This window comes from Flavobacterium sp. LC2016-23 (genome assembly GCF_009674775.1).
Taxonomy (GTDB): domain Bacteria; phylum Bacteroidota; class Bacteroidia; order Flavobacteriales; family Flavobacteriaceae; genus Flavobacterium.
In genome coordinates, this window is the sequence record NZ_WKKE01000003.1 from 57,672 (window position 1) to 115,342 (window position 57,671).

The 57,671-nt window shown below is 36.3% G+C and carries 53 protein-coding genes, 1 other RNA gene and 1 riboswitch (1 of these 55 only partly in view); of the genes, 34 read left to right on the top strand and 20 right to left on the bottom strand.

The genetic code is table 11. The features are described 5' to 3' along the window. Positions 1 to 63: 63 nt before the first annotated feature. The 7 genes from cobU to GJU43_RS03150 all read left to right on the top strand — a co-directional run bounded on the left by cobU (position 64) and on the right by GJU43_RS03150 (position 7,971). Positions 64 to 588 carry a bifunctional adenosylcobinamide kinase/adenosylcobinamide-phosphate guanylyltransferase gene (gene cobU / locus GJU43_RS03120; protein WP_154339384.1) on the top strand — a complete coding sequence of 175 codons (525 nt, stop codon included), beginning with the start codon at positions 64 to 66 and terminating at the stop codon, positions 586 to 588. A gap of 105 nt (positions 589 to 693) precedes the next feature. Further along, positions 694 to 2,373, top strand: a complete 1,680-nt coding sequence (cobT, locus tag GJU43_RS03125) for a nicotinate-nucleotide--dimethylbenzimidazole phosphoribosyltransferase (protein ID WP_154339385.1) — start codon at positions 694 to 696, stop codon at positions 2,371 to 2,373. Between the two features lie 77 nt (positions 2,374 to 2,450). Then, positions 2,451 to 3,248, top strand: a complete 798-nt coding sequence (locus GJU43_RS03130) for an adenosylcobinamide-GDP ribazoletransferase (protein WP_154339386.1) — start codon at positions 2,451 to 2,453, stop codon at positions 3,246 to 3,248. Continuing rightward, positions 3,233 to 3,769 (top strand): alpha-ribazole phosphatase, encoded by a 537-nt coding sequence (gene cobC, locus GJU43_RS03135; RefSeq protein ID WP_154339387.1) that lies wholly within the window; start codon positions 3,233 to 3,235, stop codon positions 3,767 to 3,769. The genes GJU43_RS03130 and cobC overlap by 16 nt, the downstream gene beginning before the upstream one ends. A gap of 68 nt (positions 3,770 to 3,837) precedes the next feature. Further along, positions 3,838 to 4,043: riboswitch (cobalamin riboswitch) on the top strand. Between the two features lie 26 nt (positions 4,044 to 4,069). Then, a complete protein-coding gene (locus GJU43_RS03140) occupies positions 4,070 to 5,905 on the top strand; it encodes a TonB-dependent siderophore receptor (protein WP_154339388.1) in 1,836 nt (611 codons plus the stop codon). Positions 5,906 to 5,908: 3 nt separating this feature from the next. After that, positions 5,909 to 6,943, top strand: a complete 1,035-nt coding sequence (locus tag GJU43_RS03145) for a YncE family protein (protein ID WP_154339389.1) — start codon at positions 5,909 to 5,911, stop codon at positions 6,941 to 6,943. 62 nt (positions 6,944 to 7,005) lie between these two features. Beyond that, complete coding sequence (locus tag GJU43_RS03150; RefSeq protein ID WP_154339390.1) at positions 7,006 to 7,971, top strand: T9SS type A sorting domain-containing protein; 966 nt, start codon at positions 7,006 to 7,008, stop codon at positions 7,969 to 7,971. Between the two features lie 83 nt (positions 7,972 to 8,054). Here GJU43_RS03150 and GJU43_RS03155 read toward each other — a convergent pair whose 3' ends face one another. Beyond that, positions 8,055 to 9,530, bottom strand: coding sequence for a S41 family peptidase (locus tag GJU43_RS03155; protein ID WP_154339391.1), 1,476 nt, complete (start codon positions 9,528 to 9,530; stop codon positions 8,055 to 8,057). Positions 9,531 to 9,701: 171 nt separating this feature from the next. Between GJU43_RS03155 and GJU43_RS03160 the strand changes: the two genes are divergently transcribed. The 6 genes from GJU43_RS03160 (at position 9,702) to yiaA (ending at position 12,962) form a co-directional block, all read left to right on the top strand. Next, positions 9,702 to 10,211: an RNA polymerase sigma factor gene (locus GJU43_RS03160; protein WP_154339392.1), complete on the top strand. Its 510-nt coding sequence runs from the start codon at positions 9,702 to 9,704 to the stop codon at positions 10,209 to 10,211. Further along, positions 10,198 to 10,656 carry a hypothetical protein gene (locus GJU43_RS03165; protein WP_154339393.1) on the top strand — a complete coding sequence of 153 codons (459 nt, stop codon included), beginning with the start codon at positions 10,198 to 10,200 and terminating at the stop codon, positions 10,654 to 10,656. The genes GJU43_RS03160 and GJU43_RS03165 overlap by 14 nt, the downstream gene beginning before the upstream one ends. A gap of 15 nt (positions 10,657 to 10,671) precedes the next feature. Continuing rightward, complete coding sequence (locus tag GJU43_RS03170; protein ID WP_154339394.1) at positions 10,672 to 11,199, top strand: DUF4252 domain-containing protein; 528 nt, start codon at positions 10,672 to 10,674, stop codon at positions 11,197 to 11,199. A gap of 1 nt (position 11,200) precedes the next feature. Continuing rightward, positions 11,201 to 11,737: a DUF4252 domain-containing protein gene (locus GJU43_RS03175; protein ID WP_154339395.1), complete on the top strand. Its 537-nt coding sequence runs from the start codon at positions 11,201 to 11,203 to the stop codon at positions 11,735 to 11,737. Between the two features lie 140 nt (positions 11,738 to 11,877). Then, positions 11,878 to 12,552 carry a TIGR02117 family protein gene (locus GJU43_RS03180; protein ID WP_154339396.1) on the top strand — a complete coding sequence of 225 codons (675 nt, stop codon included), beginning with the start codon at positions 11,878 to 11,880 and terminating at the stop codon, positions 12,550 to 12,552. Between the two features lie 14 nt (positions 12,553 to 12,566). Continuing rightward, complete coding sequence (yiaA, locus tag GJU43_RS03185) at positions 12,567 to 12,962, top strand: inner membrane protein YiaA (protein ID WP_154339397.1); 396 nt, start codon at positions 12,567 to 12,569, stop codon at positions 12,960 to 12,962. Positions 12,963 to 13,053: 91 nt separating this feature from the next. Here the strand turns inward: yiaA and carB are convergent, their stop codons facing one another. Together carB and rpmH are read right to left on the bottom strand one after the other, a co-directional pair. Next, complete coding sequence (gene carB, locus GJU43_RS03190; RefSeq protein WP_154339398.1) at positions 13,054 to 15,909, bottom strand: carbamoyl-phosphate synthase large subunit; 2,856 nt, start codon at positions 15,907 to 15,909, stop codon at positions 13,054 to 13,056. A 144-nt stretch (positions 15,910 to 16,053) separates the two neighbouring features. After that, a complete protein-coding gene (gene rpmH / locus GJU43_RS03195; protein ID WP_008464848.1) occupies positions 16,054 to 16,215 on the bottom strand; it encodes a 50S ribosomal protein L34 in 162 nt (53 codons plus the stop codon). A 166-nt stretch (positions 16,216 to 16,381) separates the two neighbouring features. Here rpmH and GJU43_RS03200 point away from each other — a divergent pair, with 166 nt between their 5' ends. After that, a complete protein-coding gene (locus GJU43_RS03200; protein WP_154339399.1) occupies positions 16,382 to 16,897 on the top strand; it encodes a DUF2892 domain-containing protein in 516 nt (171 codons plus the stop codon). 174 nt (positions 16,898 to 17,071) lie between these two features. On the opposite strand, the gene GJU43_RS03205 is transcribed toward GJU43_RS03200, so the two are convergent. Next, the gene (locus GJU43_RS03205; RefSeq protein WP_154339400.1) at positions 17,072 to 17,731 is read right to left on the bottom strand and encodes an alpha/beta hydrolase; all 660 of its coding nucleotides are present in this window, start codon (positions 17,729 to 17,731) and stop codon (positions 17,072 to 17,074) included. A 313-nt stretch (positions 17,732 to 18,044) separates the two neighbouring features. Between GJU43_RS03205 and GJU43_RS03210 the strand changes: the two genes are divergently transcribed. Continuing rightward, positions 18,045 to 18,329 (top strand): N-acetyltransferase, encoded by a 285-nt coding sequence (locus tag GJU43_RS03210; RefSeq protein WP_154339565.1) that lies wholly within the window; start codon positions 18,045 to 18,047, stop codon positions 18,327 to 18,329. 2 nt (positions 18,330 to 18,331) lie between these two features. Here the strand turns inward: GJU43_RS03210 and GJU43_RS03215 are convergent, their stop codons facing one another. The 5 genes from GJU43_RS03215 to GJU43_RS03235 all read right to left on the bottom strand — a co-directional run bounded on the left by GJU43_RS03215 (position 18,332) and on the right by GJU43_RS03235 (position 24,748). Next, positions 18,332 to 19,762 carry an anion permease gene (locus GJU43_RS03215; protein ID WP_154339401.1) on the bottom strand — a complete coding sequence of 477 codons (1,431 nt, stop codon included), beginning with the start codon at positions 19,760 to 19,762 and terminating at the stop codon, positions 18,332 to 18,334. A gap of 20 nt (positions 19,763 to 19,782) precedes the next feature. Then, positions 19,783 to 20,937: a porin gene (locus GJU43_RS03220; protein ID WP_154339566.1), complete on the bottom strand. Its 1,155-nt coding sequence runs from the start codon at positions 20,935 to 20,937 to the stop codon at positions 19,783 to 19,785. Between the two features lie 224 nt (positions 20,938 to 21,161). After that, entirely contained in the window at positions 21,162 to 22,796 is a 1,635-nt protein-coding gene (locus GJU43_RS03225) for an ABC-F family ATP-binding cassette domain-containing protein (RefSeq protein ID WP_154339402.1), read from the bottom strand. Positions 22,797 to 23,151: 355 nt separating this feature from the next. Then, positions 23,152 to 24,327 carry a GlmU family protein gene (locus tag GJU43_RS03230; protein WP_154339403.1) on the bottom strand — a complete coding sequence of 392 codons (1,176 nt, stop codon included), beginning with the start codon at positions 24,325 to 24,327 and terminating at the stop codon, positions 23,152 to 23,154. 169 nt (positions 24,328 to 24,496) lie between these two features. Then, positions 24,497 to 24,748: a type B 50S ribosomal protein L31 gene (locus GJU43_RS03235; protein ID WP_127339835.1), complete on the bottom strand. Its 252-nt coding sequence runs from the start codon at positions 24,746 to 24,748 to the stop codon at positions 24,497 to 24,499. Between the two features lie 271 nt (positions 24,749 to 25,019). Here GJU43_RS03235 and GJU43_RS03240 point away from each other — a divergent pair, with 271 nt between their 5' ends. From GJU43_RS03240 to GJU43_RS03265, 6 genes are all read left to right on the top strand, one after another. Continuing rightward, entirely contained in the window at positions 25,020 to 25,550 is a 531-nt protein-coding gene (locus GJU43_RS03240) for a DUF4199 domain-containing protein (RefSeq protein WP_154339404.1), read from the top strand. A 7-nt stretch (positions 25,551 to 25,557) separates the two neighbouring features. Continuing rightward, positions 25,558 to 26,514 carry a glycosyltransferase family 2 protein gene (locus GJU43_RS03245; RefSeq protein ID WP_154339405.1) on the top strand — a complete coding sequence of 319 codons (957 nt, stop codon included), beginning with the start codon at positions 25,558 to 25,560 and terminating at the stop codon, positions 26,512 to 26,514. A 122-nt stretch (positions 26,515 to 26,636) separates the two neighbouring features. Next, the gene (locus tag GJU43_RS03250) at positions 26,637 to 28,364 is read left to right on the top strand and encodes a phospho-sugar mutase (protein ID WP_154339567.1); all 1,728 of its coding nucleotides are present in this window, start codon (positions 26,637 to 26,639) and stop codon (positions 28,362 to 28,364) included. A 6-nt stretch (positions 28,365 to 28,370) separates the two neighbouring features. Next, positions 28,371 to 29,408, top strand: coding sequence for a YhcG family protein (locus tag GJU43_RS03255; protein ID WP_154339406.1), 1,038 nt, complete (start codon positions 28,371 to 28,373; stop codon positions 29,406 to 29,408). Then, positions 29,409 to 31,238 carry an ABC transporter ATP-binding protein gene (locus GJU43_RS03260; RefSeq protein ID WP_154339407.1) on the top strand — a complete coding sequence of 610 codons (1,830 nt, stop codon included), beginning with the start codon at positions 29,409 to 29,411 and terminating at the stop codon, positions 31,236 to 31,238. It begins immediately after the preceding gene. A gap of 99 nt (positions 31,239 to 31,337) precedes the next feature. Continuing rightward, a complete protein-coding gene (locus tag GJU43_RS03265) occupies positions 31,338 to 32,039 on the top strand; it encodes a hypothetical protein (protein WP_154339408.1) in 702 nt (233 codons plus the stop codon). A gap of 174 nt (positions 32,040 to 32,213) precedes the next feature. On the opposite strand, the gene GJU43_RS03270 is transcribed toward GJU43_RS03265, so the two are convergent. From GJU43_RS03270 to GJU43_RS03280, 3 genes are all read right to left on the bottom strand, one after another. Next, complete coding sequence (locus GJU43_RS03270; protein ID WP_154339409.1) at positions 32,214 to 32,936, bottom strand: hypothetical protein; 723 nt, start codon at positions 32,934 to 32,936, stop codon at positions 32,214 to 32,216. A gap of 110 nt (positions 32,937 to 33,046) precedes the next feature. Further along, complete coding sequence (locus GJU43_RS03275) at positions 33,047 to 35,509, bottom strand: carboxypeptidase-like regulatory domain-containing protein (RefSeq protein ID WP_154339410.1); 2,463 nt, start codon at positions 35,507 to 35,509, stop codon at positions 33,047 to 33,049. Between the two features lie 11 nt (positions 35,510 to 35,520). Beyond that, on the bottom strand, positions 35,521 to 37,218 hold the full coding sequence (locus GJU43_RS03280) for a M23 family metallopeptidase (RefSeq protein ID WP_154339411.1): 1,698 nt from the start codon (positions 37,216 to 37,218) through the stop codon (positions 35,521 to 35,523). A gap of 179 nt (positions 37,219 to 37,397) precedes the next feature. Between GJU43_RS03280 and GJU43_RS03285 the strand changes: the two genes are divergently transcribed. The 4 genes from GJU43_RS03285 (at position 37,398) to rny (ending at position 39,754) form a co-directional block, all read left to right on the top strand. Beyond that, complete coding sequence (locus GJU43_RS03285; protein WP_154339412.1) at positions 37,398 to 37,688, top strand: hypothetical protein; 291 nt, start codon at positions 37,398 to 37,400, stop codon at positions 37,686 to 37,688. A 4-nt stretch (positions 37,689 to 37,692) separates the two neighbouring features. Next, positions 37,693 to 37,983 carry a cell division protein ZapA gene (locus GJU43_RS03290; RefSeq protein ID WP_154339413.1) on the top strand — a complete coding sequence of 97 codons (291 nt, stop codon included), beginning with the start codon at positions 37,693 to 37,695 and terminating at the stop codon, positions 37,981 to 37,983. Positions 37,984 to 38,034: 51 nt separating this feature from the next. Further along, positions 38,035 to 38,143, top strand: a non-coding RNA gene (gene ssrS, locus GJU43_RS03295) — 6S RNA. Between the two features lie 48 nt (positions 38,144 to 38,191). Next, entirely contained in the window at positions 38,192 to 39,754 is a 1,563-nt protein-coding gene (gene rny, locus GJU43_RS03300) for a ribonuclease Y (protein ID WP_154339414.1), read from the top strand. Positions 39,755 to 39,829: 75 nt separating this feature from the next. Here rny and GJU43_RS03305 read toward each other — a convergent pair whose 3' ends face one another. The 3 genes from GJU43_RS03305 to GJU43_RS03315 all read right to left on the bottom strand — a co-directional run bounded on the left by GJU43_RS03305 (position 39,830) and on the right by GJU43_RS03315 (position 43,062). Beyond that, positions 39,830 to 41,350 carry a PAS domain-containing protein gene (locus tag GJU43_RS03305; protein WP_154339415.1) on the bottom strand — a complete coding sequence of 507 codons (1,521 nt, stop codon included), beginning with the start codon at positions 41,348 to 41,350 and terminating at the stop codon, positions 39,830 to 39,832. Positions 41,351 to 41,505: 155 nt separating this feature from the next. After that, the gene (xerD, locus tag GJU43_RS03310) at positions 41,506 to 42,402 is read right to left on the bottom strand and encodes a site-specific tyrosine recombinase XerD (RefSeq protein ID WP_154339568.1); all 897 of its coding nucleotides are present in this window, start codon (positions 42,400 to 42,402) and stop codon (positions 41,506 to 41,508) included. Positions 42,403 to 42,483: 81 nt separating this feature from the next. After that, complete coding sequence (locus GJU43_RS03315; protein WP_154339416.1) at positions 42,484 to 43,062, bottom strand: porin family protein; 579 nt, start codon at positions 43,060 to 43,062, stop codon at positions 42,484 to 42,486. 476 nt (positions 43,063 to 43,538) lie between these two features. Here GJU43_RS03315 and GJU43_RS03320 point away from each other — a divergent pair, with 476 nt between their 5' ends. The 3 genes from GJU43_RS03320 to GJU43_RS03330 all read left to right on the top strand — a co-directional run bounded on the left by GJU43_RS03320 (position 43,539) and on the right by GJU43_RS03330 (position 47,203). After that, a complete protein-coding gene (locus GJU43_RS03320) occupies positions 43,539 to 44,096 on the top strand; it encodes a porin family protein (protein WP_154339417.1) in 558 nt (185 codons plus the stop codon). Positions 44,097 to 44,229: 133 nt separating this feature from the next. Then, positions 44,230 to 44,643 carry a type II 3-dehydroquinate dehydratase gene (aroQ, locus tag GJU43_RS03325; RefSeq protein ID WP_154339418.1) on the top strand — a complete coding sequence of 138 codons (414 nt, stop codon included), beginning with the start codon at positions 44,230 to 44,232 and terminating at the stop codon, positions 44,641 to 44,643. A gap of 70 nt (positions 44,644 to 44,713) precedes the next feature. Further along, complete coding sequence (locus GJU43_RS03330; RefSeq protein WP_154339419.1) at positions 44,714 to 47,203, top strand: DUF5686 and carboxypeptidase regulatory-like domain-containing protein; 2,490 nt, start codon at positions 44,714 to 44,716, stop codon at positions 47,201 to 47,203. Between the two features lie 293 nt (positions 47,204 to 47,496). Here the strand turns inward: GJU43_RS03330 and GJU43_RS03335 are convergent, their stop codons facing one another. The 4 genes from GJU43_RS03335 to GJU43_RS03350 all read right to left on the bottom strand — a co-directional run bounded on the left by GJU43_RS03335 (position 47,497) and on the right by GJU43_RS03350 (position 50,996). After that, positions 47,497 to 48,372 (bottom strand): cation diffusion facilitator family transporter, encoded by an 876-nt coding sequence (locus GJU43_RS03335; protein WP_154339420.1) that lies wholly within the window; start codon positions 48,370 to 48,372, stop codon positions 47,497 to 47,499. Positions 48,373 to 48,385: 13 nt separating this feature from the next. Continuing rightward, positions 48,386 to 49,699 (bottom strand): UDP-N-acetylglucosamine 1-carboxyvinyltransferase, encoded by a 1,314-nt coding sequence (murA, locus tag GJU43_RS03340; protein WP_154339421.1) that lies wholly within the window; start codon positions 49,697 to 49,699, stop codon positions 48,386 to 48,388. 274 nt (positions 49,700 to 49,973) lie between these two features. Beyond that, the gene (locus tag GJU43_RS03345) at positions 49,974 to 50,696 is read right to left on the bottom strand and encodes a DUF4290 domain-containing protein (protein WP_154339422.1); all 723 of its coding nucleotides are present in this window, start codon (positions 50,694 to 50,696) and stop codon (positions 49,974 to 49,976) included. 3 nt (positions 50,697 to 50,699) lie between these two features. Beyond that, complete coding sequence (locus GJU43_RS03350; RefSeq protein WP_154339423.1) at positions 50,700 to 50,996, bottom strand: DUF493 family protein; 297 nt, start codon at positions 50,994 to 50,996, stop codon at positions 50,700 to 50,702. Positions 50,997 to 51,262: 266 nt separating this feature from the next. Here GJU43_RS03350 and GJU43_RS03355 point away from each other — a divergent pair, with 266 nt between their 5' ends. The 6 genes from GJU43_RS03355 to GJU43_RS03380 all read left to right on the top strand — a co-directional run bounded on the left by GJU43_RS03355 (position 51,263) and on the right by GJU43_RS03380 (position 56,925). Beyond that, positions 51,263 to 52,180 (top strand): S9 family peptidase, encoded by a 918-nt coding sequence (locus GJU43_RS03355; protein WP_154339424.1) that lies wholly within the window; start codon positions 51,263 to 51,265, stop codon positions 52,178 to 52,180. 162 nt (positions 52,181 to 52,342) lie between these two features. Beyond that, positions 52,343 to 52,876, top strand: coding sequence for an AAA family ATPase (locus GJU43_RS03360; protein ID WP_370455486.1), 534 nt, complete (start codon positions 52,343 to 52,345; stop codon positions 52,874 to 52,876). A gap of 65 nt (positions 52,877 to 52,941) precedes the next feature. After that, positions 52,942 to 54,837, top strand: coding sequence for an ATP-dependent DNA helicase RecQ (locus GJU43_RS03365; protein WP_154339425.1), 1,896 nt, complete (start codon positions 52,942 to 52,944; stop codon positions 54,835 to 54,837). Further along, positions 54,837 to 55,784, top strand: coding sequence for a methionyl-tRNA formyltransferase (gene fmt, locus GJU43_RS03370; protein ID WP_154339426.1), 948 nt, complete (start codon positions 54,837 to 54,839; stop codon positions 55,782 to 55,784). The genes GJU43_RS03365 and fmt overlap by 1 nt, the downstream gene beginning before the upstream one ends. Before the next feature lie 179 nt (positions 55,785 to 55,963). Then, positions 55,964 to 56,236 (top strand): HU family DNA-binding protein, encoded by a 273-nt coding sequence (locus GJU43_RS03375; RefSeq protein WP_012022249.1) that lies wholly within the window; start codon positions 55,964 to 55,966, stop codon positions 56,234 to 56,236. Between the two features lie 128 nt (positions 56,237 to 56,364). Continuing rightward, complete coding sequence (locus GJU43_RS03380) at positions 56,365 to 56,925, top strand: YqgE/AlgH family protein (protein WP_007804468.1); 561 nt, start codon at positions 56,365 to 56,367, stop codon at positions 56,923 to 56,925. Between the two features lie 14 nt (positions 56,926 to 56,939). Here the strand turns inward: GJU43_RS03380 and GJU43_RS03385 are convergent, their stop codons facing one another. Beyond that, positions 56,940 to 57,671, bottom strand: the 3' portion of a protein-coding gene (locus tag GJU43_RS03385) for an aminotransferase class IV (RefSeq protein ID WP_154339427.1). Its footprint extends 105 nt past the window's final position; the window shows 732 of its 837 coding nt (coding positions 106-837); the start codon falls outside the window, past its right edge; its stop codon occupies positions 56,940 to 56,942.

The window sequence follows — 57,671 nt, forward strand, 5'->3', positions numbered from 1 at the left end:
AGCCCGACCGAAGGGAACGCCCCGATCATTCGTAATTGACAACTCCTAATTCATAACATAAAAATGATCTATCTAATTACCGGCGGTGAACGATCCGGCAAAAGCAGTTATGCTCAAAACCTGGCTTTACAACTTTCGGATGCTCCGATGTATGTGGCGACGGCCCGAAAATGGGATTCGGATTTCCAGAACAGAATCGACAGACACCAACAGGAACGGGACGAACGCTGGACGAACGTGGAAAAAGAAAAATATTTAAGTGAGATTGATTTTACCGGAAAAGTAGCTTTAATTGATTGCGTGACGCTTTGGCTGACAAACTTTTTTGTCGATACTAAAAATGAGGTCTCCTTATCACTGGAAGAGGCTAAGGCTGAATTTGAAAAAATAGCAAAACAACCCCATACCGCCCTGATAATTGTTACCAATGAAATTGGAATGGGTGTTCATGCTGAAACGCATATCGGCAGAAAATTCACCGAACTGCAGGGCTGGATGAATCAGTTTTTGGCGTCAAAAGCAGATGAAGTGGTACTGATGGTTTCGGGGATTCCGGTTACGATCAAAGGTGAAAATTCTAAAACTTAAAAAATAAATTCCAAATTTTTAAATTCCAAGTTCATACTTTTCTTGTGATTCCTTTTTGGAATTTGGAATTTGGAAATTGAAAATTGAAAATTGAAAATTACACAGATGAGCTACTTAGACGATATATTAAAATCACGTCGCGATACCCGACATTTTACTGCTGATGAAGTCCCTGATGAAGTGATACAAAAAGCCTTACAGGCAGGACATTGGGCACCTTCTGTTGGACTGACGGATGCTACAAAGTATTATATCGTCAAATCGGCAGCAGTTAAAAGCGCTATTAAAAATTTGTTTGCAGAGTATAATACAAAAGCAGCCGGACTGACCGACAATCCGGAGCAAAAAGAATTGTACAATTCACTAAAACTGGAAGCGATTGAAGAAGCACCCATCGGACTGATCATTGCTTACGACAGATCGGTTTTGAATCAGTTTTCGATTGGAACGGTGGGCAGTAATGAAGCCGTTAAATTCAGTTCGGTTTGCGCTGCGCAAAACATCTGGCTTTCGCTTACGGAACAAGGTTATGGAATGGGATGGGTTTCTATTTTGAATTATTATCAGTTTAAGAAAATAATCGATTTACCCGAAAACATGGAACCTCTTGGTTATTTCTGTATCGGAAAACCGGCTACCAATTATGAGAATCAGCCCATGCTGCAGCAATTAAAATGGAAACAGAAATCGGAGGCTCCGGACTGTACGGAAATCAAAACTGTTGTAAAAGAGAAAGTTCCAAACTTTCAGTACAATTCTCAGGCTACGAATAAAAACAAAGTCACTTTCAGCCAGCTCTTACAGGAAAAAATCGATTCTAAAACCAAACCTGTTGGCGCTTTGGGTGTTTTAGAGGATTTAGCTTTTCAGATGGGAAGTGTCTTTGAAACCTTAAATCCAAAAATAAAAAACCCTAATATTGTCGTTTTTGCCGGAGATCACGGCATTGCAAATCATGGTGTGAGTGCTTATCCGCAGGATGTTACACGACAGATGGTGAATAATTTTCTGGAAGGCGGCGCCGCCATAAATGTTTTCTGCCATCAAAATAATATTGCGTTATCGATTGTGGATTCCGGTGTGAATTATGATTTTCCCACCAATGCCAAATTGATTCCTGCCAAAATTGCAAAAGGAACCCAGTCTTTCCTGCATGTTCCCGCTATGAGCGAAACAGAACTGCAACTGTGTTTTGAAAAAGGAAAATCGATCGTAGCCGATATTGCCAAAACAGGCTGCAACTGCATTGGTTTTGGTGAAATGGGAATCGGAAATACTTCAACGGCTGCTGTTTTGATGAGTCTGCTGACCGGTTTCCCCATCGAAGAATGCGTCGGAAAAGGAACAGGAGTTGAAGACGAAAAGTTACTTCAAAAACAAAACATACTCCAAAAGGCTCTTGAAAATTATTCAGGTCAGGACCAAATAAATGAGCAACTGGCTTATTTTGGAGGTTTTGAAATTATACAAATGGCAGGCGGAATGTTATCCGCTTACGATCACAAAATGCTGATTCTTGTGGATGGTTTTATTTGCAGTGTAGCTTTTTTAATTGCTTCCAAAATGAATCCGAACATTCAGGAGAATGCCGTTTTTTGTCATGTTTCAGCAGAGAATGCGCATCAGAAACTATTAAATTATTTAGGCGCAAAACCCATTTTAAATTTAGATTTGCGTCTCGGAGAAGGAACGGGCTGTGCCATTGCTTTTCCTATTTTGAAATCAGCAGAAGCTTTTTTGAATGAAATGGCTACTTTTGAAAATGCGGGGGTTAGCCGGAAGTAGGGAGTTTTCAATCTCAGTTTTCAGTCTCAGTTTTCAGTCTTATTTCCCAGTGTTTTATTACAACAAATTATTTTTCAATGAAAAAAGAACTACATATTTTTTTTACCGCTTTGATGTTTTATACCAGAATTCCATGTCCGAAAAACATTGATCACAATCCGAATTACTTAAATAAAGCGACGCGATACTTTCCGCTAATTGGTTGGATTGTTGGAAGTATTTCTTTTCTGGCTTTTTATATTTTTTCTCTTTTTCTGTCAGCAGAAATTGCAGTGATTTTAGCAATTATTGCCTCCATCCTTACAACAGGTGCCTTTCATGAAGATGGTTTTGCAGATGTCTGCGATGGTTTTGGCGGAGGCTGGACCAAAGAAAAAATTCTGATGATTATGAAAGACAGTGCTATTGGCGCTTATGGTGCCATTGGTTTAGTTTTGCTTTTTTTATTGAAATTCAAACTGCTTTCAGCATCTGTTTTACTTTTTCAAACCGGCGATCCGTTTTCTGTTTTACTCATTTTCCTGTTGTTTGTTTCGGCTCATGCTTTGAGTCGACTGGCAGCCATAAGTATTATTTTTACACATGAATATTCAAGAGATGATGCTTCCAGCAAGAGTAAGCCGATTGCAAAAAGCAATACCTGGAAAGAAGTTTTGGGCGCTTTTTTCTTCGGATTAGTACCTTTGTTTGTTCTTTCGTATTTTAAATATCAGATCCTTTTGGTTTTACTTCCGGTTTTTCTGACCCGTTATTTTTTAGCCCGTTATTTCCAAAAATGGATTGACGGTTATACGGGAGATTGTCTCGGTGCTGCCCAGCAGGTTTGTGAGGTCATTTATTATTTAAGTATTCTTTTGGTATGGAAGTTTTTCTAGTACGTCACACGGAAACCACTTGCGAAAAAGGAATTTGCTACGGGCAGTCTGACGTTGGTCTGGCTGAACCCTATGACATTATTTTCAAAAATATAACAGACCAATTACCTTCGGAAGCTATTCTTTTTTCAAGTCCCTTGCAGCGCTGTACTATTTTAGCCAGACACATTCAAAACCAGATCAAAACCCTTTCGTACCAGGAAGACAGACGTCTAATGGAAATGAATTTTGGTGACTGGGAAATGAAAAACTGGAATAGTATTCCACCGGAAGAACTTAATCCGTGGATGGAAGATTTTGTAAATATCGGTGCTTCAAATGGAGAATCTTTTGTAGAATTGCATGAACGGGTCGGTATTTTTTTAGCGGAGCAGCTTTCAAAAAAAACAGACACACCACGCATTATTGTTGCACATGCCGGTGTCATCAGAAGCATCCTTTGTCATCAGACTTCACTGCCTTTACAAGAGGCTTTCCAGAACAAAGTCGATTTTGGACAGGTCATCAAAATAGAACTGTAAACTTTGATTTGTTCAGAATTTAATTCAAAAAGTAAAACAAATTTGAATATTCAATAATTTTAACTCTATCTTTGCACGCAATTTAAGGTTGTGCTGGAATATACCAGACACATTAAAAGGGAATCAGGTAAAATCCTGAGCTGTACCCGCAACTGTAAGCTAAGTTCGTAAAGAACGCTTGTTGTTAACTACAAAGCCACTGCTCGCTCCGGCGGGTGGGAAGGTAAACAACAAGACGCAAGCCAGGAGACCTGCCTTTATAACGAATATCGAACTCTCGGGAAAAAGAGTGTAGAAATTATGACTTTAAAAAAACGTTTTGCTTTTTGCCTGCTTTTGTTGTGCCAGATTCTTTTGGCGCAAAATGATTCTATTACCAGACTTAAAGAAGTTGTAGTATCGGATTCCAATCTTAAAAATTTCTCGAATACACAATCGGTTCAAAGACTGAGCGATTCGATCATCAATAGAAATGCCCCTTCACTGACTTCTCTTTTAAATTACAATACGGTTATTTATTTTAAGGAAAATGGTCTTGGAATGACTTCTTCGCCTTCTTTCAGAGGAACTACTTCACAACAGACTGTAGTGGTCTGGAACGGGATCAACATCAACTCGCAACTTTTAGGACAGACTGATTTTAATACGATTTCGACCCGTGGTTTTAATTCTGTTGATGTAAAAGCCGGAGGCGGAAGTGTTGTTTACGGAAGCGGTGCCATTGGAGGAACGATACACTTAAACAATGACCTGAAGTTTACGGATACTTTCAAAAATGATTTTCAGGTTTATTATGGCGAGTTCAATACTTTAAGTGCTGTTTATGGCATTACGGCCGCGACAAAAAAATGGAGTTTCGATGCCAGTTTTACGCGAAACAGTTCTGACAATGATTTTAAATTTGTGGGTCAGGATGCCCATAACCTTAATGGAGAATATTACAACAATACACTTGATGCCGCAGTGGGTTTTAAAATCAACACCAAAAACAGTATTAAATTTTACAGCGAGATATACGATGGTGAACGTCATTTTTCATTAACCTCACCCAACGCGACCAAAACAAAATATCAGGATTATAATACCCGTAATTTACTAACGTGGAGCAGCGCTTTCAGCAAATTCGCTTCCAATCTGAGACTGGCCTACATTACCGAGCATTATAATTATTTTGAAGATATCAACAGGGACGGATTTACCTCGGGAGGCGTTAAAAGTTTTATCGGAAAATATGATATTGATTACGAATTGTCTTCAAAAATCAAAATCAGTACCATTTTAGATTATACCAAAAATGATGGAATTGGCTCCGGAATTGGCCGAAGCAGCCGCGAAATTGGCGGTGCAAGCCTTTTGTGGAAACACAATCTTACCGAAAAATGGAATTATGAAATGAGCGCCAGAAAAGAGGTTTCGGATGTTTATAAAAGTCCGGTGCTGTTTTCCGTGGGCTCGCGCTATAATTTCTCCGATTTTTATCAGTTAAAATTCAATGTATCCAGAAACTACAGAGTGCCTACCTTCAATGATTTATATTGGGAAGGCAGCGGAAATCCGGATTTAAAACCGGAGAGTTCTTACCAGGCAGAAATAGGGAATCAGTTTAGTTACAAGGATTTCCGACTGACGGTAACGGGTTACGGAATGAAAATCAAGGATATGATTCGATGGCTGCCTAATAACTCCGGAAACTGGTCACCTGTAAATACGGATAAGGTTACCATCTATGGTGCTGAAGCCCTTTTAGGATGGAAGAAAAACTTCAATAAACATACTTTTGATTTTAGCGGAACGTATGGCTACACGGTTTCATTAGATGACATAACAGACAAACAGCTTTTTTATGTTCCTTATCATAAACTGACCGGATCACTGTCTTACTATTATAAAAAGTTCTCTGCCTATTATCAGATCATGTATACCGGAGAAATATTTACCACTTCTGATAACAACCCAAAATATATTCTGGATGCCTATAATGTTTCCAATATTGGAGCAGATTATAATTTCAGTAAAAAAAATACTTTCAAAGTTGGTATTAAAGCTGCCAATATCTGGAATGAAAAATATGAAGCCCTTCCGAGCCGTTTTATGCCCGGGCGGAATTTAACTATTTATTTAAACCTTAATTATTAAAACATGAAATTAAAAAATCTTTATTTAGGAATTATTGCCGCTACATTTTTATTTGCTTCTTGTAGCAGTAACGATGACACTCCCGAAGTTGAAGTTCCGTTAGGTGCTTATGAAAATGGCGTATTCATTTTAAATGAAGGAAATTTTGGAACTCCTAATGCTTCTGTTTCCTATATTTCGAATGATTTGACTACGTTTCAAAACGATATTTTCAAGCTTGTAAACCCTTCAATTGTTTTAGGAGATGTAGCGCAGTCCATGACTTTTAGCGGAGAGAAAGCTTTTATTGTAGTAAATAATTCCAATGAAGTTGAAGTAGTAAATCGTTATACGTTTAAAAGTTTGGCTACTATTACTACAAAATTAGAAAACCCACGTTACAGTGTTGTTTTAAATGACAAACTGTACGTAACAAATGCTATTTCTAATGCTGTAACAATTTATGATGCCAAAACGTACGCTTATATCGCTTCCATTTCTGTAGGTAAAACAACAGAGAAAATTGTGGTTGCAAATAATAAACTTTACGTTATGAATGGTGCTTATGGTTATGGAAATGAAGTAACTGTAATTAATCCTGCAACTAATACCGTTTTGACCACTATAACAGTGGAAGAAGGTATCAATTCTATCGAAGAAAAAAATGGAAGTGTATATGTATTATGTGGAAATACTGCGAAAAGCAAATTGTTTAAAATTAATACCACTACTGATACGGCAACTTCTATAGAATCTACCACTTTAAAAGGTGCAGCAAATATGGATATTGATGGAACTAAAATTTATTACACTCAGGACGGAGGCGTATATGCAATGGACCTGACCGCTACGGCCTTTAGCACCACTCCTATCTTTACAACGACTTATGTTCAATATTCTACCTTTTACGGATTTGGCGTTATTGACGGGAAAATTTACTCGGGTAACGCAAACGGATTTACAAAAGACGGAACCGTTACTGTATATTCTCCAACCGGATCGGTATTAAAAACCCTGACTGTTGGTATTGGACCAAACGGTTTTTACTCCAATAACTAATACTACTAACCAGGATACCCTTATAATTGCTATAAGGGTATTTTTTTTTAAACTAAACCATTATGATACGAAAATTACTTTTTACTTTATTATTAACCTCTTCTTTAGCTGAAGCACAATCGTATGCTCCGGCAGCAGGACAGGCAGGAAGTACTGCAATAGCAAAAAGCAGTACTGTTTTTAAAGGCTGGGCAACCGGAATTAGCGTAGTAAGAGGCCCGCAGGATATTGCGAATCCAACAGGTCCTTTGGCTTCAAGCGGTGATCCGAGTGGTGCATTAGGCGGAACAAGTACAGGCGTTGTCTGTTTAGGTGATGGTGGAAGCGCAACATTAACTTTTGGCGTGCCAATTGCGAATGGTCCCGGATTTGATTTTGCCGTTTTTGAAAACGGATTCTCGGATACGTTCCTGGAACTGGCTTTTGTGGAAGTAAGCTCCAATGGGGTGAACTTTTTTAGATTTCCATCGCACAGTGAAACCCAGACTACCACTCAAATTGGTGGTTTCGGAGCGGTTGATTGCAGATACATCAACAATTTAGCTGGAAAATATCGTGTGAATTTTGGAACTCCGTTTGATTTATCTGATGTTCCCAATAATGCTTTGTTAGATAAAAACAATATTACTCATGTACGGGTAATTGATGTTATCGGAACCATTAATCCTTTATACGCTTCTCATGACAGTTTTGGAAATATTGTTAATGATCCCTACTCTACTCCTTATGCAACGGGAGGTTTTGATCTGAATGCGGTTGGCGTAATCAATCAGAAAACACTGCTGAGTGCTAAAAGTTTCGATCTGGCTTCTGTAACACTATATCCAAATCCGACTTCTGACATGGTTTATTTAGATACCGATCAGCAAAGCAGTATTTTGATTTATGATATGGGAGGTAATGTTAGAAAAAAGCTTCCTACAGCGCAATACAATGAAGTTAAGGTTTCTGATTTGAATCCCGGAATTTACTTATTCGAAATAACCATCGACGAGAAAAAGACAACGAAAAGAATCGTTATAAAATAATTTTATAGAATTAAGTTTTTTGGATAATTTTATACTACTGAAAAAGGCTTTCATTTCTGAAAGCCTTTTTAATTTTTTATTCTTTATTTTAGTGTTCTTAAAAGTCCTTCCGGAGCTTTATCAACATACATTTGGTTTCTGATACCATTCATGGCCTTGGCATCTATGAAAGTTTTTAATGCCTTTCCTCTGTCCTGTTGTACTTTTTTGGCGGCAGCACCGGTAATATTTGCAATGGCTGTATTTAATAGTGGCTCAGAAGGATCTCCTAAAACCCCTAAATTAGCAACATATTCCAGTTGCTCAATGGTTGGTTTAAGACCATCTGTATATTCCCCAAAACCGGCAGCATTCACAATTTTAAGAACCAATGGCTGCATGGCATATTTATGATTTGGATTTACTTTGGTTTTTGTAAAGGTTTCCGAATCGTATAATGTAATCGATCCCACATTTTTCCCAATCGTGTAATCTCCAATCTGCACTACGGTAACATAAGGTGCTAATCCGTTAATAATTAATTCACTTGCAGATGCAGTACCGCTTGTGGTCAGGATATATACTTTGCTTAAACGAAGACTGTTTAACGGTTTTCCGTCAATATTATCTACGAATCTATTGTTTAAGGATTCAGCATCCTCTGTTTCAAAATAAGCATTAACCTTAGCGTTCCATTTTTCCTTGGCAAAAATCTGGTCTTTAAATTGTCCTGTAATCATACTCGCCAAACGTGTAGCAGTCTGAACCGATCCTCCACCATTGTAGCGTAAATCCAGAATAAAATCTGTAACTCCCTGTCCTGCCAATTGTCCAAAAGCATCATTGAGTTGTGTATCATAATTGGCGTAAAACCCATTATACATCATATAACCAATTTTATGACTTCCGGAAACAATGACCTTATTAATCAAAATTGGATTTTCATCCAAAGTAGTTTTAACCAGAGAAACTGTTTTTCCGTTCGTCTCTATTGTACTTCCGTTATATTGTGCTAAATTCAACGTATAACTTTCGGCATTCAAAAGAAGTTGTTTATAATTGGAAACGGTCAATTGAGTTCCATTCACTCCTGTAAAAAGATCTCCTCGTTTTATATTTTTGGTTGAAGCGTCTGAATTTGGAATAATATAACGTACATAACCGACCAGGTCTGTGGAGCTTCCCGGCTTATAACTCAGTCTAAAGTCAACACCGTCGTTTTTAGTAGTCCCCTGAAGTTCCTGCTCTAGAACCGTATAGTCGGAAACAATCCAGCTAAAACGATCTATAGCCTCTCCTTTTGGAAATTTACTGCTGGGTTTATTCAATAAACTTTCAAATAAATTTTCAGGTTCAGAATATCCTGCTAAAAAAGAATTCAAAGCTTCCTGATTACTAAAGCGATCATCAGCTAAATTGGGAACATCAGCTTGCCACAAATAAAACTGATTCAGCCCTTTCCAGATAAAATCATTTATCTGTAAATCTGCCGGAGAATCAACATCATCCTGATCTTCACAAGATTGCAAAGAAAAAGCAAGTAAAAGTAATAACAAAAAACTTCGTACTATTGTTTTCATAAAGTGGTATTTATAACAGTATTAACGTAAAAATAGTATCTTTAGTTTTAACTCTAATACATTATATCTCTTTTTTTTAATATTTTTTTAATATTTTTTTTGAAGTTGATTGTAACAAAAAGAATTGTGCCTCGTCTTCCTTATATATAAGCTAACAAATAACCTTGATTTATGAATCAGATTGTTTTCATGGAATTAATAAATCCTTTCAGGGACAAAGTTTTTCGTCTGGCCAAAAGATTGCTTACCAGTACGGAAGAAGCAGAAGATGCCACTCAGGAAGTAATCGTTAAATTATGGAATAAAAAAGAGAATCTGGAAGCTTATAACAGCGTTGAAGCACTGGCGATGACCATGACCAAAAATTATTGCCTGGATCAGTTAAAATCTAAAAGAGCAGGAAATCTGCAGATTGTACACAACAATTTTACAGACCGTCAGCCTCAGTTAGATAAAAAACTGGAAGATGCAGACAGTTTAGAATGGGTAGAAAAAATTATAAGCCAACTGCCCGAACAATTACAAATATTAATTCAGCTACGCGATGTTGAACAATATGAATTTGATGAAATTGCGAAAATTGTCAATATGAATGAAACGGCTATCCGGGTAGCCCTTTCGAGAGCGAGAAAAAAAATCAGAGAATCAATGCTTAATACACACCGTTATGGAATTAAATAAAATAGAAAATATATTAGAAAAATACTTTCAGGGAGAAACAACTATTGCCGAAGAGAACGAATTAAAAGAATATTTCTCTTCACCGGATGTTGCGCAGCATCTGGAACAATACAAACCTATGTTTGGTTATTTCTCTCAGGTAAAAGAACAAAAATCGACGCAGGAAATTCCACTACAAACTAAAAAACGAAATGTGGCGTGGTTATCGATTGCAGCATCCTTTGTTGTTTTACTGGGAATAGGAACCTACTTTTTTGTGAGCGAAAAAAATGAACCTTCGGTTGTAGCGCAATCAGAATTAGGAACCTACGACAATCCTGAAGAAGCCCTTGCGGCAACGCAAAAAGCTTTAGCCCTATTGTCAAACAATGTGAATGTAGGTATCGGAAGTGTACAATACATTAAGGAATACGAACAATCAAAAAACAAAATTTTTAAACAATAAATAAAATTTAACACAATGAAAAATTTCATCATAACACTAGTTTTCACCTTGGTTACTACTATTTTTTACGGACAGGGCGCTTTTGACAAATTCGACGGTCAGGACGATGTAACATCCGTAATTGTAAACAAAAAAATGTTCGATTTAATGAGCAAAGTAAAAGTGGATGCAACCGACAAAGAGACACAGCAATACATTAAACTGATTAAAAAATTAGACTATTTGAAAGTGTTTACCACTAAAAACCCTAAAGTTGAAGCAGAAATGAAAGCTTCTGCAGAAAAATATATTAAAACGGCTGGTTTAGAAGAGCTAATGCGCGTAAACGATAGCGGTAAAAACATCAAAATATTAGTAAAATCAGGTGCCAGCGACACGCAGGTAAAAGAATTGCTGATGTTTATTGACGGAGCCAAAAATGAAGAATCGGTTTTATTATCGCTTACCGGTAATTTTGACTTAAACGAAATCTCGGTATTAACAGACAAAATGCAGCTTCCGGGCGGTTCTGACCTGAAAAAAGCCTCTAAAAGCAAAAAATAAGATGAAAATAAGCCTATTTACCTCAGCCCTTTTAGCTTTACTGACTTTGATAAGTTGTGAATCTAAACCTTCATTGCAAAAATATTTTGTAGAAAATACAGATAACAAAAATTTTATTGCACTTGACGTGTCCCCTTCTATTTTGAATTTAGATAAAGCAAAATTATCTGCCGCTCAAACCGAAGCCCTAAACTCTTTTGACAAGATGAATATTCTTGCCTTTAAAGCAAATGCAACAAATGCATTAGAGTTTGACACGGAAAGAGCTAAAGTGAAAGCAATCTTAAAAGACCCAAAATATCAGGAATTAATGAAGTTTGGTTCGGGTAAAGAAGGTGCATCAATAAGTTATGTCGGTACAGATGAAAACATTGAAGAATTTGTAGTTTTCGTTAACAAAAAAGAAAACGGATTTGCAGTAGTACGTGTTCTGGGAAAAGATATGAATCCGAATAATATCATGACCTTAATGAGTGTTTTAAAACAATCCAAAATCGACATGGAGCAGCTAAAACCATTGCAGCAATTCATTAAATAACAACCTTACTTTAAGCAAAAAAGCCTCTTATATGGGGCTTTTTTTGTTTCTGAAAATTAAACAGATTATTCGTCACAATTCTTTTGAATTTAATTTTGAAGTGAACTTAATTTAGTTACATTTGAAAAAAATAAATAACATTGAAAAAAATATTTAAAATTCTTTTAACGCTGCTTTTTGCCTTTATAGGATTTCTTTTACTCTACGTACTAGTAGCATATGCACTTTCAAAAATTACAATTGCCAAAGAAGAAAACACAAAACCTGAAGTTGAAATTTTCATTCTCACCAATGGCGTCCACACCGATATTGTAATGCCTGTCAAAAATGATCAGACAGACTGGAGCAAACAAATTCAATTTAAAAACACCAAAGCCGCTGACTCCACTTATAAATACATTGCTATGGGCTGGGGCGACAAAGGATTTTACTTAGAAACTCCGGAATGGTCCGATTTGAAAGCTTCTGTTGCTTTTAAGGCAGCAACCGGATTAAGCACCACTGCCATTCATGCGACATATTACAAACAGATGCGACTGGGTGAAGACTGCAAATCAATAATGATTAGCAAAGAACAATACGATCGTCTTATCAACTATATTCACAATAGTTTTCAAAAAGACGCATCCGGCAATTATATGCCCATAAAAACCAATGCCAATTACAGCAAAACCGACGCCTTTTACGAGGCCACCGGAAGCTATAGTTTATTTCACACCTGCAATAGCTGGGCCAATAGCGCTTTGAAAGCAAGCGGGCAAAAATGCTGCTTCTGGACGGCCACGGATTCCGGAATTTTTTCGAAATACAAATAAAATCAATATAAAACATGGTACAAAAAACATCGAATGCCTTTATAGCGGCATCCTGGGTAGCTCTTGGAGCCGGAACAGTAGGATTTATAGTAGGGCTTGCCAGAGCTGAAATGTTATTAAACGAAAAAGGATATTATTTTACAGTCTTAATGTTTGGTCTTTTCGCTGTAGTTTCCCTGCAAAAAAGTGTTAGGGACCGACTTGAAAAATTACCTGTAACAGATATTTATTACGGTATCTGCTGGTTCGGAACACTTTTATCAATTGTATTATTAGTAGTGGGACTTTGGAACGCAACCATTCTGCCAAGCGAAAAAGGATTCTATGCATTTGCTTTTTTATTAGCCTTGTTCGGAGCGATTTCGGTACAAAAAAACACAAGGGATAATATGTCATTCAATAACGAATAATATTTAAAACACTATTAATTAAACCAACTTCCAAATTAACCACAAAAAAAGCTCCATTTTCATGGAGCTTTTTTTATATCAGGATTCGAGATTATTTACTCAAATACATTTTTCTTCTGGAGTACAATTCGTAGAATTGATCATCTTTTAAGTCATCAATAAACAAGATACTTTCTCCTGTTGATTTCATTTCAGGTCCTAATGCTTTGTTTACATTATGGAACTTGCTGAAAGAGAAAACCGGTTGTTTGATAGCGTATCCTTTTAATTGTGGATTGAAATCAAAGTCAGTCACTTTATTATGTCCTAACATTACTTTAGTAGCGTAGTTCACATAAGGCTCTCCGTATGCTTTTGCAATAAACGGAACTGTTCTGGAAGCTCTTGGATTTGCTTCGATAATGTAAACCGTATCATCTTTTATCGCAAACTGAATATTGATCAGACCCACTGTTTTAAGTGCTCTCGCAATTTTTACCGTGTGGTCTTTGATTTGCTGCATCACAAATTCTCCCAGATTAAAAGGAGGCAAAGTAGCATTACTATCTCCCGAGTGCACTCCGCAAGGCTCAATGTGTTCCATTATTCCGATAATGTAAACATTACCATCAGCATCACAAATAGCATCTGCTTCCGCTTCGATGGCTCCCGCTAAATAGTGGTCTAAAAGTAGTTTATTTCCAGGAATCGTTTTCAATAAGTTGATTACGTGTTCTTCCAGTTCTTTCTTGTTGATTACAATTTTCATTCCCTGACCTCCTAATACATAAGAAGGACGGATCAATAACGGGAAGTCTAAAGTATCTGCTAAAGCAGAAGCTTCGTCAGCAGTTTCAGCGATTCCGAATTGTGGAAAAGGAATATGTAATTCTCTCAATAAATCAGAGAATCTTCCTCTGTCTTCGGCTAAATCCAGTGCATCAAAACTGGTTCCGATGATTTTTACACCGTATTTAGATAATTTTTCAGCCAGTTTTAACGCGGTCTGTCCACCCAGCTGCACGATTACACCTTCCGGTTTTTCATGCTGGATAATATCATAAATATGCTCCCAGAAAACAGGTTCAAAGTACAATTTATCTGCTGTATCAAAATCAGTCGAAACTGTTTCAGGATTACAGTTGATCATGATCGTTTCGTAGCCGCATTCTTTAGCAGCCAATACGCCGTGAACACAAGAATAATCGAACTCAATTCCCTGCCCGATTCTGTTTGGTCCGGAACCTAAAACGATGATTTTCTTTCTGTCTGTTACCACACTTTCGTTATCCACATAACGCTCACCATTTGCTTTTTCGATTTCAGCCTCAAAAGTTGAATAGTAATAAGGTGTTTTCGCTTTAAATTCAGCAGCACAGGTATCTACCAGTTTAAACACACGATTTATGTTCATATCCATACGCAAAGTATGCACTTCGCTTTCCAGACAATTGACCATGTGAGCAATCTGTCTGTCGGCAAAACCTTTTTGTTTCGCTTCAAGCAATAACTCTTTTGGCAGATTAGAAACTTTATAGTTCGAAATTTCTTTTTCTAACGTATAAAGTTCTTCGTATTGTTTCAGGAACCACATATCGATTTTTGTGATTTCATGAATACGGCTCAATGGGATTCCCATAGCAATCGCATCATAAATTACAAAAACACGATCCCAACTTGCGAAAGTCAGTTTCTCGATAATCTGTTCGTAGTTTTTATATCCTTTTCCGTCGGCACCTAAACCGTTACGTTTAATTTCTAATGATTGGGTTGCTTTGTGTAAAGCTTCCTGAAATGAGCGTCCGATTCCCATCACCTCACCCACAGATTTCATCTGAAGTCCAAGAGTTCTGTCAGCACCTTCAAATTTATCAAAGTTCCAGCGTGGTATTTTTACGATTACATAATCCAGAGTTGGTTCAAAAAGAGCCGAAGTCGATTTTGTAATCTGGTTTTGCAATTCATCTAAATTGTATCCTAAAGCCAGTTTAGAAGCAATTTTAGCAATCGGATAACCGGTTGCTTTAGAGGCTAATGCAGAAGAACGGGATACACGAGGATTGATTTCAATCGCCACAATATCTTCTTTTTCATCTGGCGAAACTGCAAATTGTACGTTACAGCCTCCTGCAAAATTTCCGATACTGCGCATCATCAAAATAGCATAATCACGTAATTTCTGGAATGTCGTATCCGATAAGGTCATCGCGGGTGCAACCGTAATGGAATCTCCGGTATGAATTCCCATTGGATCCATATTTTCGATCGAACAAATGATTACTACGTTATCATTTTTATCTCTCAAAAGTTCCAGTTCGTATTCTTTCCACCCCATTAAAGCTTTATCAATCAATACTTCATGTATTGGAGAAGCTTCAAGTCCGCGGGTTAAAAGTTCATCAAAATCTTCTTTTTTGTAGACAATTGCTGCTCCTGTTCCTCCAAGTGTAAATGAAGGACGAATTACTAGCGGAAAACCAAATTCCTGAGCAATTTCTTTCCCTTCTAAGTAAGAAGTAGCCGTTTTTGCCGGTGCAGTTGGTACATTAATTCTTTCTAAAAGCTGTTTAAACTGCTCTCTGTCTTCGGTAATATTAATCGCGTTTACATCAACCCCAATTAATTTTACTCCGAAATCCTGCCAAATTCCTTTTTCTTCCGCTTCCAGACATAAATTTAAAGCTGTCTGTCCTCCCATGGTAGGCAAAACTGCATCGATTTGCGGATGTTCCTTCAGAATTTCAATAATCGATTTTGTTGTTAATGGTTTCAAATATATATGATCGGCCATAGTTGGGTCGGTCATAATAGTCGCTGGATTTGAGTTTATCAAGATAACTTCAATCCCTTCTTCACGAATAGAACGTGCAGATTGAGAACCTGCATAATCAAATTCGCAAGCTTGACCAATAACAATAGGTCCTGAACCTATTATTAAAACTGATTTTATTGATGTGTCTTTAGGCATTTTATTTGTATTGTGTAGTTATATTTTACTGAAAAGCGGCTATAGTTTGTTAAAAACCAAAACATTACTGCTTTTTATTACTGACAAGGTATAAAAAAAGGCGATACTAAAAAAAGTAACGCCTTATTTATGTTTATAGAAACATTATTTTTTGTGTCTAGGTTCGCTAGAAACAGTCAATTTATGTCTTCCTTTAGCTCTTCTGCGCGCTAGAACTTTTCTTCCATTCGCAGAAGCCATTCTGTCCATAAATCCGTGCTTATTTCTTCTTTTTCTTTTCGATGGTTGAAACGTTCTTTTGCTCATTGCTTTGTATCTTTAAAATGGTATCTAATATCTGTTTTCTGTTTTTGAATATCGTTATTCTAAAACCGAGTGCAAATATACAAAGACTTTTTTTTCTGGCAAGTACTTTAATAAAAATATTTTTAATTCATTTTACTATATTTGCAAGCACAAATATACATCTATTATGTTTCACAAAAATATTAAACTTATTTTGGCCGGACTTCTAGTAGTCGCTGGCGTTTGGCAATTTACAGAAAGTAATATCGGGAACGGAATTTTCCTTATTTTACTGACTGCAATTCCGATTTTTCTTTACTTCAAAAATGAATTTATCCTTTTAGCCTTCCTTAAATTAAGAAAACAAGACTTTGAAGGGGCTAAAAAATGGCTGGCATACATTAAAAATCCTGAAGCGGCACTAGTAAGAAAACAACAAGGATACTTTAATTACCTGCACGGAATCATGTTATCTCAAACGAATATCAACCAGGCAGAGAAACATTTCAAGAAAGCAATCGAACTTGGATTATCTATGGATATGGATTTGGCAGTAGCTAAATTGAACCTTGCCGGAGTTGCCATGTCACGCAGAAGAAAACTGGAAGCTACCAATTTACTAAATGAAGCTAAGAAATTAGACAAACAAGGTATGCTGAAAGAACAAATCACAATGATGAAAGAACAAATGAAGAAAATCTAACGATTTTTTAAATCCCAATATTAGAAATCCCAAATTCCAATTGTGAATTTGGGATTTTTTATTTTAGATTTCTGAGTTTAGACTTTAGATTAAACGGCACCCGTTACCCTTTGCGAAGTCGAAGGCCTGGAATTTGGAATTTGGAATTTCAAATATTAGAATTTTACACCCCTCTTATTCTTCCAATATAATCGAAGGCAGGTTTTCATTAAGCCATTTGTACTTATTGATAATCATAACATGAGTGCCTCCTTTTACCACAATACAGCTTTTGATATACTTAATCGGAAAAACATCATCCTGATCCCCGTGAATATGAATTACATTTTCATCCACCTGATTTCTGTCCCACAGAATAACGGACTCTACCGCCCATTGCAAATAATAAAGATCGCGGACAGACAGGAATTTTTCGTATAACTTAATGCGTTTGTTTATTTTTTCTCCAAACGAAAACTTCGCCAGCTTTTCTACATTCAACAGTAATTGCATCGGAATCAACTTATAAGCTTTCGTGGTTTTTCCAATTTTCATTCTTCTCGGAAATTCAAAATTACTTCTGACACTTGAGATAATAATGACTTTTCGGACCTGAATATGTCTGGCCATTTCCTGAACCAGAATACCTCCGAAAGAAACTCCGATCAAAACCGGATTCGGATGCTTGATGTTTTTGGTAATTCGGAGTGCGTAATCGGACAAAGGTTCTTTTGGAAGCGGAATTTCCCATTCTAATAAACACATTTCAAAAATGGATTCATCTAAGTGAATCCTTTCAAAAATGGATGAACTTGCTGCCAGTCCTGGCATAAAATAAACCGGAATTTTACTCATTGGATCAAAAGAAATTATAATTATAAATTTCGTTACAAAGTTTAAAGTTACTTTTTTTTAATACAATTTAAGCAAATTTCGGACCGCAATATTACAGCGGAAATAAAAAACGAGTCCCCAAAGTAATAGTCCGTATGACCTCTTTGATAAAAAATAATTCAATATTGAAAATCAATTGATTACCTTTGTATTTGAAATAAAACAGGATTAAAAAGCTTATACAGAATTTTCTTTCATCCTTATTTCATGCCTCAAACCTATTATTAAACAGGACCTAAAACACAAATTTGTTATGGAACACACAATTGAATCTATGGAAATCAAAGACAATACTTTCGCAAGACAATTTGAAACCATAGTACCGGAAGGAATGCTTACTGTTGAATATTCATTTCAGGAAAAAAAGATTTTCTTAACCAAAATCAACACCCCGGAAGGTTACGATAATCAGGCAGTAATTGATGCATTACTTAAAAACATCATGGGAGTCATTATCGAAAAGAAATTCAGACTGATGCCTATTTCCCCAAAAATTGCCTTATTCATTAAAAAAAATCCAAAATACAAAGAATTGCTTCCTCCGGGAATCAGGATTTAACATTAAAAGTAGCCAATAACCCGAAGCCAGGCTCCACCGATCGTCATATAAATGAAGAGCATGACTACACCGGTTATGAGGCCTTTTATCCACCAGTCTTTCAGATCGACATACCCGCTCCCGAAGAATACCGGAGCCGGGCCGTGGCCATAATGCGTTAAAGTTCCGTACAGCGATCCTATAAAGCCTAGCATAAAAGCCAGCAGTAATCCCGGAATTCCGAGCGAAACCCCCACACCAAGCAAGGCCGCATACATGGCCGCCACGTGTGCTGTTGCGCTGGCAAAAAGATAGTGGCTGAAGAAATACACCAATACAATAATCGGAAAAGCCATCTGCCAGCTTAATCCGCCGATTTCTGCTTTAACCAGATTACTGAACCAGCCAATAAATCCTAACTCGTTAAGCGAACTGGCCATCATGACCAAAACCGAGAACCAGACAATAGTGTCCCATGCTCCTTTTTCAGCTTTTACATCTTCCCAGGTTAAAACCGAAGTTAAAAGCAAAATAACCAGGCCTATAAAAGCAGTGGTGGTGGCATCAATAGAAAACAGATCACCGGTCATCCAGAGAAACAACAAAATAAAGAAAGTCAGAAGCATCATCCATTCGTTTCGGGTAATAGCGCCCATTTCTTTCAGTTTTTGCGCAGCAATCTGAGGAGCATCTCCCGTTTTTTTAAGTTCGGGCGGATAGATTTTATACAATACGAAAGGAATCACAAAAAACGCCACCAAACCCGGAACAATTGCCGCAACAGCCCATGAGATCCATGTAATTTTTATGCCCAGATTGAATGCGAATTTCTGGCACATCGGATTACTCGCAGTTCCTGTCAAAAACATAGAGGAAGCAATCAGGTTCATATTATAACTGTTCAGTGTCAGAAAAGCACCTAATTTCCGGTGTGTTTCCGGCTGATCCGGCATCGATCCAAAACTCATTGACATTGATTTCATGATAGGATAAATAATTCCTCCGCCCCTCGCCGTATTACTCGGTACAGCAGGAGCCAGAACTAAATCGGCCAGCCCTAAGCCATATGCCAGTCCGAGTGAGCTTTTTCCAAATATTCGTATGAACAGAAAAGCAATTCTGTTTCCCAGGCCCGTTTTAATAAATCCTCTTGCGATAAAAAACGAAATTCCAATCAGCCAGATTACTTTATCTCCAAAACCTTTCAACGCCAAAGTTATTGATTTTCCCGGATCACCTGGAGCCAATACCTGTGAGAAAGCTGTTAATGCAATGGCAATCATACACATAGTTCCCATTGGAGCAGCCTTGAGTATAATTCCAACAATAGTAGCAACAAAAATGGCAAATAGATGCCATGCTTCTACAACAACACCCTGCGGCGCAGGAATCAGCCAAATTGCAATTCCAACAGCAAGTGTAATAAGCGTCTGAGGTATTTTTACTTCTTTCATAAACCCGGGATTAAATTATATTAAAGTCGAAGCTGTAACTGGATTAGAAACAGTTCATCATTATATGTTGCTGTATCAGGAATACTTTTATCAAATCTGTCTATTTCAAGACCCATCTCAATTCGGCCTAAATAGGCTTTCCCAAATTCAAGGCTTAGCATCGGTGTATAGGTCTGACGAACGTTGGGCGCCATTTTATAATTCGGATCAAAAGATTCGTAACGGCATGAAAACTCCAGCGAGGACAACTTTCCGTAATTTACGGTATATCTCAAATTGGGCATGATATAATAACCACGCATCTGATAATCGGCAACATTTGGAGTCCTAGCCTCTACTGGTAATGAAAAATAGGAGTTGTGATTTGTTCCTTGTTTGTATTCAGCCTGCAGATCAAAGGTAAATTTATCGGTAAGTCTAAAATCACCGCTGATATCGGCTCCTAAAGCAAAAACATCTTTTTTGAAAACTTTTCCGATTCCGCCGTTCAGCCCTAAATTAATTTTATTGGCCCTGGATAATCCGAAAACCCAGCGCGTTGAATATTGCTTCCCGTTATCTTTATCTTTTTCCTGATTCTTCCCATTTCCGTTTAAAACAGAAACCGCATAACTGACGGGTACTTTTCCAATCTCTACCGATCCGGTCGCAGAAGCTCCAATCTGAAAACTGGTCCAGCCGTTTTTTCCAAATTCATAATACTGATTGGAAAAATCGAACGATTTAATAATATCAACGGGAACCAGTTCCTCTATACCAAAGGCCGGACGAAACTGACCTCCGGTTAAAGCAAGATATTTACTAAAGGTATATTTCGCATAGGCATTTTCAAGTACTTTACTTTTGGGATCCGACTTAAAGTCAGCCAGGTTCACCAAAATAACCACTTCTGTTTCTTTGCTTAGTTTCGTATTAAGTCCAACCCGCATCCTTTTGATATCGAAAGAACTTCGTGTAACATCTTCGCCTGAAGCATGATGAACTCCCATGACATCTACATTATCTCCAAAGGAAGAAAGATAGCGCGCCTGAAAAAGTCCCTTGAATTGAAATTGAGGATATTTAACTGCTTCTTCAGAATCAACAGTTCCCTGATTCACATCAGCCTGAGCATTCATGAAAAGCGGTATTATAAAGAGTATAAAAGCAATTCTAATTCGCAAAGACTTATTCATAATCTCCATAAGTAATTAGATTTTTTACAGACCGATTTAAAAATGAGATTTTTTTCCTGAAAAAGACAAATCCTTTGGTATTGCATTTAAAAACATTCCTCTAAAGTAACAAAAAAAGCAACATATTGTAAAAAAAATTGCACTAAAATTATGTTACCAAAGTATAAAACCAAAAAAAGCGCAGGAATTACCCTGCGCTTTTTGTTTGTATAGATTTTTAAAAATTACTTTTCGATCTCTCTCATAGAATCCATTTTCTTATGTGCAAGAAAGCCTGCGACATCTTCAAAATGTTCTTTTACACGTTTGTTCCCAAATTCAAAAACTTTAGTCGCTAATCCGTCAAGAAAATCACGATCGTGTGAAACTAAGATCAAAGTTCCGTCAAAATCACGCAAAGCATCCTTGATAATATCTTTGGTTTTCATGTCCAGGTGATTGGAAGGCTCATCCAGAATCAACAGGTTCACAGGTTCCAACAACAATTTAATCATTGCCAGACGTGTTTTTTCACCACCCGAAAGCACTTTTACTTTTTTGGTAATATCATCACCATGAAACATAAAGGCTCCTAAAATATTTTTAATTTGTGTTCTTACATCTCCAACCGCAATACCATCAATCGTTTCAAAAATCGTAGCATTCTCATCTAATAAAGCTGCCTGATTCTGAGCAAAATATCCAATTTGTGAATTATGACCAATCTCAACACTACCTTCATCAATACCTATTTCTTTCATAATAGCCTTGATCATAGTCGATTTTCCTTCTCCGTTTTTACCCACAAAAGCTACTTTCTGGCCTCTTTCGATCACAATATTAGCATCTTTGAACACTACATGATCGCCATATGATTTTGATAAATCTTTTACCACAACAGGATATTGTCCGGAACGTGCTGCCGGTGGAAATTTCAATTTCAAGGCAGAAGTATCTACTTCATCGACCTGAACAATCACCAGTTTCTCCAACATCTTAACACGGGACTGCACGGCATCCGTCTTAGAGAAAGTACCTTTAAAACGATCTATAAAAGCCCTGTTATCCGCAATCATTCTCTGCTGCTCATCATATGCTTTTTGCTGGTGGATACGACGGTCTTTTCTCAACTCCAGATAATGGGAATATTTCGCTTTGTAATCGTAAATTCTTCCCATCGTTACTTCAATCGTACGATTGGTAATATTATCTACGAATGCCCTGTCGTGCGAAATAACCACAACAGCCTTAGCAGCATTCAAAAGAAAGTCTTCTAACCATTGAATACTTTCGATATCCATGTGATTGGTCGGCTCATCCAGCAAAATTAAATCCGGTTTTTTCAAAAGGATTTTAGCCAGCTCAATACGCATTCTCCATCCTCCTGAAAACTCAGAAGTCTGACGTGTAAAATCTTCACGTTCAAACCCAAGACCTACTAAAATTTTCTCAACTTCAGCTTCATAATTAACTTCTTCGATCGCGTAAAATTTCTCACTTAAATCAGAAACTCTTTCGATAAGCTTCATATATTCGTCACTTTCGTAATCGGTACGAACGGTTAATTGCTCGTTGATTTCATCTATTTCAGCCTTCATACTGAAAATTTCACCAAAAGCTTTTGACGCCTCTTCCATTACAGTGGCTCCGTCTGTCGTTAGCAAATGCTGTGGCAGATAAGCGATAACAGCTTCCTTCGGAGCTGAGATATTTCCGGTAGAAGGTTTACTCTGTCCTGCAATTATTTTTAAAAGTGTCGATTTTCCCGCACCATTCTTACCCATAAGGGCAATTTTATCATTTTCGTTTATAGCAAAAGAAACATCACTAAAAAGAGTAGTTCCGCCAAACTGAACTGAAATATCGTTAACTGTAATCATTTAAATTTTTAGATTTTTAGACTGCTTAGATTTTTAGATCTTTCAGCTGGTATTTTTTGAAAGCGCAAAGATAGATTAATTAGATAATTAGGCAATTTGAAAATTAGATAATTTTGAAGGTGTGTTAATTAGATACTTTTTAGAACGCAAAACCCGACAGGTTTAAAAAACCTGTCGGGTTTGCTGCGATTAGAGAATGTGCCAATTAGAAAATTAGATAATTAGATAATTTTGAAAATTTGTCAATTGGATACTTTTAAAAATATTATAACAAACAAAACCCGACAGGTTTTTTAAACCTGTCGGGTTACAAAAAATTATCTAATTATCAAATTGACTAATTATCTAATTACTTTTAATCCTTTCTCCACTTTTTGGTTTCCTCAAAAACGTGTTCGAGGATAGCTGATTCTGTTTCATCAAATTCGATGTTTCTTCTGCCCATGACCAGTTTCGCTGTTTCAAACGCTTTTTTGGTCACATAAGTTGTAAATCCTGCTGCGCCGCCCCATGAAAAACTCGGAACAAAATTGCGGGGAAATCCACTGCCAAAAATATTGGCACTTACACCCACAACAGTTCCGGTATTAAACATGGTATTGATTCCGCATTTACTGTGGTCTCCCATCATCAAACCACAAAACTGAAGCCCGGTTTTTGCAAAACCTTCTGTTTCGTAGCTCCATAATTTCACTTCTTCGTAATTGTTTTTCAGGTTTGAATTGTTAGAATCTGCTCCAATGTTGCACCATTCCCCTAAAACCGAATCTCCTAAAAATCCGTCATGCCCTTTGTTTGAGTTTGCAAAAAGAACTGAATTTTTAACCTCTCCCCCTATTCTTGATCCAACACCCACTGTTGTGGCACCGTAAATTTTAGCATTTAGTTTTACCTGTGCATTTTCGCATAATGCAAAAGGACCGCGAATTACCGTACCCTCCATTATCTCCGAATTCTTACCTATATAAATAGGACCCACTGAAGCGTTTAAAGTGACAAACTCTAATTTTGCTCCTTCTTCTATAAATATATTTTCGGGTGCAATGGTATTGACACTTTTCGGAATTGGCTGAGATTTTCTGCCTTCGGTCAGGTAGTTGAAATCTTCTCGAATGGCAGCATCATTTTTAGAAAAAATATCCCATGTATGTTCAACCGTCAGGCAATCTCCGTTGTATTGAATAATTTCATATGAATCGAAATCAACTTCTTCCTGGTTCTCCGTTGTAAAAAAAGCGATTACATCTTCTCCTTTAAAAATGGCCTGATTTTCCTTTAAATCAGAAACCATTTCAGCAAGCGTATCATTTGGCAAATACGCCGCATTGATCATCACATTTTCTTCCATTTCCACCATTGGAAATTTCGCAGATAAATAATCTTCAGTAATCGTGGTTATCGTGGAGCCTAAGCGTGTTTCCCATTTTTGGCGAATCGTCATAATTCCGATTAGGATATCAGCTACAGGTCTTGTAAAAGTAAAAGGGAGCAAAGCATTCCGGACGGGACCGTCAAATAGAATGTAATTCATAAAATTAATATTTGTTAAAATTTCGAGTTGGTTACCTGGTTCAAAGTTACAAATATTTTATTTGCATCATTAAACATGTATCAGACCAAATCAATTTTCGATCAGAAAATTCCATAAAAAAAGCCTTCCAATTTGGAAGGCTTTTATATTTAAAGAAAAACAGCTTTTATTATTTAGCGTGTTTTGCATATTTAGTTTTGAATTTATCAATACGTCCTGCAGTATCGATAAGTTTAGATTTACCAGTATAAAAAGGGTGAGATGTTCTTGAAATCTCCATTTTTACAACTGGATACTCAACTCCGTCAACTTCAATTGTTTCTTTTGTATCTGCAGTAGATTTAGTGATAAAAACATCTTCATTTGACATGTCTTTAAATGCAACTAATCTGTAATTTTCCGGGTGGATTCCTTTTTTCATCTTTTCTTTTATTTATTGTTTAGAGGATTTTCGTTTTGAAGCTTTTTCATGGTTAGAAAAAGGTGTAAACAAACAATACTCTTTTTTGTTTAAAAATTTAATTATTTTTGAGTGTGCAAATTTACATTTATTTTTTAATAAACAAATCTTTTAGTCAATATTTTTAATCACAGGTCCATTTGCGTCAATATTTCTAATATATATCTGACTTTTGCTTTTGTATATATGGTAATTGTTATATTTGTGGATTAATTTTAAAACATATAGAAATATGATCAATGAAGTTATAAAAAAAAATGGGATTACTTTTGGTGTAATGATCGGAATTGCATCGGCATTAGTTACTGCTACTATATATGCTATTGATTTAAATTTATTCACTTCATGGTGGATGGGACTTATCGGTATTGCCATTAGTCTGACGCTGTCAATCATTTTACTTTCTAAAACAAAGAGAGAACTAAATGGTATTTTTCCTTTTAAAGAAGCCTTTACTACTTATTTTATTGCTGCCGTGATCGGAATCCTGATTTCTACTTTTTTTAATATTATCCTTTTTAATGTTATCGATCCCGGTGCAAAAGACACTTTAAGCGAATTAATTATTAAATATACGGTAGGAATGATGCAGAAATTCGGAACACCGGCATCCGCTATTAACGAAACTATTGCTAAAATGAAACTAAGCAATCCGTATTCTACTATTGAATTACTAAAAGGATCTGTTTTCGCGATAGTGGTGAGCTCTATTTTCGGATTGATTTTCGCAGCATTTTTTAAAAGCAAAACTACACAAGAATAAAAAATAAATGAATTTATCTATACTTATACCGCTTCTTAATGAAGAGGAATCACTTCAAGAACTCTATTCCTGGATTATTAAAGTGATGCAATCTAACAATTACTCTTATGAAATCATTTTTGTGGATGATGGAAGTACAGATGATTCTTGGAATATTATTGAAAGCTTTTCAAACGAAAACCCGAATGTAAAGGGAATTCGTTTCATGAAAAATTTTGGAAAATCACAAGCTTTACACGCTGGTTTTGCAAAAGCAAAAGGAGATGTGATCATTACGATGGACGCGGATTTACAGGACAGTCCTGATGAGATTCCGGGTTTATACCAAATGATTACCGCCGAAAAATTTGACCTGGTTTCAGGCTGGAAAAAGAAGCGTTATGATTCTGTTGTAGCGAAAAATCTTCCTTCCAAATTATTCAACTGGGCGGCAAGAAAAACTTCGGGCGTTGAACTGAATGATTTCAACTGCGGATTAAAGGCTTATAAAAATACAGTAGTAAAAAACATAGAAGTTTCGGGCGAGATGCACCGTTACATTCCGGTTTTGGCAAAAAATGCAGGTTTTAATAAAATTGGCGAAAAGGTGGTAATTCACCAGGCCCGCAAATATGGTGAAACCAAATTTGGAATGGAGCGTTTTATCAACGGTTTCCTTGATTTGATTACCATTTGGTTTTTATCCCGATTCGGAAAAAGACCGATGCACTTATTTGGTGCAATGGGCTCCTTAATGTTTGTTATCGGATTTTTACTGGCGGGTTATATTGGCATTTCGAAATTGTATCATATGTACAACGGAATGAGATACAGCTTAATAACCAGTAATCCCTGGTTTTTTATTGCTTTAACTACAATGATCCTCGGAACTCAATTATTTCTGGCCGGTTTTCTTGGTGAAATTATCCTGAGAACAAAAAGTAACGAAGCACGTTATAAAGTCGCCCGAGAGGTTAATTTTTAACGTGAAGCCCCAGCCCTGATGGGAGTGGCATCCTTTTTCTGGCTTCTTTAGCCAGGAAAAGATACAACGGACAGCAGGAATAGCTCCCGAAAATTAGTATTAAATATAAAAATATACGAATGATGAATATAGCACCTAATATTTTGAATGCTGTAAACGAATGGCTGACGCCTGCATTTGATAACGAAACACAAGCAGCTGTTAAGGAATTAATGACTACTTCACCAAAGGAACTTGAAGAAAGTTTTTATAAAAACCTGGAATTTGGTACTGGCGGAATGCGTGGCGTTATGGGTGTTGGAAACAACCGAATTAACAAATATACCCTTGGGAAAAACACACAGGGTCTTTCGGATTATATGCATCAGGTTTTTCCAAATCAGCCTTTAAAAGTTGTCATTGCTTATGACTGTCGTCACAATAGTAATACGCTGGCTAAGGTGGTTGCCGACGTTTTCTCTGCAAACGGGATTCAGGTCTATCTATTTTCAGATTTACGACCAACTCCTGAATTATCTTTTGCCCTTAAATACTTAGGCTGCCAATGCGGAATCGTACTTACGGCTTCTCATAACCCGCCGGAATACAACGGATACAAAGTATACTGGGAAGACGGCGGACAAATTGTTCCTCCGCAAGATGCTGAAATCATTGCCGTAATCGAAAACCTGGATTATGATAAAATTAAATTTCAGGCCAACGAAAAACTGATTCAGTATATTGATACCGAAATCGACAAAGCTTTCGTAAAATCCTCTATTGAAAATGCAAGTTTTAACACGCCGTCTGAAGCAAAAGACAAGCTGCAGATTGTTTTCACCTCTTTGCACGGGACTTCTATAAAATCTATTCCGGATACTTTATCTCAGGCTGGTTATAAAAATGTACACATCGTTCCTGAGCAAGCTGTTCCGGACGGAAATTTCCCAACGGTAAAATCTCCAAATCCGGAAGAACCGGAAGCACTGACCATGGCTTTGGCTTTGGCAGAAAAAACCAATTCTGACATTGTAGTGGGAACTGACCCCGACTGTGACCGTTTAGGGGTTGCAGTACGAAACAATGACGGTAAAATGATTTTACTTAACGGAAATCAGACGATGGTTTTGATGACTTCTTTCTTATTGAAACAATGGAAAAAAGCCGGAAAAATTAATGGAAAACAATTCGTTGGCTCTACCATTGTTTCTACTCCGATGATGATGGAATTGGCCACAAGCTATGGCGTAGAATGCAAGGTCGGCCTTACCGGTTTTAAATGGATTGCCAAAATGATCAAGGACTTCCCTGAACTTCAGTTTATCGGAGGTGGCGAAGAAAGCTTTGGTTTTATGGTGGGCGATGCTGTAAGAGATAAAGATGCTGTTGCTGCTACCCTATTGATCTGTGAAGTTGCCGCTCAGGCAAAAGCGGCCGGAAGTTCTGTTTACAAAGAACTTTTACAGCTTTATGTTGAAAATGGTTTCTACAAGGAATTCCTGGTATCCTTAACCAAAAAAGGAATGGAAGGTTTGGAAGAAATCAACCAGATGATGGTTAATTTACGCCAAAATCCTTTAAAAGAAATCAGCGGTCAGCGTGTCATTATGGTGGAAGATTATCAGTCATCGATTGCTCTAAATCTTTTATCGGGTGAAGAAACTGTCATGGACATCCCAAAATCGAATGTATTGATTTATTACACCGAAGACGGCTCTAAAATCTGCGCAAGACCAAGCGGAACGGAGCCAAAAATCAAATTCTACATCAGTGTAAATGCTGAATTAGAATCGGTTCAGGATTTTGATGCAGCGGAAAGTTTCTTAGACGAAAAAATACAAAATATCATTGCAGGAATGCAATTGCAATAATAAATAATGAGTGATAAACCTGAAGCAAATAATCAGCCTGAACTATTAAATTCGATTATAGGATTAATAGATCAGACGCGTCATTTTGTTGCCAAAACGGTAAATCAGGAATTAACTCTTTTGTATTGGAAAATAGGAAAAACGATCAATGAGGAAATCTTAAAAAATGATCGGGCTGATTACGGGAAGAAACTTATAAAAAATTTAAGCGAAGAGCTGTCCAATAGATACGGAAGCGGATTTAACAAAAGAAACCTCCACAGTTTCATCAAGTTAAACTCTATTATTCAAGACATTACAATTGTGCACACAGTGTGTGCACAATTGAGTTGGTCTCATATTAGAACTTTAATTTATATTGAGAATAATATAAAACGTGAATTCTATGTTCAAATGAGTATTCATGAAAGATGGAGCGTAAGAACTTTACAAGAACGTATTGACAGCATGCTTTTTGAAAGAACTGCAATCAGCAAAAAGCCCGAAGAAACCATAATTAATGATCTTGAGTTATTAAAAACCGAAAAACAAATTAGTCCTGATTTAATTTTTCGGGATCCTTATTTTTTAGATTTCTTAGGTCTTCATAACAGTTATTCTGAGAAGGATCTGGAAAGCTCTATTTTAGCTCAATTACAAAATTTCATTACTGAAATGGGCAGCGAATTTGCTTTTCTTGCACGTCAAAAAAGAATTACAATTGATGACGAGGATTTTTACATCGATTTACTTTTTTATCATCGCGGTCTTAGAAGATTGGTTGCTATTGACTTAAAATTAGGAAAGTTTAAAGCCGGATACAAAGGTCAAATGGAGCTTTATTTACGTTGGTTAGAGAAAAACGAACAAAAAGAAGGTGAATACAAACCAATTGGATTAATTTTGTGTAGTGAAAAATCCCCTGAACAAATAAATTATTTAATGCTTGACAATGACGAACAGATCAAAGTCTCTGCTTATTTAACCCAATTACCAGAAAAAAAATTATTGCTAGAAAAACTGGAAAAAGCCATTGCTATAGCAGAAAACAATATTTATAAATAAATGAGTAATTTCAAAAAAATAGTTCCTTTTATATATCCGTATAAAAAATACGCATTGCTAAACGTCTTTTTCAATGTTTTATATGCCCTTTTCAGCACACTTTCGTTTGTTGCCTTAATCCCGATGCTTCAGGTTTTATTTGATAAAAGCAAGCAAATTACAGTAAAACCCGTATATCAGGGAATTCTGAAAATTCAGGACTATGGCCAGGACTATTTAAGTTATTACATTACCACAACAAAAGGCACACATGAATCCGGTTACGTTTTATCGATCATGGTGGCCATTATTATCTCCATCTTTTTATTAAAAAACTTAGCCGATTATATGGCCATGTTTTTCATTACTTTTTTAAGGAATGGAGTTTTAAGAGACATGCGAAATGCTTTGTATAAAAAAACACTAGAACTGCCTTTGGCCTTTTACTCTGAAAAAAGAAAAGGAGATGTAATTTCGAGAATTTCCGGGGATGTAAACGAAGTTCAGAATTCCTTTTTAGCCATTCTGGAGCTCATCGTAAAAGAGCCTTTGACTATAGTTTTCACCATCGCTACTATGCTTATAATTAGTGCGAAACTAACCATATTTGTCTTTATTTTTATTCCGGTTTCAGGATACATCATTTCTTTGATTGGAAAACAACTTAAAAAACAATCTACCAAAGCACAACAGGAACAAGGTACTTTTTTGTCTACTATTGAAGAAACCATTGGTGGTTTGAAAGTAGTAAAAGGGTATAATTCCGAGAATTATTTCAACTCCGTTTTCCAAAACTCAACAGAACGTTTTTTTAGTTTATCCAACAGTATCGGAAATCGCCAAAACTTAGCTTCACCTGCCAGTGAGTTTATGGGAATCACCGTAATTGCCATATTACTTTGGTACGGAGGCCAAATGGTCTTAATTGACAAAACACTGGACGGCGCTTCTTTTATAGCCTACATGGGATTAGCCTATAACATCCTGACCCCTGCAAAAGCGATTTCTAAAGCCTCGTACGGTGTAAAAAGAGGAAATGCCGCTGCAGAACGTGTACTGGAGATTTTAGATCAGGACAATCCAATTACAAGCAAGGTTGATGCTGTCGAAAAAACAACTTTTGACAACAACATAACGGTTCAGAATATTAATTTTAAATATGAAGATGAAACGGTATTAAAAGATTTTTCCCTTCAAATTAAAAAAGGACAAACTGTTGCTCTTGTGGGACAATCCGGAAGTGGAAAAAGTACCATTGCCAATTTACTAACGCGTTTTTATGATGTAAATGACGGTTCGATTTCTATTGACGGAATCAACATCAAGGACATGAATTTACAATCCCTTAGAAGCTTAATGGGATTGGTAACCCAGGACAGCATCTTGTTTAATGATACTATAAAAGCGAATATTTCATTAGGAAAACTAGACGCTACCGATGATGAAATCATCGATGCCCTTAAAATTGCTAATGCGTATGAATTCGTAAAAGATCTTCCGCTAGGCATTTACACCAATATCGGTGACAGTGGAAACAAACTTTCAGGAGGCCAGAAACAACGTTTATCAATTGCCCGCGCCGTATTGAAAAATCCTCCGATTATGATTTTGGATGAAGCCACATCAGCATTGGATACTGAAAGTGAAAAATTTGTACAGGTTGCCCTTGAAAACATGATGCAGAACAGAACTTCGATTGTAATTGCACACCGCCTTTCTACCATCCAAAAAGCAGATGTGATCATAGTTATGCAAAAAGGAAAAATCGTTGAACAGGGGACCCACGACGAATTAATTGCCCATAACGGAACTTACAATAAACTGGTAACGATGCAATCTTTTGAATCTTAACCATTTTTGCCACAGCTTGCGCCAGTAACACTGATTCAAATCATTTTAATCTGTGTAATTTGTGGCAGATTTTTTTAGTAAATCTATAAATCAACAACCATGTATCTCAACAATCCAAACATAAAGCTGCCTGAAGATCCGGATACTATTGTTTGGAAATACTTAGACCTGTCTAAGTTTCTTGATTTACTGCTTTCCAAAAAGCTGTTCATGTCACGTTCCGACAAATTTGAAGATCAGTACGAAGGTACTTTTAGCGAGCCTACCTTTGAGGAGATTAAAAAACTGGCAGTAGACAATCCTGACTTTTTAAATTATTATAAAATACACCGTGAAAAAGTAGCGATAAGCAGCTGGCATATTAACGAGTACGAATCGTTTGCCATGTGGCAGATATTCACCCAAAACAGTGAAGGATTAGCCATTCAGTCTACCATTGGAAGACTTCAAAGTGCCTTAAATCCGGAGAATAATTTTGATCAGTATATTGGTGAAGTAAATTATATCGACTACAAAAAAGAATACATTCCGTTTGACGATTTGTTCTTTCCGTTTTTATTTAAGCGAAAGAGCTTTCAATATGAACGCGAAGTCCGCATCATCACAGATACTTCAAAAAGCAACATAAAACTGAATGACGGCTTGAAAATCAATGTCAATATCAATCAGTTAATTGAAAAAATATACATTCATCCCAAATCAGAAAACTGGTATAAAAAACTCGTAATTGAGTTGGTAGAGCGCCTGGGCTTTGGAATCGAAATAGAGAAATCAGATCTGGAAAGTGATATTTTGATTTAGTTTTTTTTAAAAGGTGCTAAGGTACTGAGGGCTAAGATGCTGAGTTTTTTTAAACCATAAATTATTTTCCGTTTTAAATAACAGAAAGCCAGTTAAAAATAAATTTTTAACTGGCTTTTTTATGTAAAAGATTTGAAAATCTTAGAACCTTAGCCTCTCAGCACCTTAGAACCTTTATATCGGTTTATAATTCTTTACTTCCCATTTTTTGGAAGCCAGATCAATATAGCTGTAATGCAAGACATCATTTTTATCAAACTGACCGTTTTGATTGGTATCTTCGATTGTTCTGAAATACAAACGGCTTTTAGAATCAATTAAACTCCAGTCTACCAATTCCTGAAAGTCTTCAGAAACTTTAGTGAAATTTTCTCCGCTAATATTGCTCAGGTATAATGTTTTGATATCTGCGCCATCAATTTTTCCGTCTTTATTGGTATCAGAATCCGCCAGCGTATAGACCATAATCTGATTTTTCGTTTTGTCAGCAACTGTTTTTAAATAAGTCGCGGTTAAGATCAAAGCAGGCTTATCTGTTAAAGGCCGGATGGAATCCGAATCTGTTTTTTGAAATTTAAGATTTTGAAGATACCCTGTAATTTCATATTCTCCTAAATTTGAAATGGTAAAACTCAGATCATTTACGCTTGAAGATCCGTAACGTGCTTTTGTTCCTTTTTCAAATACTCTCAAATCACCAACCGGATGAATTAAGTAATCTGTTCCTTCCATCTGAATCGGCAAATCAGCGACTTCAATCTGGGTTGAATCCGTTTTATTTACGACATTTGCCTTATTAGCAGCATCATAAATCACTTTAGGTTTTTGAGCTTCATCTTTGCAACTTACTAAGCTTCCGATGATTGCTAAGGCTATATATTTTAATGATTTTTTCATCTATTCTAATTATATTGGGATATCAAATATAGTATTTTTGATTGTATTATACGTTTCATTTTAGTAAAACGGCAATTTCTCCAAACAAGTATCTGTTTCTGTCAATTTAACTACAACCTCGCATTTAGTTTAATATTAAAAACTCTCGAAGTCATATAATTCGGTATTGCGTATTGGTTTTTGGAATAAACATCCCTTACCCATGTATTTGTGATTGCGTTTTGATTATTGAATATATTAAAAATCTCCAGACCCACAGACAGTTCTTTAAAGTTTTTTAACCAACTTGTCTTGGCGCTTTTGGTACTGCTGTCTACAAAAACTTTAGCAAAACCGATATCTGCCCTACGATAATCGTTCAGTCGGTTCTGATACAAATAAGGATCCGAATACGATGGAGCCCCACCAGGCAGACCCGTATTATAGACTAAATTCAGATACATTTTAACGCTTGGAATATTCGGCATATAATCCTGAAACAACATGGCAAATTTCAATCGCTGATCTGTTGGCCGTGCAATATATCCTTTGTCTTCGTAATTTTCCTCCGTTTTCAGATAACCAAAACTGATCCAGGACTCTGTCCCCGGGACAAATTCTCCGTTCAGTCTGAAATCAAGACCTTGTGCATCGGCTTTTGCATTATTGTTGGCCACATACCGAATACGAACATTATCTATAGAATACGTATTGACATCGGTCAGCGATTTATAATACACCTCCGTTACCCATTTGAAAGGACGGTCCCACATTTTGAAGCTATAATCATTACTTAAAACAATATGTACAGATTGCTGCGCTTTGACGTTCGGATTCACTACGCCGTTCAGATCACGAAGTTCCCGGTAAAAAGGCGGCTGATGATACAATCCACCCGAAAGCCTGAAAACCATATCCATATCCCAATCGGGCTTTAAGGCAAACTGAGCTCTCGGACTAAAAACGATCTGGTTTTTCCCTTCTTCCGCTGCACCTGCAACTGACCAGCTTTGAAAACGTGCCCCCAGATTATACCAAATCTGACTGGAACCCAATTCTGTTTTCTGATTCCATTGTGCATAACCGGAAAATCGGTTTATCGTATTGAAATTAGTGGCGCGAACATCCTGATATGGTAACAAAGGACCGGTATAAGGCTCGTAAGGCTGATTGTTAGAAAGAATGACAATGGGCGGATTTATGGAAAATCCAGCCGAATCGATTACCTCCCACTCTATTACCCTGTCCCTAATTGATTCTCTCGTGTATTTCAAACCAAATTCAAGCTGACTGTCCCTCCACTCTTTAAAACCTTTTATTTCTGCATTTGCGATTAAGGCATCCAGATCATTACGCGCATGATTGAGCTGGGAACCGATCCCGCGTGTAAAATCAATATCGTCAGGATTTGTTGTCCCGTCAGCATTTACATTTCCCAATCGGTATTGTGCGAGAATATCAAAATGTTCTTCTTCTTTGGTATGAAACAAAGAGCCGATAAATTTAAAAGTGAGGGTTGGCGAAACTTTATAAGTCGTTTTCAGCGCGCCGAAATAAGTATCGTACTGATCTTTTTCCCTGCCTTCATAATAAACCGCAAGTGCCATGGGCTGATCTATTGTTCCAAATTTAGTTTCACGTGTTAAAGGCTGGTATAAATACTTATTTTGCGAAATATTCCCCAAAAAACTCATTTGCCATTTTTCAGAAATATCATAATTTACATTGGTCTGAACATCTACAAAAGTCGGAGTATAATTAGTTTGTGTGTCCTGACTGTTCACCAGCAAACTATTATTTCTGTAGCGCACTCCGGTCACAGCCGACCATTTCTTGTTTTTGGAAACCGCATCGACAGAGGCACTTCCCCCCAGCAAACTGGCTTCTAAGGAAGCCCCAAATTCTGTGGGTTTTCGATAAGTAATATCCAATACAGAAGATAATTTATCGCCAAATTTAGCCTGAAACCCTCCGGCAGAAAAATCAACATTCTGAACCAGATCCGTATTGGTAAAACTCAGACCTTCCTGCTGTCCCGAACGGATCAGAAAGGGGCGATAGACTTCAATTTCATTCACATACACCAGATTTTCATCATAATTACCGCCCCGTACTGCATATTGCGTACTAAGCTCATTATTTGAATTTACTCCTGGCAATGTTTTCAGGATATTTTCGATTCCGGCATTCGCACCGGGAATTTTCTTAATAGTCGACGCGTCGATAACCGTAATTCCCTGAACTCGTTTTTTATTTCCGGAAGACACGAAAACTTCGCCCATTTGTTCCTGGGCATTGCTCATTACGGGATTAAATACAAAAGTTTCATTGGGCTTTAAGTTCACGCTAAGACTCATCATTTTTAAGGAAATGTGAGTAAAAATCAAGACTGTTTTTTTATTGGAAGGAACTTCAATTTCAAAAAAACCATCAGCATTGGTCTGAGCTGTACTTCCTGATGAAGAAATATTTACATCGGCAACAGGCTGTTTTTCATTATTTAAAATGATTCCTTTAACACGGGCATTTTGAGCAAATGAGACATAACCAATGCACAAAAAAAGAAAAACGAATATTAATCTACTATAATTCAAACGTTTTGATTTTATTTTTGTTGACTTCTAAAAAAGTGAGTTTCAAAGATAGCAGAATTACCCACATTATCAACCACTTCAATTTTTAAATCATTTGCACCTTCAGCCACAATCCCATCCTCAAACTTGTGCGTAATTTTTCTCGTTTTATTATCATACTCAAACAAAATCCAGTTTCCGTTCAGATACCCGTTATACGATTTTATCCCAGACAAGCTGTCTCCTATGGTAAACTCCAGTGTTTTTACATCACTAATCCATTTATCCTGAATGGGCTTATTAATTTTTATTACCGGAGCGATGGTATCCAGAACCAATCCGTATTGTCCTAATATTTTCGATTTAGCGGTGAAAACATCTCCTTTTCGTGTTGTTGCATTATAACTTCTGCTGTTTCCGCTGATTCTTGCTATGAATACTTTATCTCTTACAGCTTCTGAATAAGCAGAATCTTTTATAGTTATTGTAAAATTGGAATGTACCGGAACAACATCCTCGTGAATATAAATTCGGTTGTTTTTCACATCAAAATTCATATTAAAATCATCGTAAAAAGTACCGGCAGGAAAAAACACCGACATATTCTCTTTTTCAAAATTGGAGTCTTTATTGTAGCGAACAAAATATTTCGAGGTATTGGGTTCTGAATTTACAATTGGTGCAGCCGGATCGTACTCTATCGGCACGTCAATCGAGTTTAAGTTCCCGAAATAATCAGATACTTCTATACGATAAGTAGAAGCCAGATTTGGATCGACAGAAATAATTCCACGAAGTGAATCTGTTTTGATTATACTCAAAGCAAAAGGCGTTTTCATAAACAACTTCTGAACGCGCTGACCGGATTTTTTATATTTCGGATAATCAATAAAAGCATTTATATAGCGCATTTCATCAAATGAATACGTATTGAATTGGTAGTTGTAGTTTTGATTTCCGTTTAAAAAAGTACTCACATTAAACACTCCGTTTTTATTATTTGAAACATCATCATAATCCACAGCAGAGATTCCGAAACCAATTTTACCATTTGCTTTAACTTTTGCTGCCAGGTAGGTACCGTCTTTCTGAAGTGCAAGACTTAATAATAGCGGCTGTTTTGACTGATTTACAACAGTATTTTCCGTCACAGGGTAAACATATAAACTGGAAATGGCTGGCTTTTTACTGTCTTTTATATTTTGGTCAAAACCAAAAAACATCGGATTAATAACAAATTCGGTTTTAGAATCACGGATTTCAAAATGCAAATGAGGTCCTTCAGAAGATCCGGTGTTTCCTGAAAGCGCAATTAATTGTCCTTTTGTAACAGGCAGTTCACCGGGTTTTGGAAACAATTCAATTTCAAAAGAATGTTCGGCATACTGCGCTTTCTGAACATAATCCTGAATTGGACCAATGGCGATTTGCAAATGTCCATAGACCGAAGTATATCCATTTGGATGGGTAATATAAATACATTTTCCATTACCAAAAGTCGACATTTTTATTCTTGAAACATATCCATCCGCAACTGCGTAGACATTTAAACCTTCTCTCTGATTGGTTTTTAAATCGAAGCCGGCATGAAAATGATTCGGGCGCAACTCCCCAAAATTACCCGAAAGCTGCATTGGGATATCCAGAGGCGGGCGAAAATAATCTTTAGGATATTGCGTCTGAGCAAAAATAAAATTACAGAAAAACAGTGTAAGTAGTGAAAATCTCATAAGCAACATTTTTGCTAAGATAAAAAATTACGAGGCCAAAACCGAGTAAAACGCTACAAAAATACAATTCACTGAATTTCACATATTTGTCTATTTTTAATGCAAAAAAAGCGATAAAAAATTGCATTAATAAAAAGGAATACTAACTTTGTATGATTAAGTAATGAATAGGATTTATAATGAGTGTAATTGCCGAAATAATTGATACTCTTGAATATAAAATCGAAAAGCTTTTTGAGAAGTCAAAAGGATTCGAGAAAAACAATCAGGAACTTAGATTACAACTAGCCAAAGCTGCACAAATCATCCAGAAACAATCTGAAGAAATCGAAGCTTTGAGAAAGCAATATGAAACACTTAAAATAGCCAATTCACTGCTCGGCAGCGACAATAACAAGAGAGAGACAAAGCTTAAAATAAATTCATTAATTCGCGAAATTGATTACTGTATAGCACAATTATCAGACTAGAAACATGGACGAAAAGCTTAGAATTAAAATATCAATTGCAGATCGGGTATACCCATTAACAGTAGAACCCAATCAGGAAGAAGGACTAAGAAGTGCTTCTAAGAAAATTGATGTGATGATCAGGCAATTTGAAGAAAGTTACGCAGTCCGCGACAAGCAGGACGTACTGGCCATGTGTGCCTTACAGTTTGCTTCACAAGTAGAACAGAAACAAATTGATTATACTGTCGATAGTGAAGACATCGAAAGAATTAAAAGATTAAATTTGCTTTTAGATCAATATCTCGAAAATTAAACGTTCTTTACAGAAACTAAGATACTGCCTACATTAGTTCATTTTTGGTAAACTCAACACTAACAATTTAGAATGAGCGAATCATCACTACTAAAGCATGCCACGCTTTTGCGAGGAAACTTGAACAGTGAGTTAGCTCAAAACTTGTCTTTACGAGTTTATTCAAGCAATTAATGTAGGCTTTTTTTATATATAAATTTTAACAAACATGGACATCATAACGATCATTATTTCAGGTATCGTAGGGATTGCAGCGGGGTTTGCAATTGCTAAAATTATCGAAAAAAGCAATATTTCTAATCTAATCAAAAACGCCAAAAAGGAAGCAGCTTCAATTTTAAAAGACGCAAATTTAGAGGCCGAAAATATTAAAAAAGACAAAATTCTTCAGGCAAAAGAACGTTTTATCGAATTAAAATCAGAACACGAACAAGTGATTTTAGCACGAGATAAGAAAGTAGCCGAAGTAGAAAAAAGAGTTAGGGATAAAGAGTCACAAATATCAAATGAGCTTTCAAAAGCCAAAAAAGTAAATGATGATTTTGAGGCCAAAACACAGGAATACAACAGCAAAATTGACATTTTAGATAAAAAACAAGCTGAAGTAGACAAATTGCATAAAAGTCAATTACAGCAACTTGAGGTAATTTCAGGACTTTCTGCAGAAGAAGCAAAAGAGCAATTGGTAGAAGGCTTAAAAGCGGAAGCCAAGAGCAAAGCGATGTCGCATATTCAGGATACTATTGAAGAAGCTAAACTTACCGCACAGCAGGAAGCTAAAAAAATCATTATCAATACCATCCAGAGAGTTGGAACCGAAGAAGCTGTTGAGAATTGCGTTTCTGTTTTCAACATTGAATCTGATGACGTAAAAGGTAGAATTATTGGACGTGAAGGCCGTAACATCAGGGCGCTTGAAGCCGCAACAGGAGTAGAAATCATTGTTGATGATACACCGGAAGCGATCATCCTTTCCTGTTTTGACCCTGTTCGTAGAGAAATTGCCCGTTTGTCGTTACACAAACTGGTAACTGACGGACGTATTCACCCGGCAAGAATTGAGGAAGTTGTAGCTAAAACAGCGAAACAAATTGACGACGAAATCATTGAAGTAGGTAAACGTACTGTTATAGATCTTGGAATTCACGGATTACACCCTGAATTGATAAAAGTAGTTGGCAGAATGAAATACCGTTCTTCATACGGACAAAATTTATTACAACACTCCAGAGAAGTTTCTAAACTTTGCGGTATCATGGCAGCTGAATTAGGCCTGAATGTAAAACTAGCCAAAAGAGCCGGTTTACTTCACGATATTGGTAAAGTTCCGGATACTGAAAGTGATTTGCCTCACGCATTACTAGGAATGCAATGGGCAGAGAAATATGGAGAAAAAGAAGAAGTTTGTAACGCAATTGGAGCGCACCACGACGAGATTGAAATGAAATCATTATTATCTCCGATTGTTCAGGTTTGTGATGCCATATCAGGTGCAAGACCAGGCGCAAGACGTCAGGTTTTAGACTCTTACATTCAACGTCTGAAAGATCTTGAAGAAGTAGCTTACGGATTCAGCGGTGTGAAAAATGCTTATGCAATTCAGGCAGGTAGAGAACTTCGTGTAATTGTAGAAAGTGAAAAAGTTTCTGATGACCACGCAGCAAACTTATCTTTTGAAATTTCACAAAAAATCCAAACGGAAATGACTTATCCAGGTCAGGTAAAAGTAACTGTAATCAGAGAAACCAGAGCAGTCAATATTGCGAAGTAATCTCAAATTCATTATAACAACAAAGGCTGTCTTTATAAAGACAGCCTTTGTTGTTTATAGCATTAAAATTTCCCTCTACATATCATTAAATACAATTTTAAAACAAGTTCCTACTCCTACTTCACTTTCAACAAAAATACTCCCTTTCATGGCTTCAATTTGATTTCGGGTAATATACAATCCAATCCCGCGGGCTTCCTGATGCTTATGAAATGTTTTGTACATACCGAATAATAAATCACCATACACCGCCAGATCAATACCCAGGCCATTATCTGTAATTTTCAACGATTTATACCCTTCAGGTTCAATTCCAAAATCAAAAATAACAACAGGATCCCTTTCCGGATGTGCATATTTTATGGCATTGGTGGTAAAATTCAACAAAACACTTTCAAGATAAGCCGGGTTAAAATTTATAGTCAGGTATTGCGGAACATTGTTTATGATGGTCACATTTTTTTGTTTGTCGTATCCTTTTATAGTAAATATAGTTTTTTCAATATATTCACTTAACTTCAGAGGAACAACAACAATATTGATATTGCTTTGTGTTTTTACAATCTGAGTCAGATTCGAAATGGTTTCATTCAGATCATTGGATACCGTTCTTAGATGTTCCAGCATTTCATTAATCGTCAGCTTATCGACATCAGCATCAATAAAGTCCAGAATAGATTTTATATTACCGGCCTGTGTATTCAGATTATGCGATACAATATGCGAAAAATTCAGCAAGCGACTGTTCTGATCGCTGTAAAGTTTCATTGTTTTCAGAAGTTCCAGTTCTTTTTCTTTCTGCAAAGAGACATCGGTATGTGTTCCGATAACACGCAAAGGCTTGCCATTTTCGTCTCTCCTGATTACCTTCCCCCTGTCTAAAATCCATTTATAATTACCGCTGGACGTCATGACACGATGGTAATTCTCGTAGTACGGAATCTTATTATCAAAGTGTTCCTGAATGTCTGAATAGTATTTTGGCAAATCATCGGGATGTACAATTTTATCCCACCGTTCTGGGTCATCAAAAATATCTGCTGAATCTAATTCCAGAATTTTCAGTGACAAGGAAGAATAAAAAACATTGTTGGTGACCATATCCCAATCCCAAATACCGGCCGTTGAAGCTTCGAGTGCAAATTGAAAACGTTCTTCAGAAATACGAAGTTTTTCTTCTTTATCTTTTAAATCTGTAATATCAGAGACATGTCCAAAAAAACTAACACAACCATCGGGAGCCAATTCGGTTTTAGACGAAATTTTAAACCATCGCAATCCTTTTTTAGGCAGCACTGCCCTGAACTCAATTTCCCAGGGAATGACTTCTTTTCTGGCTTTTACCAAAGACTGAAAAAACAACTCCTTATCCGGAGAAAATATCCTGTCGTAAATAACAAATATAATATCGTTTGTAAAATCACTTACTGAGATCTCAAAAATATCATCAGCTGATTTACTTATAAGCGGAAAGGAATACTTATTATCGCAATCAATAACAAACTGAAAAAGTAAATCAGGCATTTCGGCGAATAATTTCCTGTAAAAATTATTTACTTCTAAGCAATCGTCATTTTCATGTAAATCAAACATCATACATCACTTATTTTTATACAATATGAATTATTCAATACTATTTATCGGAAAATAAAGAAAAAGCAATCCCTGATTTTTCATAGCTGTTAAAACACACTACAAGATATTAATTTTTAAAAAGAAAAACGGCTGTTTGTTAAAATTATTGCCAGAAATTATTTCCTTGGATGAAAAGAGTGTATCACCTCTTTCAGAAAGCTTCTGTCTAAATGAACATAAATTTCGGTCGTTGTAATAGACTCATGTCCAAGCATTAACTGAATAGATCTTAAATCTGCACCATTTTCAAGTAAATGCGTAGCAAAAGAATGGCGTAAAGTATGCGGACTAATTTTTTTATGTAAACTGACTTTGACAGCCAGATCTTTTATAATGGCAAAAATCATGGAACGGGTAAGCTGACTTCCTCTTCTGTTCAGAAACAGCGTATCCTCAAAACCTTTCTTGATATTCAATTCACTTCTTACCGTATTCTGATAAATCCGAATGTATTTTTCAGTCAGTTTACCAATCGGAACAAAACGCTCTTTGTTTCCTTTGCCGGTGATCTTAACAAAGCCTTCTTCAAAATACAAGTCAGAAATCTTCAGGGAAACTAGCTCAGAAACTCGAAGTCCGCAACCATAAAGCGTTTCTAAGATGGCCCGGTTTCGTTCTCCTTCATTTGAACTTAAATCAATAGCAGCAATTAAGGAATCAATTTCCTCAACTGACAATGTATCCGGCAATTTACGTCCGGTTTTTGGGGTTTCTATTAATTCCAGTGGGTTGTCTTTTCGATAATCCTCAAATACCAAATAATTAAAAAAACTTTTTAACCCTGAAATAATGCGTGCCTGAGAACGCGGATTAACTTCTTTTGAAACGGCATAAATAAACTGCTGAACGGTTTCATCACTGATTTTTAAAGGCGAAACTTCAATCTGATTTGTTTCTAAAAAAAGACACAAACGTTCAATATCAAAACCATAATTCTCAATCGTGTTTTTAGACAAACCTCTTTCGATTCGCAAATACGATTGATAATCTTTTATGTAGGTATTCCATTTCATGTCCGCAAAGTAAAACATTTTTAGGGCATAAAAAAACCTTCCACATTAGAGGAAGGTTTAATTTATTTCTTGAAAAAAATATTAGAATTTATAAGCCAAAGACAAAGCTAAATTGCTGTTTTTCGGGCTATCTAAAAAATCTTCTACATTATCCGTTTCATAATCAGCAATATTAGCTAAACCTACTGTATAACGAAGATTAACACCAAGATTGTCTGTAAAACTATATCCAACACCAAAATTAAATCCAAAATCTACCGATTTGAAATCATCTTTTGCATCTTCACTATCGTATTTTGCAGAAAGCAAAAATCCTATTTGCGGACCAGCCTCAACAGTAAATTCTTTAGTTATAAAAAACTTAGCCAATACAGGAACATTTAAGTAATTTAATTTATTATCTACATCAGAATCCCCAAAATATTCCAATTTCGCACCTTGTGTAGAAAACAGAAGTTCAGGCTGAATAGCCAATCTTTCAATAACTTTAATCTCAGCAAAACCTCCAACATGGAAACCTATTAAAGATTTAGAATCGTAATAATCTCCACCCGCGAAGCTTGAAACATTCAAACCTCCCTTTACTCCAAATCTTGTTTTCTGAGCATTTGCAAATCCAAATACTAAGATCGCAAGCATTGATAAAATAATTTTTTTCATTTTTTTATTTTGTTAAAGTTTAGAAAACAAACGTATAAAAGACATCTTAAAATTCCTAATAAAGTAAATTAAAAAACAATTATCAAAAAGTAAAAGAAACAAATTATTCCATTCAATATAAGCCTGATTTAAAATATATTAGCATTATTATTCTCGTTAAATTACCTATCACAAAAGACATTACTTAACCTCAAAATTAATAATCAAAATCTTTCAAAATAAAAAAATACTGTGCAATTTTAAAAGCCTATAATCATGCTGTTATGAATCTGTAATTTTTCAACCTAAACAAATAACACATTATAAATCAAAACATTAAAAATTAAAAAAGAGTGTTTTATTACTTAAAAACATAAATAAGTGTGAATTTTAATAAAAATTTTAACTAAAACATAAAACAATAAAAATGATAATAAGTAGTTTTGAACTGTTAATAACATTTAAAAACAAATACCAAACTTTAAAAAAACATTTTTATGAAAAAGATACTTTTAGCAGCTGTATTGTTCATTGCAACATCGGCAACGATTCAGGCTCAATTATTAAAAATTGGGGTTAAGGCAGGGGTTAACTTTGCAAATCAAACCGGAGATTTTCCCGATCAAATTGACAAAGAGGGTATCACTAGCTACCATGCTGGTTTAGTTGCAGAGGTAAAATTACTAGACAAATTTTCTATTCAACCAGAGCTTTTATATTCTACTACTGGTGCATCGTATAAACTTAGCGGTGTAAGTGAAGATATTAAAAATGAGTTAGGATATATATCTATTCCGGTAATGGCTAAGTTTTATTTAAATAACACATTTAGTTTAGAAGTTGGACCGCAAGCTTCTTTTTTGGTAAGCGAAAGAAATGATTTTGATGTTAAAAATGGTGAAACTTTTGAATTCGGTGTAAATGCCGGATTAGGAGTAAAACTTACTGAAAACTTCTTTTTACAAGGACGTTACGGCTTAGGATTAACAGAAGCTTCTAAAAATGCTGATGTTAAAAACTCTGTATTCCAGATTTCTGCCGGATTCATGTTCTAAAAATAATATCACATACTTTTATAAAAACCGCCCTATTAATTGGAGCGGTTTTTTTATTTTTACATCCTTTGTCAAATGTATTCTGTAAAATGTAAAACGGAATCATTCCTCAATTATTAAATCAAATTACAATATGAAAATCTGCATTATCAACGGACCCAATTTGAATCTTTTAGGAAAAAGAGAACCGGAAGTTTACGGAAGCCAGACTTTTGAAGACTATTTTGAAACGTTGCAGCAAAAATATCCAAATATCGAACTTTCCTATTATCAGAGTAATATTGAAGGCGAACTAATTGGCAAAATTCAGGAATGCGGTTTTACTTTTGATGGAATAATACTAAATGCCGGCGCTTACACGCATACTTCTATTGGTTTGGGTGATGCCATTAAGGCGGTGACCACTCCGGTTATTGAAGTTCATATCTCAAATACGTATGCGCGTGAAAGTTTCAGGCATCAATCGTATTTGTCCGGAAATGCTAAAGGTGTAATCTTAGGTTTTGGATTAAAAAGTTACGATTTGGCCGTTCAGTCTTTTTTGTAACGCTTTATTTAACAAATTTTTAATAACCCCGATTTTAAGTTATCCTATTTTTGTGAAAGAAATAACTTTCATGAGAAACTATACCTTATTCGCTTTTTTATTTTTTTCGCTTTCTAACTTTGCCCAGATCAAAGGAACCATAACCGATGAAAAAGGAACCCCGTTGCCTTTTGTTTCTGTTTTTGAAGAAAACACGTATACGGGAACCACATCAAATGAGCAGGGACAATATCAGCTCAATGTAAAAGAACCCGGAAAAAACAAAATTACGTTTCAGTATTTGGGTTTTAAAACACAAAAAATAGCCGTTTCTCCCGATTCCAAAGTAATCGTTCTGGATGTTAAAATGCTGGAAGAAAGTTTTGCCTTAAATGAAGTAGTGATTGATCCTAAAAACAATCCGGCAAATGCCATTATAAGAAGCGCCATTGCCAACAAAAAAGAAAACTCCGAAAAAACGTCCCGATTTACAGCAGATTTTTATTCGAAAGGGATGTTTAAAGTAAAGGATCTTCCGAAAAAAATATTAGGCCAGAAAGTAGATCTGGGAGAAGATATGTCCTCCAATTTAGATTCTACCGGAACAGGAATTCTGTATCTGTCAGAAACCATTTCGAAAGTGAGTTATGAAAAACCCGACAAGCTCAAAGAAAAAATTATAGCCTCAAAAATTTCCGGAAACAACCGCGGATACAGCTACAACACCGCCGCCTTATCAACTTACGATTTTTATGATAACACTTTAGATTTTGATATCAAACTGATTTCTCCAATTGCCGATAATGCCTTTAGTTATTACAAGTATCAATTGGAAGGTACCTTCTTTGATGCCAATAATCACGAAATAAACAAAATAAAAGTAATCCCGAAACGCGACAAAGAACCTGTTTTTGAAGGTTATATTTATATTGTTGACGACAGTTTTGCTATTTACGCGATCGATTTAGACATCAAAGGCTATCGAATGAAGAATGAGCTTACTGAAATAATGACGCTAAAACAAAGCTTTAATTACAATTCAGAAAACAAAATATGGTCTAAGAACGCACAAACCTTATCCTTTAAGGCAGGCGTTTTCGGTATTAAATTTTCGGGGCAATTTAATTATGTCTATTCCAATTATGAGTTTCCGGTTTCATTTGCGAAGAAGACTTTCGGAAATGAAATTGTTGCTTTTGAAGCCAATTCCAATAAAAAAGACGATGCCTTTTGGAATCAGATTCGTCCGATTCCTCTAACTATCGAGGAAAGCAGCGATTACAATAAAAAAGACAGCCTGCAGACCATTCGTAAATCTCAGAAATACACCGATTCGATTGATGCCAAAAACAATACATTTAAAGTTTGGGATATATTAAAAGGGTATGAGTACAAAAACACTTTTAAAAAATATTCTTTTGAATATGAAGGCCTTTTAAACATCGCTTCTTTAAGTTTTAATACGGTTCAGGGATTTAATTTTAATTCGGGTTTTTCCTTTAAAACCTGGAATGAAGAAAAAGGAAAAAGCACTTCTGTAAGCACAACCTTTAATTATGGTTTTTCGGAGGAACGTTTTCGGGCGACCGGAGAATTCAGCCATCGCTTTAATACTATTAATTACGCCTCTATTTCCATTTCAGGGGGAACAAAAGTAGCACAATTCAACAGTGCTGAACCTATAACAAAGTTTGTCAATTCTGTAAGTTCCTTGTTTTTTAAAGACAATTATATGAAGCTGTACAACTTAGAATTTGCACAAATCAACTATAACCAATACGTTGCAAACGGAATAAATCTGAATGGTAAAATTGCGTACGAACAACGAAAACCGCTTTTTAATACAACCGATTATTCTTTCTTTAAAAGGGATGATATTTATTCGTCTAATAATCCGCTGGCGCCAAATGATTTTGAAACTCCTGCTTTTAATCAGCATCATTTATTCAAGGCCAATATTACAGCACGCATCAATTTTGGCAATAAATACATTTCAAGACCTGACGGAAGATATAATATTAAGAACGACAAGTACCCAACCCTGTTTTTTACCTATGAAAAGGCATTTGCTGCCAGCACAAAAAGCTATGAATTTGATCGAATTGCAGCTTTGGTACAGTATGATTTATCGTTAGGAAACAAAGGTTTGCTGGGAACGAGTTTCAGGGCAGGAAAGTTCTTTAATGCTGAAAATATCTCTTTTATAGATTACAAACATTTTAACGGAAACCAAACCCATATCGGAACCAGCGATCGTTACCTGAATGTTTTTAATTTAATGCCTTATTACACTAACAGCACAAACGACAGTTATCTGGAAGCCCATTTAGAATACAACGACACCGGATTTATAATGAATAAAATTCCGTTACTGAATCTGCTAAAATCAACCCTTAATTTAGGTTTTCATTCACTGGCTATTCCGGACAGAAAGCCTTATTCTGAATTTACTGTTGGTCTGGACAATCTCGGTTTTGGAAAATTTAAACTTTTCAGAGTAGATTATGTGCATTCGTATCAGGGTGGCATACAGCAAAACGGTGTTGTTTTTGGACTGAAGATTTTAAATGTTTTGGATTAGTTTTTTTTTAAAGCTACTAAGATACTAAGTTGCTAAGCTTGAATTATTTGCATCGTATCGACTACACCTACACTTACCTACCGTATATTTTTTTCACGCAGATTTGGCAGATTGAGCAGATTAAAAGGTTAGTAGCGGAAAACAAAACACATAAAAGCCGATTACTCTCAAAAGAGTAATCGGCTTTTTATTTTATTAAAAAAATGCAAAAAGCATTCAAATCTTTGCACCTCTGTCCCTTTGCACCTTTGCACCTTTGTTCCTCAGAACCTTAGCAACTCAGAACCTTTTTCTCAATGATAATCATCCGGCTCGATATGAATCAATACATTTCCGAGCTGGGGAATCTTTTCTTTTAAAGTATCCTGTAATTTATGCGACAAGTCATGCCCTTCTTTTACCGAAATTTTAGCCGAAACAATGGCATGAAGATCGACATGGTATTTCATCCCTGCTTTTCGGATAAAACATTTTTCGGTTCCCAAAATCCCTTCCACCGTTAAGGATTTAATACGAATTTCTTCGACTAAGTCATCATTTAAATGTTCGTCCATAATTTCACCAAGCGCAGGCCTGAAGATTTTATAACTGTTGTATAAAATAAAGAAAGCTGCAAATAGAGCCGCCCAGTCATCAGCAGATTCATACCCTTTTCCCATTACCAGAGCAATCGTAATTCCGATAAATGCTGCAACCGAAGTTATGGCATCGCTGCGATGGTGCCAGGCATCTGCTGCCAGAGCTGAACTATTGGTTTGCTTACTGCGTTTCATTACCAGTCTGAAAGAGTACTCTTTCCACACAATAATAGCCCCTAAGACATATAGTGTCCAGGACTTTGGAAGATCATGTGAAGACTGAATGTTAGCGATACTTTCGTACCCGATAATTGTGGCTGAAGTAATCAGAAAGCCAACCACCAGGAAGGTAATTAAAGGTTCTGCACGCCCGTGACCGTAAGGGTGATTTTCATCTGCCGGTTTATTTGAATATTTAATTCCAAACAAAACAAGGCAGGACGAAAAGATATCCGTTGTTGATTCGATGGCGTCTGCAATCAAGGCGTAAGAATTGCCAAAAAAACCTGCCAAACCTTTTACAAGGGCCAGGCAGGTATTTCCAGCTATACTAAAATAGGTAGCTTTTATAGCTTTTTGTTCATTCGTCATTTGAGTTTTTTATCTACGCTCTCACGATTTTTGCTCCAATTGCTCTCAAACGTTCGTCGATACGCTCGTATCCACGGTCGATTTGTTCGATATTTTGAATGGTACTGGTTCCTTTTGCTGAAAGTGCTGCAATTAATAATGAAATCCCCGCACGAATATCCGGAGAAGACATGGTTGTTGCTTTTAACTGAGATTCGAAATTATGTCCCATCACCACCGCTCTGTGCGGATCGCATAACATAATTTTTGCGCCCATGTCAATTAATTTATCTACGAAAAACAAACGGCTTTCGAACATTTTCTGGTGAATCAGAACATCGCCTTTTGCCTGTGTGGCCACTACTAAAACAATACTTAATAAATCAGGGGTAAATCCCGGCCATGGTGCATCGGCAATGGTTAAAATAGAACCGTCAATATCAGTTTTTACTTCGTATCCGTCTGTGTGAGCAGGAATGTAAATATCATCTCCGCGTCTTTCTATCGTAATACCTAATTTTCTGAATGTATTCGGAATCAAGCCTAAGTTATCCCAGCTTACATTTTTAATCGTGATTTCGCTTTTAGTCATAGCGGCAAGACCAATCCATGAACCGATTTCGATCATATCAGGAAGAATTCTATGCTCACAGCCACCGAGGCTTTCAACACCTTCGATCGTTAATAAATTAGATCCGACTCCGGTGATTTTAGCTCCCATAGAGTTCAGCATTTTACATAACTGTTGTAAGTAAGGCTCACAGGCAGCATTGTAAACTGTTGTTTTACCTTTTGCCAAAACAGCAGCCATTACAATATTTGCTGTTCCGGTCACAGAAGCTTCGTCAAGCAGCATGTCTGTTCCCGTAAGACCTTCTTCCGGTGATTCTACTCCGTAAAAATGATCTTCTCTGTTGTATCTGAATTTTGCTCCAAGGTTAATAAAGCCTTCAAAGTGTGTATCTAATCTGCGACGGCCAATTTTATCTCCTCCCGGTTTAGGAATATATCCTTTTCCGAAACGGGCCAAAAGAGGACCAACAATCATAATGGAACCTCTAAGTGCTCCACCTTCTTTTTTGAAAGCTTCTGTTTCTAAATAACCAACATTAACCTCATCAGCCTGAAATGTAATCGAACCTGGTTCATTTCTTTGAATTTTCACTCCTAAATTACCCAGCAAAGTGATTAATTTATTGATGTCAATAATATCGGGAATATTATTAATTTTGACTTTATCTCCCGTTAAAAGCACGGCACATAAAATTTGTAATGCCTCATTTTTTGCTCCTTGCGGAGTAATTTCTCCTTTTAAAGGTATTCCTCCTTCGATTTTAAAAATTCCCATATATTCTTTTTAAGGTTCTGAGTTACTAAGGTTCTGAGGTTCTAAGTTTTTCTCTTAACTTAGTATCTTAGCTGCTTAGCAACTTTTTTTTTTTTAAGGTTCTGAGTTACTAAGGTTCTGAGGTCCTAAGTTTTAATCTTTCAACTTAGTATCTTAGCTGCTTAGCAACTTTTTTATTTTAAGGTTCTTCTTTTTAAGTCGCTAAGGTTCTGAAATTCTAAGATTCTGAGTTAAAAAACTTAGCCCCTTAGTTACTTAGTATCTTTGCCCCTTTTTATTTCTGATTATTATTTTTCTGAAAAGGTTTTGGTTTTCCGCCTTTGCTGTTGTTTTTATTGCTTTGGATTTTTGGCGGCCCGGCTGGCGTAATTTTATTTGACATACGTTTGTTGGTACGCAATAAATCTGTTGTATTGAGAAGCTCTTCTGTACTTTGCAGTAAGTTGATTTTTCCGCCTGACAGTTCGAATAAATGCTCAAAAATCACATCATCTTTTACGGTGTCTTTGTTCCAGCTCAAATAAGATTTTTTCATGTGGTTGGCAATCACCAGTATCAATGCATTTTTCATCTCACCATCTTCCCATTTATTGGCAACATCAATCATATATTTAATGTTGTTTCCATAAAACCTGTATTTTGGAAAATTCTGCGGATATTGCAAGACATCCGGTTTTAGCTGTAACACATCACGGGATGGAATTGGATATGGCGACTCAACATCTAATTTAAAATCAGACATAATAAAAAGCTGATCCCATAATTTATGCTGGAAATCGGGTACATCACGCAAATGCGGATTCAGACTCCCCATGACCTGAATGATGTACTTCGCAGCTTTATTGCGTGTTTCGGCATCTTCAATAACAGTGGCCTGATCGATCAGTTTTTGTAAATGACGACCGTATTCCGGAATAAGTAAACGCTGTCTTTCAGAATTGTATTCCAAATTAAAAACAACGTCATTCGCGACTTCTTTTTTATATTTTTCGACCATAAGTTATAATGAAACTATACCTTCTATTGTAGAAACTTCTTTGTATTTAGCAATCACCTCATCGGCGCTGTTCATCGTAACATCTACAGAAACGCTGGTAAATTTACCTGTTTTAGATTTTGTTGTTTTAATAACCGCTCCCATACTGTCAAAAGCTTTTTCAACCTGCTCGACATTATCGCCTACAGAAGGCATTATAAATTTATACAAATATTCTGCTGGCCAGGTATTTGAATTATCCAGCTCAACCTTTAATCTTTCGTAAAATTCGGCGGTACTTTTTTCTTTATCGTTCTCCATTCGTAATTAAAAATAAAGGCAAATATACGGTTTTGAGTTTAGATTTTTAGATTTTTTTCTTTCGAAAAAGGCACAAAGTTACAGAGGCTCAAAGGTGCAAAGAAAAAAGCTTTGTAACTTTATTTCTTTGTAAAATTTCAGCTTATATTTGAGAAAAACATTCTTTAAAAAATTTGCACGCAAAGGCATGAAGGCGCAAAGTTTATCGTAAATTCTCCTCTTTACTTTAAGCCTTCGTGACTTTACGACATTCACAATACATTCCTATGAAGAAATACACCATTTTACTATTTACAATTCTCCATTTCAACAACATTCAGGCACAGGAAATCAAAACAGTAACTTATTTTCAGAATGATACCCTGAAACTTGATTTAGATTTGTATTTGCCTCAGAAAAAGAACAGCGAAAAAATTCCCTTAATTCTTTTTGCTTTTGGAGGCGGATTCTCCGGCGGGGAACGCACAAGCGAAAAAGACTTCGGGCTGTTTATGGCTAAAAATGGTTATGCCGTAGCGAGTATTTCGTACAGTTTATATATGAAAGGAAAAGATTTTGGCTGTAAAGGCACTTTGACCGAAAAGATAAAAGCGATTCAGATTGGGGTTAGTGATATGTGGCAGGCCACTTCTTTTTTACTTGAAAATTCGACTAAATACAATCTGGATACTTCTAAATTCTTTATTTCCGGAATCAGCGCCGGTGCCGAAATCGGTTTTCACGCGGTCTACTGGGATTATAAAATGATGAATTTATACAAAAGCAATCTGCCGGAAAATTTCAGATACAAAGGTTTTGTGGGAGGTTCAGGCGCGATTATGGATATTAACCTGATTACAAAAGAAAAAGCAATACCTATGCTACTGGCCCACGGAAGCAATGACGCTACCGTTCCGTATGCTGCAGGTTCACATCGCTCCTGTCCTACCAATGCTTCAGGCTGGCTGATTCTTTTTGGTTCTTATGCCGTTTACAATCATACGAAAGACCTGCATACAGACATTGAACTGATTACTTTTTGCGGCGGCGGACATGAATTCTCCGGTTACCTTTTCCATCAGGGACAGCAATCTGTTTTGAATTTTGTGAATGATGTTGTAAAAGGAAACAAATTTGAATCACATATCATTATTCCTTCGGAGAAAAAAATTACAGATCCGGGGAAATATTTGTTTTGTAAGTAAAGAAAAATTAAAATCAGGAATAGAAAGCAATCCTTTTAAGCACTTTTATAAATGAATAAATTCATGCTGTTGAACTATAAAATTACGAAATCATCCGTTTCTCATAAATATTCTTTTTAATTACGAATAAGTTTAGGTAAATTTGCGCTTTATTTTAAGAAAGTGCAAAAACAAATCATAGTTCTCATTGGTGGCCCGGGAACGGGAAAATCTACTCTTATTAACGAATTGGTAGCTCGTGGCTATTGCTGTTATCCTGAAATTTCAAGACAAGTTACGCTCGAAGCACAACAACGCGGTATCGATCAGTTGTTTTTGGAACAACCATTATTGTTTAGCGAAATGCTGCTTCAGGGCCGCATCAAACAGTACGAGGATGCTCTTGAAGAACCTGATAGTGTGGTTTTTATAGATCGCGGCATTCCTGACGTTGTGGCTTACATGGATTATATTGGAGATGAATATCCGGCACATTTCACAAAGGCTTGTGAGGACATTAAATATTCTAAAATTTTTATTTTACCGCCCTGGGAAGAAATTTACGAAAGCGACACGGAGCGTTACGAGAATTTTGAACAGGCAGTCACGATTCAGAATCACCTTGTTGAAACGTATAAAAAATACGGCTACGACTTAATAGAAGTACCCAAAGATACCGTGGACAATAGAATTCTTTATATCTTAGATAAAATTTAGGCTTTTTTTAAAGTTGCAAAACTAGAAAACTGCTTTCTAAATTTTTTAACTTTAAAACAGGACCAATGCCGGAAGCACAGGAAATTCTTTTAAAATACTGGAAACACAACAGTTTCAGACCGCTTCAAAAAGAAATTATTGATTCGGTTCTGAATGGCCAGGATACTTTTGCGTTACTACCAACCGGTGGCGGAAAATCGATTTGTTTTCAGGTCCCGACGATGATGCGGGAAGGAATCTGCCTGGTAGTCTCCCCTTTGGTAGCACTAATGAAAGATCAGGTAGCCAATTTACAGAAAAGAGAAATTAAAGCTATTGCCCTGACCGGAGGAATTCACACCGAAGAAATCATTGATCTTCTGGACAATTGCCAGTACGGAAATTATAAATTTTTATACCTCTCCCCCGAAAGACTGCAATCGGACTGGATTCTGGAACGCATTAAAAATCTACCTATCAATTTAATTGCAATTGATGAAGCACATTGTGTTTCGCAATGGGGACATGATTTTCGCCCCGCCTACCTGAAAATTTCCGAGTTAAAAAAATTCTTTCCCAAAATTCCCTTTTTGGCCCTGACAGCAACCGCTACCCCAAGAGTTATTGAAGACATTAAAAATGAGCTAGGGTTAAAGGATACTAAATTTTTCCAACAGTCTTTCGCAAGAGAAAACATCGCATACATGGTGTTTAATGTCGAAGATAAACTCTACCGCGTGGAGCAAATCCTAAAGAAGAATCCACAGCCTTCCATTATATACGTGCGAAACCGTAAATCCTGCCTGAATATTTCGACACAATTACAATCGCTTGGTTTTAAGGCCACTTATTATCATGGCGGTCTTTCGTCTAAAGAAAAAGATAAAAACATGCAGTTGTGGATGTCAGAACAAGCACAGGTTATTGTGGCGACCAATGCGTTTGGAATGGGAATTGACAAGGACAATGTAAAAACAGTTATTCATACACAACTTCCGGAAAACATCGAAAATTATTATCAGGAATCCGGAAGAGCAGGACGAAATGGCGGTAAATCATTTGCCGTTTTACTAACCAGCTCATCCGATATCAATCAGACTGAACAGCAGTTTTTAAGCATTTTGCCCGATAAAAAATTCCTGAATGCCATTTATGTAAAACTCTGCAATTATTTTCAGATTGCGTATGGAGAAGGTATTAACGATTCTTTTTCGTTTAAGCTGAATCACTTTTGCCAGAAATACGACTTCCCAACCTTAAAAACGTATAATGCCTTGCAGTTTCTGAACCAGCAGGGAATTATAACGATGTCACAGGAATTTTCCGAAAAGATTACCATGCAGTTTTTAATCGAATCCAAAGAAGTCATTCGATATATAAGCCTGAATCCGAACGATGAAGAAATTATTCTGGCGATATTGAGAACGTATCCCGGGATTTATGAAATGAAAGTTGCCTTTAATCTTTCCTTAATTGCAAAAAAATCAAATCATACCGAAGAACAGGTTACTGTCGTTTTAGAAAAATTACAGGAAAAAGAGATTATCGAATATAAATCCAAAAATAACGACGCAACAATACTATTTAATGAAGTTCGTGAAGACGATCTCACGATAAACAGAGTTGCAAAATATCTGGAAAGGCAAAATCAGCTGAAAAAAGACCAGCTTCTGTCGGTACTTCATTATATAAAAGAGGATCAAACCTGTAAAAACAGACTGATCCTGGATTATTTTGGAGAAAAAACAGAATCCAACTGTGGGGTTTGTTCGTATTGCATTGCCAAAAAAGGCAAAATAACCGAAGCGGATTCGATTGCAGATAAAATTCTTTCTTTATTAAAGTCAGCCTCTTTGACTTCGAGAGAAATACAGAGTCAGATCAAGCTCGATACCAACGATGTTATTCAGGCACTTCAGGAATTATTAGAAAACAACTATATTACCATACAACCCAACAATACATACACTTTAAAATTATAATGGAAAAATTAAGAATTATATTTATGGGAACTCCGGAATTTGCCGTTGGCATTCTGGATACTATTATCAAAAACAATTACGATGTTGTGGGCGTGATCACGGCAGCAGACAAACCTGCGGGACGCGGACAAAAAATAAAATATTCGGCTGTAAAAGAATATGCGCTAGCCAACCATTTGACTTTATTACAACCTACAAATCTAAAAGACGAAAGTTTTCTGGCAGAACTAAAAGCCTTAAATGCGAATTTACAAATTGTGGTGGCATTCAGAATGCTGCCAAAAGTAGTCTGGGAAATGCCAGCTTTAGGAACCTTTAATCTTCATGCTTCCCTGTTACCTGATTATCGCGGTGCGGCCCCCATTAACTGGGCTATTATCAATGGAGAAACCAAAACGGGAGTCACTACTTTTTTCATAGATGACAAGATAGACACCGGAGCGATGATCTTAAATTCGGAGATCGCAATTGAACCGGCAGAAAACGCCGGACAATTACACGACCGGTTAATGCATTTAGGAAGTCAGACCGTAATTGATACTTTGCAGGTTATTGAAAAAGGAAATGTGACGACAACAATTCAGCAAGAAAATGCTGAAATTAAAACCGCCTACAAGCTCAACAAAGAAAACTGCAAAATCGACTGGACGAAATCGGGAGAAGAAATAAACAATCTGATCCGCGGCTTAAGTCCATATCCGGCTTCGTGGTGTTTTCTAAAGGACAAAAATGAAGAAGTAATCATTAAAATATATGAGGCAAAACTGATTGAAGAAGCCCATTCTCATGAAACTGGAAGCCTGATTAGCAGCAAAAAAGAAATCAAAATTGCTATTACAAACGGCTTTGTTCAGCTTTTGAGCTTACAATTACCCGGAAAAAAGAGAATGCAGGTCGCAGAATTGCTAAACGGGATTACTTTTTCGGAAACAGCAAAGGTCTATTAAGGTCAATAAAACGGGGGTTTTTACCTGTTTTTACCCACAAATAACATGCTTTATGAACAAAAAAAACAAGTTATCAACAATTTTTGCTAAATTTAAAGAAAACACTTGCAAGGAACGGATTTCCTACTAAATTTGTGTATTAACAATTTTTTTTAACCAACAATTAATAACTAATAATTATGAACAAATCAGAATTAATCGATGCTATCGCTGCTGATGCAGGAATTACAAAAGCTGCGGCTAAATTAGCTTTAGAGTCTTTTTTAGGTAATGTAGGGACAACTTTGAAAAAAGGAGGAAGAATTTCATTAGTAGGTTTCGGATCATGGTCAGTATCTGCTAGAGCTGCTAGAGACGGTAGAAATCCACAAACTGGAAAAACTATCAAAATCGCTGCTAAAAATGTAGTGAAATTTAAAGCTGGTGCTGAATTAGAAGGTGCAGTGAACTAAGTAAGAAAGTTCTCTAAACTTATAATATAATTAAAACCCTCCTCATGGAGGGTTTTTTTGTGCGGTTTAACGATTTTATTTGGGATTTTAAAAATTTTATGATTAAATTTAATAAAAATTGTAGCCGTATGATTTCAGAAAAATTAAAAAAAGGACACCTGCTTATTGCCGAGCCTTCAATAATTGGAGATTTATCTTTTAACAGATCGGTAATTTTATTAGCAGACCATAACAAAGAAGGATCAATAGGATTTATTATAAACAAGCCATTAAAGTATACTATTAATGACCTGATTCCGGAAATTGATGCCAGCTTTAAGATATATAATGGAGGCCCTGTAGAGCAGGACAATCTTTATTTCATTCACAATATCCCGGAATTAATCCCGAATAGTGTCGAGATTTCTAATGGGATTTATTGGGGAGGTGATTTCGAATCAACTAAAGACCTGATAAATGACGGATCTATTAACAAAAATAATATTCGTTTTTTCTTAGGATACACCGGTTGGGATGAAAATCAGCTTGAAAATGAAATGCAGGGAAACTCCTGGATCATTGCTGATAATAATTACAAGAATAAAATTATTGGAAAATCCACCACTCATTTTTGGAAAGAACAAATAATTGAGTTGGGCGGAGATTATCTTATTTGGTCAAATGCACCTGAAAATCCATATCTGAATTAATTTTCAGATATCGATTATTCAGCTATAGACTCATTTAGTTTCTGCACTAATAAGTGAGCGAGACCGTTTGTAAACTCTTTTTTTCGATATTTAGTTATCGGTTGTATCCCTGTGATTACATTGGTCAGAAATAATTCGTCTGCTTTTTGAAGATCAAACGGAGAAATTATTGCTTCGGTTACTTCTATGCCTTCTATTTTCTTAGCAAGAGCCAAAATCTGCTTACGCATGACTCCGTTCAGACAACCTTCAGAAACCGGAGGGGTAATCAGTTTTTTACCGATAACCATAAATAAATTCCCTTGTAGTACCTCAACAACATTTTTAGCATCATTTACCAAAATACAATTGTCCAGGCCATTTTCGTGTGCAAAAATACTTCCGGTAACATTAATCAATTTATTAGTCGTTTTAATGGACGATAATAATTGTTTGGTCACATAGAAATCTTTATACAAATCCACTTCGTAATGAGCTGTATTTAAGACGTATGCCGTATTCTCAAGTGCCGTTGCGTGAATTAAAAATGAAACTTCGTTTGTTTTTGGCAGATACAGGCCGCCATCATTTCTAAAAACGGTGATTCGCGCTCTTGCTGAGGCCAATAATCCATTTTCTTGAACCACTTTCAAAATTTGCTCTTCCAGGTATTCCATGGTAAAATTCATTGGAATTTCCATTCTGACCACACGCATTGAAGCCATTAACCTGAAATAATGATCTTCGAGAAACAATATTTTGCTGTT

Excerpts from the sequence above, each read along its gene's own strand:
- carB (WP_154339398.1), bottom strand. The coding sequence starts at position 15,909 with ATGCCTAAAGACACATCAATAAAATCAGTTTTAATAATAGGTTCAGGA.
- GJU43_RS03255 (WP_154339406.1), top strand. The coding sequence starts at position 28,371 with ATGAGTGATAAACCTGAAGCAAATAATCAGCCTGAACTATTAAATTCG.
- GJU43_RS03345 (WP_154339422.1), bottom strand. The coding sequence starts at position 50,696 with ATGGTCGAAAAATATAAAAAAGAAGTCGCGAATGACGTTGTTTTTAAT.
- GJU43_RS03130 (WP_154339386.1), top strand. The coding sequence starts at position 2,451 with ATGAAAAAAGAACTACATATTTTTTTTACCGCTTTGATGTTTTATACC.
- cobU (WP_154339384.1), top strand. The coding sequence starts at position 64 with ATGATCTATCTAATTACCGGCGGTGAACGATCCGGCAAAAGCAGTTAT.
- xerD (WP_154339568.1), bottom strand. The coding sequence starts at position 42,402 with ATGAAATGGAATACCTACATAAAAGATTATCAATCGTATTTGCGAATC.
- GJU43_RS03215 (WP_154339401.1), bottom strand. The coding sequence starts at position 19,762 with ATGAAAGAAGTAAAAATACCTCAGACGCTTATTACACTTGCTGTTGGA.
- GJU43_RS03375 (WP_012022249.1), top strand. The coding sequence starts at position 55,964 with ATGAACAAATCAGAATTAATCGATGCTATCGCTGCTGATGCAGGAATT.
- GJU43_RS03335 (WP_154339420.1), bottom strand. The coding sequence starts at position 48,372 with ATGACGAATGAACAAAAAGCTATAAAAGCTACCTATTTTAGTATAGCT.
- GJU43_RS03205 (WP_154339400.1), bottom strand. The coding sequence starts at position 17,731 with ATGAGTAAAATTCCGGTTTATTTTATGCCAGGACTGGCAGCAAGTTCA.
- GJU43_RS03365 (WP_154339425.1), top strand. The coding sequence starts at position 52,942 with ATGCCGGAAGCACAGGAAATTCTTTTAAAATACTGGAAACACAACAGT.
- GJU43_RS03210 (WP_154339565.1), top strand. The coding sequence starts at position 18,045 with ATGGAAATCAAAGACAATACTTTCGCAAGACAATTTGAAACCATAGTA.
- GJU43_RS03330 (WP_154339419.1), top strand. The coding sequence starts at position 44,714 with ATGAGAAACTATACCTTATTCGCTTTTTTATTTTTTTCGCTTTCTAAC.
- GJU43_RS03145 (WP_154339389.1), top strand. The coding sequence starts at position 5,909 with ATGAAATTAAAAAATCTTTATTTAGGAATTATTGCCGCTACATTTTTA.
- GJU43_RS03230 (WP_154339403.1), bottom strand. The coding sequence starts at position 24,327 with ATGAATTACATTCTATTTGACGGTCCCGTCCGGAATGCTTTGCTCCCT.
- GJU43_RS03175 (WP_154339395.1), top strand. The coding sequence starts at position 11,201 with ATGAAAATAAGCCTATTTACCTCAGCCCTTTTAGCTTTACTGACTTTG.
- GJU43_RS03305 (WP_154339415.1), bottom strand. The coding sequence starts at position 41,350 with ATGATGTTTGATTTACATGAAAATGACGATTGCTTAGAAGTAAATAAT.
- rny (WP_154339414.1), top strand. The coding sequence starts at position 38,192 with ATGGACATCATAACGATCATTATTTCAGGTATCGTAGGGATTGCAGCG.
- GJU43_RS03280 (WP_154339411.1), bottom strand. The coding sequence starts at position 37,218 with ATGAGATTTTCACTACTTACACTGTTTTTCTGTAATTTTATTTTTGCT.
- GJU43_RS03220 (WP_154339566.1), bottom strand. The coding sequence starts at position 20,937 with ATGAATAAGTCTTTGCGAATTAGAATTGCTTTTATACTCTTTATAATA.
- GJU43_RS03160 (WP_154339392.1), top strand. The coding sequence starts at position 9,702 with ATGAATCAGATTGTTTTCATGGAATTAATAAATCCTTTCAGGGACAAA.
- cobC (WP_154339387.1), top strand. The coding sequence starts at position 3,233 with ATGGAAGTTTTTCTAGTACGTCACACGGAAACCACTTGCGAAAAAGGA.
- fmt (WP_154339426.1), top strand. The coding sequence starts at position 54,837 with ATGGAAAAATTAAGAATTATATTTATGGGAACTCCGGAATTTGCCGTT.
- GJU43_RS03165 (WP_154339393.1), top strand. The coding sequence starts at position 10,198 with ATGGAATTAAATAAAATAGAAAATATATTAGAAAAATACTTTCAGGGA.
- yiaA (WP_154339397.1), top strand. The coding sequence starts at position 12,567 with ATGGTACAAAAAACATCGAATGCCTTTATAGCGGCATCCTGGGTAGCT.
- GJU43_RS03290 (WP_154339413.1), top strand. The coding sequence starts at position 37,693 with ATGGACGAAAAGCTTAGAATTAAAATATCAATTGCAGATCGGGTATAC.
- GJU43_RS03140 (WP_154339388.1), top strand. The coding sequence starts at position 4,070 with ATGACTTTAAAAAAACGTTTTGCTTTTTGCCTGCTTTTGTTGTGCCAG.
- GJU43_RS03265 (WP_154339408.1), top strand. The coding sequence starts at position 31,338 with ATGTATCTCAACAATCCAAACATAAAGCTGCCTGAAGATCCGGATACT.
- GJU43_RS03245 (WP_154339405.1), top strand. The coding sequence starts at position 25,558 with ATGAATTTATCTATACTTATACCGCTTCTTAATGAAGAGGAATCACTT.
- GJU43_RS03170 (WP_154339394.1), top strand. The coding sequence starts at position 10,672 with ATGAAAAATTTCATCATAACACTAGTTTTCACCTTGGTTACTACTATT.
- GJU43_RS03320 (WP_154339417.1), top strand. The coding sequence starts at position 43,539 with ATGAAAAAGATACTTTTAGCAGCTGTATTGTTCATTGCAACATCGGCA.
- GJU43_RS03155 (WP_154339391.1), bottom strand. The coding sequence starts at position 9,530 with ATGAAAACAATAGTACGAAGTTTTTTGTTATTACTTTTACTTGCTTTT.
- GJU43_RS03250 (WP_154339567.1), top strand. The coding sequence starts at position 26,637 with ATGAATATAGCACCTAATATTTTGAATGCTGTAAACGAATGGCTGACG.
- GJU43_RS03285 (WP_154339412.1), top strand. The coding sequence starts at position 37,398 with ATGAGTGTAATTGCCGAAATAATTGATACTCTTGAATATAAAATCGAA.
- GJU43_RS03150 (WP_154339390.1), top strand. The coding sequence starts at position 7,006 with ATGATACGAAAATTACTTTTTACTTTATTATTAACCTCTTCTTTAGCT.
- murA (WP_154339421.1), bottom strand. The coding sequence starts at position 49,699 with ATGGGAATTTTTAAAATCGAAGGAGGAATACCTTTAAAAGGAGAAATT.
- cobT (WP_154339385.1), top strand. The coding sequence starts at position 694 with ATGAGCTACTTAGACGATATATTAAAATCACGTCGCGATACCCGACAT.
- GJU43_RS03270 (WP_154339409.1), bottom strand. The coding sequence starts at position 32,936 with ATGAAAAAATCATTAAAATATATAGCCTTAGCAATCATCGGAAGCTTA.
- GJU43_RS03315 (WP_154339416.1), bottom strand. The coding sequence starts at position 43,062 with ATGAAAAAAATTATTTTATCAATGCTTGCGATCTTAGTATTTGGATTT.
- GJU43_RS03240 (WP_154339404.1), top strand. The coding sequence starts at position 25,020 with ATGATCAATGAAGTTATAAAAAAAAATGGGATTACTTTTGGTGTAATG.
- GJU43_RS03260 (WP_154339407.1), top strand. The coding sequence starts at position 29,409 with ATGAGTAATTTCAAAAAAATAGTTCCTTTTATATATCCGTATAAAAAA.
- aroQ (WP_154339418.1), top strand. The coding sequence starts at position 44,230 with ATGAAAATCTGCATTATCAACGGACCCAATTTGAATCTTTTAGGAAAA.
- GJU43_RS03200 (WP_154339399.1), top strand. The coding sequence starts at position 16,382 with ATGTTTCACAAAAATATTAAACTTATTTTGGCCGGACTTCTAGTAGTC.
- GJU43_RS03225 (WP_154339402.1), bottom strand. The coding sequence starts at position 22,796 with ATGATTACAGTTAACGATATTTCAGTTCAGTTTGGCGGAACTACTCTT.
- GJU43_RS03355 (WP_154339424.1), top strand. The coding sequence starts at position 51,263 with ATGAAGAAATACACCATTTTACTATTTACAATTCTCCATTTCAACAAC.
- GJU43_RS03350 (WP_154339423.1), bottom strand. The coding sequence starts at position 50,996 with ATGGAGAACGATAAAGAAAAAAGTACCGCCGAATTTTACGAAAGATTA.
- rpmH (WP_008464848.1), bottom strand. The coding sequence starts at position 16,215 with ATGAGCAAAAGAACGTTTCAACCATCGAAAAGAAAAAGAAGAAATAAG.
- GJU43_RS03380 (WP_007804468.1), top strand. The coding sequence starts at position 56,365 with ATGATTTCAGAAAAATTAAAAAAAGGACACCTGCTTATTGCCGAGCCT.
- GJU43_RS03235 (WP_127339835.1), bottom strand. The coding sequence starts at position 24,748 with ATGAAAAAAGGAATCCACCCGGAAAATTACAGATTAGTTGCATTTAAA.